This window comes from Flavobacterium luteum (genome assembly GCF_008806775.1).
Taxonomy (GTDB): Bacteria; Bacteroidota; Bacteroidia; order Flavobacteriales; family Flavobacteriaceae; genus Flavobacterium; species Flavobacterium luteum.
Map to the genome: position 1 here is coordinate 1 of NZ_WAEM01000001.1, position 57,671 is coordinate 57,671.

Below are 57,671 nucleotides of genomic sequence, written 5' to 3' on the forward strand. Positions count from 1 at the left end.
TACCATTTCAACTAATTTTAATGCAATGGGGAAAATTATGGCAGAAATGATTTTGAACGGAAAGAAAAAGCAAATTGAAAATAGGTGCTCTTTAATTATAAGGAACTCGCTTTGATACTATTATTACTTAGATTTTACTGTAAAAGGCTTCAAGCTATATCAACTATGTAGTAACTTCTGGGCGAAAGGAATACAATTTGTCTATGGTGGTCAATGCTTGGATTGTTCAAAAACCAGAGGATTTACTTGGGGTTTATCCAAATGAAGGTCCCGTCTCAAGAGTGATTGATATATGGAAAGCTACAACTCCAGCTATTGATATTCAATCGCCCGATATTTACCTTCCTAACTTCAAAGAAATCATTTCTATGTATCATGGATCTGATAATCCATTACTTATTCTTGAATCAACTGCAGAAGTGGGGAGCTTATTATGCTTATGGACAACACGATGCTATCTGTTTTTCTCCACTAGGAATAGAAGATGCATCAGAGGACTTCTTGTTTAAAAAATCGTATGCTGTATTAAATGAAGTACAACATTTGATTCTAAAATACCAAGGCACAGGAAAAATGGGGGCTGTTTTAAAAGAAGGAAATGAGCAGTCTGCTGAATTAATCCTTGGCGATTACAAACTGAAAGTTATCTATGAAAAACCAGAAGAACCTTGTTTTGGAACAATAATACAAACTGGAGAGGAAGAGTTTACGGTAATTGGAATGAATTTAAAAATCTTTTTTGAATCAACCAAAAAAGGAGAGATTGGGCATATTGGACAAATATGGGAAGGTCGTTACGAAAAAGAACAATGGATTCCAACTCGATTGATGAATGGCGATGAGTCATGGCATAATGCGGTACTAAGAGTGTTTGGCCGTACTTTCGAATCTTTGGCAGATCTCACTAATGAAGAAAAATTAAAAGGAAACCCTAATGCCTATTCTACAGAAACAAAAAAGGTTATTACTACTCCTGGGGTTTATAAAGTTGTAACATATAAGCGCTAAATAATAGACAATTAGTAAATTAATTTATATTTGAGATGTATATAATAATCTAGAATAATTATTCAAATTATTTAACGAAAATACAATTTTTTTATTGTATTATTTGAACTAAATTCAATTATTTGAATTGAAAATAACTCTGTAGGGTTCACAGTATGGGACAAGTCTATTTTTTATCTGGTAATGTGGTCAAAATTAGTTGGTGATTTTTCATTTTAGATTAGTTAAGAATCAATCCTAAAACCTTTGGAGTGATAAGAAATATCGAGATTAGGCTTAAAATTCCAATATTTTTAAGATTAAAAGTAATAACCTCTGATTATATATAAGCAGGTAGAATTTTTTTATAGAGTTAATATTTCTTTAGATGTAAAGCCTGTAATAGTCTATTGATTGATTTAGCTATTAATTTTTTTTAAGAATTCTATATTTTTATAGTTGAGTTAACAATTTTTAAATAAATAAAATTATTGACACTATAAGAATAATGAATAAATAGAGTGTAAAATGAAGTATTTAATTACAAATTAATAAATTTAGTTTGTTTATTTGTTTAATTTTGAATTTTTAATAATTTTTAGTACAAGTTATGATATTATATATTTTTTACTAAATTTAGAAATCATAAAATTAACTTAATATGCAGAATCAAACTCGAATAATTATTGAAAATGTTTCGCCTCAATTAGATTGTGGAGCTTATCCTATAAAAAGAATTGTTGGTCAAAAAGTTATTGTCACAGCTGATATTTTTTCTGATGGACATGATGTTTTACAAAGCTGTGTAAAATTTAAACATGAAAACGATAAAAAATGGCAGGAAGTTCGGATGGTTCCTACTGAAAATGATGAGTGGATTGCTGAATTTAAAGTGGACAAACAAGGTTCATATACCTATTATGTTGAAGGTTGGGTAGACTATGCTTTAAATTGGCAACACGGTACAGAACGAAAGATTCAGGACAATCAATATGTAAAATCGGAGCTTTTGGAAGGTGCAGAATATGTTAGAGCTGTACAAAAAATGGCTACCGATACAGAGAATGATTATCTTAATAGAGTAGCTTATTTATTTGCAACTGAATCTGATTATGATGCTGCAATCCCAGAAGTTACATCCCCAGAATTAAAACAAATATTTACAAAATATCCTGTTCTCTTTTTAGAAAATAAATCTTTAGAACTCCAAGTTTATGTAGACCGAAAAAAAGCATTATTTAGTACTTGGTACGAGTTTTTTCCTCGTTCTGCTTCAGAATTTGATCATAAACACGGTACATTCAAAGACTGTGAGCGACTTTTACCTCGAGTAGAGGCAATGGGTTTCGATACTTTATATTTCCCACCAATTCATCCTATTGGAGAAGTAAATAGAAAAGGAAAAAATAATGCTACCACTGCGCAATTTGGAGACGTAGGTTCGCCGTGGGGTATTGGTTCGCAACATGGAGGACACAAATCAACCCATCCTGAATTGGGAACTATTGATGATTTTAAATCATTAGTGAGAAAAGCGAAAGAATTAGGAATTGAAGTTGCAATGGACTATGCTCTTCAAGCAGCACCAGATCATCCTTATGTAAAAGATTTTCCGCAATGGTTCAAGTGGAGACCAGATGGAACAGTACAATATGCCGAAAATCCACCCAAAAAATACCAAGATATTCAGCCAATTTATTTTGAAAGTAGCGACTGGAAAAACCTTTGGAAAGAATTGCTAGATGTTGCCTTGTTTTGGATTGAAGAATGCGACATAAAAATATATAGAGTCGATAATCCGCATACAAAACCATTTTACTTTTGGGGTTGGTTAATAAGTGAAATTAAGAAAAAACATCCAGATGTATTGTTTTTAGCGGAAGCTTTTACAAGACCGAAAATAATGAATGAATTAGCCAAACAAGGATTTACTCAATCCTATACCTATTTTACTTGGAGAGATTCTAAAAAAGAGTTGATAGATTATGTGACCGAACTTACTACAACAGAACAAAAAGAATTTTACCGACCTAATTTTTGGCCTAATACACCAGATATTAATCCTTTTTCTCTTCAAGGAGGAAGTGAATCAGTACATTTACAAAAGTATTTTCTTGCTGCTACTTTAAGTTCCAATATTGGAATTTACGGGCCTGTTTTTGAACTAATGGTTTGTACACCAATGGCACCTGGAAAAGAAGAGTATTTAAATTCTGAGAAATATGAATATTTTAAATGGGATTGGGATAAAAAAAACAAAATAACAACAGTCATTACACGAATTAATGCAATTAGAAAAGAGCAAATATCATTACAACAAACTAATAATATTGTTTTTTGTGATACCAATAATGACCAAGTCATGGCCTATTATAAATATGATGATGATAAACTTAATGAAACTTTAATGATTGTTAGTTTAAATTCTTATAACCAAAGCCAAGCAATGGTCAGAATGCCATTAGATTATATTGGAAGACAACCAATTCAAGTAATCGATTTAATTACAGGTAATACTTATGATTGGAATAAGGAGTGGAATTATGTTGAGTTGAATCCTGAATTACCCTTTCATTTATTTAAAATTCAAAAATAGATATGGAAAATAAAATTAATGAAGATGAATTTCAAAACCCATTTGTATTTAAAACCGATTGGAAAAATGCTTTTGAAGACGAAGAATTTGTAAAAGTTTTTTCTTCAGATATTTTAGAGAACTATATCATTAATAAAAGATGGTATGGAGGGAAAGCGAGTACTTTAAAATATATTGAAGTGGTAGATTCATTTAAAATTACTTCAAAAAACAACACTTATTATGGTGTTTTGTTAGAAGTAAACTTTAAAGAAGCTTTTTTTCAGAATTATTTTATGCCACTAGGCTTCATGTCAGAATCGGAACTGGATACCAATACCATTATTGCTCCTGTAAAAATGAATGGTCAAGAGGGTTTTTTGGTTGATGCATTACATCAAGAAGATTTTAGAAAACTACTGTTTGATAATATCGTTTCATCAGGGGAAAATTCAGATTCTAAAGTTAAATTTCACAAGGGAATAAAACTGGAAGATAAGGTTTATAAGAGTTCTAAATTTATGGGAGTAGAACAAAGCAATACTTCTATAATTTATAACAATACATTAGTTTTAAAAATTTTTAGAAGAATTTACATCAGTACAAATCCCGATTATGAAATCAGTCGTTTTCTAACAGAACGTATGGATTTTAAAAGTTCACCAGCTTATACTGGAAGTATTAGTGTAGTTTTAGCTGACGGAAATATTACTTTAGGTTTAATGCAGGAATTAGTTCCTAATCAGGGAGATGCGTGGCAATATATGTTAACAGAAACGGATCGGATTTTTGATAATCTAAAAAACAAGAAAATAAAAATCAATAAATTACCTGATATTGAATTGTTTAAAAGATTAGAGCTAAACCAAGTTCCACATGAAATTATTGATTGGGCTGGTTTGAATGTTTTTACTCGAATTCAAACTTTGGCTACCAGAACTGCTGAAATGCATATTGCACTTGGAGGAGATGTTTATGATACCGCATTTACACCAATAACTTATAATGGAGATTATTCAGTCTGGTTGAAAAACAGATTGACCTACCAATTTCAAAATAGATTGAATATTCTAGAAAATAATCTTCATAAACTTGATGGATTAGCACTAGAATTAGCCAATCAGTTTTTAGATAATAAAAAAGAAATCAGAAAACTATTCCTTGATTTCGATTGGACAAAAATGAAATCTGAACGCATTCGCATTCATGGCGATTATCATTTGGGTCAAGTGTTAGTAAATGGGGAAGACTTTGTTATTTTAGATTTTGAAGGGGAACCAGAAAGTACTATTCGAGATAGAAAAGTAAAACAACCACCTTTAAAAGATGTAGCTGGAATGTTTCGTTCTTTTCATTATGCTATTTATGCTACAATTTTTAATAATAAAGACAAATATCCTTATGAACAAAAAGAACTTTTTCAAGCAGGAGAAATTTTGTTTAAATATTTTGTAGGCGTTTTTATTCAAACGTATACAGAAGTTGCACAGTCAGGTAATTTAAATATTGGTTATCGTAAAGAGATAGATTTTTTATTAAAATATTGTCTACTTGAAAAAGCGGTTTATGAACTGGGTTATGAACTAAATTCAAGACCACGTTGGGCTGTAATTCCGTTAACGGGAATTGCTAGTATTATGAATTTTAAATAATTTTAACTTCTTTATAATACAAAATTTTATACCCTTTCAAGATGATTGGGTATTAGCTAATGAAAATTAAATTAATAATATAATGAGTAAAGGACAAATCATCATGAATAAAGTACAATCCTATTCGCTTTTAACCGATTTCGATATCGATTTATTCAAAGCAGGAAAACATTTTAGATTATATGAAAAACTTGGAGCACATCTTATAGAAGTTAATGGAGTAAAAGGGGTATACTTTGCAGTATGGGCACCTTCAGCTCGTTCAGTTTCTGTAGTTGGAGATTTTAATTATTGGATTCAAGGGGAACATCAATTACAGGTTCGTTGGGATTCATCAGGAATTTGGGAAGGATTTATTCCGGGATTAGAAAAAGGAACGACCTACAAATATAAAATACAATCTAATAATAATGGAATTATCACAGAAAAAGCAGATCCATTTGCTTTATATTGTGAGCACCCGCCACATACTGCATCTGTCATTTGGGATTTAGACTATAAATGGAAAGATAAGTCTTGGATGGATAACAGAAAAGATAAAAATGGATTAGACAAACCATATTCTGTTTATGAAGTGCACTTGGGTTCTTGGAAACGCAATGCTGAAGGTAAATTTTTGACTTATGTAGAATTTGCTGAAGATTTAGTAAACTACGTAAAAGAAACAGGTTTTACCCATGTAGAGTTTATGCCAATAATGGAATACCCATATGATCCCTCATGGGGATATCAATTGGTAGGTTATTTTGCACCAACATCTCGATTTGGCAAACCTCAAGATTTTATGCTTTTGGTTGATAAATTACATCAAGCTGGCATTGGCGTAATTTTAGACTGGGTTCCTTCTCATTTTCCTGATGATGCACATGGATTAGGATTTTTTGACGGTTCTAATCTTTTTGAACATCCAGATAGAAGAAAAGGATACCATCCTGATTGGAAAAGTTTAGTATTTAATTACGGAAGAAATGAAGTACGTTCTTTTTTAATAAGTAATGCTATATTTTGGTTGCAACATTATCATGTAGATGGACTTCGTGTAGATGCTGTTGCTTCAATGTTGTATCTAGATTATTCTAGAGAAGAAGGAGAGTGGGAGCCAAATATTTTTGGAGGAAGAGAAAATTTAGACACAATTAGTTTCTTAAAAGATTTTAATGAAGCAGTATATTCTAATTTTGAAGGCGTGCAGACCATTGCTGAAGAAAGCACTTCTTTCCCTATGGTTTCTAGACCAACATTTGTAGGAGGTCTAGGTTTTGGAATGAAATGGATGATGGGCTGGATGCATGATACCTTACAGTATTTCCAGAAAGAGCCCATTTATAGAAAATACCACCAAAATGACCTGACTTTTTCTATGACTTATGCTTTTTCTGAAAATTTTATGTTGCCTTTATCGCATGATGAAGTAGTTTATGGTAAAAAATCTATTGCAGGAAGAATGCCTGGAGACGAATGGCAAAAATTTGCCAATCTTAGGTTATTATATGGCTATATGTTTACGCATCCAGGAACAAAATTATTGTTTATGGGAGCTGAATTTGGACAGAGTAGTGAGTGGAATTTTGAGGGAAGCTTAGATTGGCATTTACTCCAATATGATTTTCATAATGGCATTAAAAAAGTGATTACTGATTTGAATGCTTTATATAAAACATATCCAGCTCTTCATGAAAAACAATTTAGTCCGGAAAGTTTCGAATGGATAAATTATTCGGATCATCAAAATGCAGTAATGTCTTATATCCGAAAAGGGCATAATCCTAAGGATGATTTAATTATTGTGTGTAATTTTACTCCAGTAACAAGAGAGAATTACCGTATTGGATTATCTAAAAAAGGAAAGATTACAGAAATTTTCAATAGTGATGACATTATATATGGAGGAAGCGGTGTTGGTAATTCAAAAGCAATAAAAATTGAAGCTGATCCTTGGAATGGTCGTGATTTTTCCGCCGCTTTGGTTTTACCTCCTTTAAGTGTAACGGTTTTTAAAATGTCATAAAAGAATAAACATTCGATAACGTTTTCGTAAAAAAACAACGAAATATCAAAGCATACCCAAACAAATTTTGTAAGTTTGAAACTTACTAAACCCTTTAAAAAATGGGTTTCTGAATTTAATTTATAATTATGATTACAAATACCGAATTAGAATACAAAGGTGATTTATACCCAACGAAAATCGTTGATTTTAAAAAAGAAGTTGATAGTGTTTATTTCTACACTGATAATAATGTTATTCTAAAAGTTACAGTGCTACGCGATAGCCTAATTCGTTTTCGATATACTACAAAAGGATATTTCAGTAAAGATTTTTCGTATGCAATAGATAAAAAACAGTCGCATGGTTATAATTTTCTAGAGGTTACTGAAGACATAAACTGCTATAACATTCAAACTAATAAAGTTATTTGTAAAGTTCAGAAAGAAGATCTAAGAATTTTAATTACAGATTTAAATGGTCACAGTATTCTAGAAGACGAATTAGGTTTTCATTGGGAAGAAAGCTACCATTTTGGAGGAAATATTGTAAAAATGAGTAAAGCATCTAAAGATGGTGAAAGTTTTTATGGCCTAGGCGACAAAGCAACACAAATGAATTTAAAAGGAAAAAGAGTAGAGAACTTTGCTACTGATCAATATGCTTTTCATAAAGATCAGGAGCCCTTGTATAAAGTAGTCCCTTTTTATATAGGTTTGCAAAATAATCATTCCTACGGAGTTTTCTTTGACAATACTTTTAAATCTACATTTGATTTTTGTCACGAAAGAAGAAATGTAACAAGTTTTTGGGCTGAAGGAGGAGAGATGAATTATTATTTTATTTATGGTCCTCAAATGCAAGATGTGGTTACCACTTATACTCATTTAACAGGAAAACCAGAATTACCCCCGCTTTGGGCTTTAGGATATCACCAATGCAAATGGAGCTATTTTCCAGAAAGTAAAGTTAAGGAGGTTACTAGTAAATTTAGAGAATTAAAAATTCCTTGTGATGCTATTTATTTAGATATAGATTACATGGAAGGTTTTAGATGTTTTACTTGGAGCAAGGAATATTTTCCAGACCCTAAGAGAATGGTTGCAGAATTAGCAGAAGACGGTTTTAAAACAATTGTTATTATAGATCCAGGAATAAAAATTGATAAAGACTATTGGGTATACAAAGAAGCTTTAGAAAAAGATTATTTTTGTAAAAGAGCCGATGGTCCTTACATGAAAGGGAAAGTATGGCCTGGAGAATGTAATTTCCCAGATTATACCAATCCAGAAGTTAGAGAATGGTGGGCAGATTTATTTAAAGAATTGATTTCTGACATAGGTGTCAAGGGGGTATGGAATGATATGAATGAACCAGCTGTTATGGATGTTCCAGGAAAAACATTTCCAATGGATGTTCGTCATGACTATGATGGTAATCCATGTAGCCATAGAAAAGCACATAACATCTATGGAACGCAAATGGCTCGTGCAACGTATCATGGTGTAAAACGATTTGCTTATCCAAAAAGACCATTTGTTATTACGAGATCGGCATATTCAGGAGCACAACGTTATACGTCCTCTTGGACTGGAGATAATGTTGCTTCATGGGAGCATTTATGGATAGCAAATATTCAAGCACAAAGAATGTCTATATCTGGAATGGGTTTTACAGGTTCTGATATAGGAGGTTTTGCAGAACAGCCAACCGGCGAATTATATGCGCGTTGGATACAATTAGGAGTTTTTCACCCTTTTTGTAGAACACACTCCTCAGGTGATCATGGAGATCAAGAACCTTGGTCATTTGATGAGGAAGTAATTAATATAACAAGAAAGTTCGTTGAAATGCGTTATCAATTGCTTCCTTATTTATATACCATGTTTTGGGAATATATAAATGATGGAGTACCAATGTTAAAACCTTTGGTCTATTATGACCAAGCTGATCATCATACACAATATAGAAATGACGAATTTATTTTTGGAAATCAAATTTTAGTTTGTCCTATATTAGAACCAAATGCCATGGGTAGACGTATGTATTTGCCTTCAGGGAATTGGTATAATTATTGGACTAATGAATTAGTTGCAGGAAAAAGAGAATTATGGGTGCAAACTGACTTTGATCAAATTCCGATTTTTGTAAAAGAAGGTGCTATTATTCCAAAATATCCAATTCAACAATATGTTGGAGAATTAGAGTTTGAAGAAATTACTTTAGACGTTTATTTTAAAAATGGAAAAGAAAAATCGGTACTCTATGAAGACGCACAAGATGGATACGATTATAATAAAGGGCGATTTAGTCTAGCTACATTTAATTTAACAGGTAAAGATACTGAGTTAATTATTAAACAACATAAGGAAGGGAAGTTCGATACAAATTACACTAATTTTAAAATTAATTTTCATGGTTTACCATTTAAAGTTAAAAAAATAATGATAGATAAAGAACAAATCACTATAAGCAAAGCTTCAATTGCAACTAAAAGTTTTATTGTTGATAAGAATTTTACTGAAATACATATAATTGGAATTTGATATCTTAAAAATATGAAATAATTTGATATTATTTTACAACTTTAATTTTTGAAAGGATTGTATTTTTGTTTAAATTTTAATAAATAGATATGAAAAAATATATAATTATAATAGGCGTTGTAGGATTAATTTTTTCATGTTCTAAAAATCCATTTACTGGAAAAAAGAACTTAAATTTTGTTTCTAATTCACAATTATTTCCAACATCATTTCAACAGTATTCTACTTTTTTGAATGAAAACAAAGTAATTACGGGTACTGCTGATGCAAAAAGAGTTGAAAACGTGGGATTAAAAATAAAAGTAGCTGCCGAAAAATACCTTAATGCAAATGGATATCCTGGCTATTTAAACGATTACAAGTGGGAATATAAATTAGTTGATAGTAAAGACATAAATGCTTGGTGTATGCCAGGTGGTAAAATTGTAGTTTATTCAGGAATTCTTCCAATAACAAAAGACGAAGCTGGTTTAGCAACAGTTATGGGACATGAAGTTTCACATGCATTAGCCAATCATGGTGCCCAACGAATGAGTGCTGCTCAACTACAACAATTAGGAGCAGTAGGAGTTGCAGTAGCTACAGGTGGGCAAAGTGAAGAAAACCAAAAACTGTGGCAACAAGCCTACGGATTAGGTTCTCAATATGGGGGAATGTTGCCCTTTAGCAGAAGCCACGAAAGCGAAGCCGATATGATAGGATTGACATTAATGGCAATTGCTGGTTATAATCCTGAAACTGCAATAGGGTTTTGGGAACGAATGTCAGCTAAATCTAATGGCGGTGCTCCACCAGAGTTTTTGAGTACACACCCATCTGATGCAACCCGAATTGCAAAAATTAAAAGCTTAATTCCTCAGGCAAAAGCTGAAGCTGCTAAATTTGGAGTTGTATTCAAATAATACTATTAAGAAATTGTAAAAAAAACCGTCTCATTTTTCAAAACGAGACGGTTTTTTTATAGATTAAAAATTATAATCACTTTAAAAGCCAAAATAATCAATTAAATATTTTTTGTTAGCAACAGTACAATTTTATTTTCAGGAAAAAATTCCTTTGCAATAACTTTGATAATAGTAAATGTAGGAACAGCTATTATCATTCCTACTATTCCGAATAGGAAACCTGCAATTAAAATCACTAAAAATATTTCTAAAGGATGTGAACTTACACTTTTAGAAAAGATCAATGGTTGTGAAACATTATTATCAATGACTTGTACTATCCAAAAACCTACTAAAACATAAATTACCAATGGAAAAACTTGTGTTTGAAAATCGCCTCCAAGATTACTCATCATCGTTAGAATAGCTGCTAAAATAGATGCGATTAAGGGTCCAATGTATGGTATGATATTTAAAATGGCACATAAAAAAGCAATAATAATTGCATTTTCAATTCCAAAAAACAATAATACTATAGCATAAAGAATAAAAACAATAAATAGTTGCAGTAAAAGTCCAATAAAGTATCGAGATAATAAATGGTTTATTTTGTTAAATGAATTTAGAATTTGACTTTCGTGATTATCAGGAATTAACTGTTTCAATCCCTCAACCATTAATTGCCTGTCTTTAAGAAAAAAGAATGTAATAAATAGAACAGATGCTATTCCCATTCCAAAACTGCTCAGAATACCTATCAATGAATTTAGAAAATTAGGAATAAATTCTAAGTTAAATTTAGAAATTAGATTTCCTTCTTTCATGATTTTTGAAGCATCAATGTTGTGACTTTCAAGAAAAACGCTAATTTGTTGTATTAATTGAAGACTATTTTTTTCTATTTCGTTAATATTCAAAAGTGCTAGATTTTGTCCTTGGTCAATGATTAAAGGAATAAAAAGCATTATAATTCCCGAGATAATTAATATAAAAAATAATAAAGTGGTTATTGTGGCAAAAATATGCTTGAATTTTAATCTCCTTTTTAAAAAATCTAAAATTGGATTTCCTATTAAGGTCAGTACTAATGAAACGATGAGGTAAATAATTACAGACTGGATTTTATAGAATAAAAACAGAACTAAAATAGCTGTAACAACTACAATTAGAGCTCTTAAAATGCCACTAGCAATAATTTTTGAGTTCATAATTAATCGAGATTAGTTAATAAAAATATAATTTAAAATATTTGCACCCATTTTTAAAGCTTTTAATCTTACTTCTGTAGGGTCATTATGAACTTCAACATCTTCCCATCCATCACCTAAATCGGTTTCAAAAGTATAAAGCATCACCAATCTATTTTCAATAAAAATACCAAAAGCTTGTGGTCGCTTTCCATCATGTTCATGAATTTTCGGAATTCCTGTTGGAAAAGAATAGGGTTTTTGAAAAATAGCATGAGTAGACGGAATTTCTACAAGAGGAATATTTGGAAATATTTTTTTTATTTCTTTCCTAATATATTCATCCATTCCATAATTGTCATCAATATGCAAGAAACCTCCCGAGGTCATGTAATTTCTTAGATTTATGATGTCGGAATCGCTAAAAACTACATTACCGTGTCCCGTCATGTGTATAAAAGGATAGGAAAATAAGTCAGGACTACTAGGTTCAACTAAGCCGGGTTTTGGTTTTATTCTTGTATTATTATTCTGATTGCTAAATTTTATTAAATTGGGAAGTGAAGTAGGATTTGCATACCAATCGCCGCCACCATTGTATTTAAGTAAAGCAATTTCTTGCGAACTGGCAATAGTTACAATTAAGAGAAGCAATAAATAATAAACCTTTTTCATTTTCTATGATTCATTTACAAAAGCAATACTATGACATACTACGATAGCAGCGGTTTCAGTTCGTAATCTAGTGTTTCCCAAAGATACAGGAATGTATTTGTGTTCTAAAGCAAGTTGAATTTCTTTTTCAGAAAAATCCCCTTCAGGACCTATTAAAATAGTTGCGTTTTCATTAGGTTTCAAAACGTCTTTTAGTAATTTTTTGTTGGTTTCCTCGCAATGTGCAATATATAATTGATCTTTATTTTTAATTTTTATAAAGTCTTTAAACAAAATTGGCTCATTCAATTTGGGTAAATGCAATTGATTCGATTGCTTCATTGCAGATTGAATAATTTTATCAAATCTATCGGTCTTTATTATTTTTCTTTCAGAATGGTCGCAAATAATAGGAGTAATTTCAGTAATTCCTATTTCAGTGGCTTTTTCTAAAAACCATTCGTATCGATCATTCATCTTTGTTGGCGCAACCGCTAAATGCAACTGATATTTTGGTGTTGGCGCTTTTTCAATAGAAACAATTTTCACGGTACATTTTGTGTCAGATGCTAAAGTAATTTCTGTTTTAAATAAATAACCTAATCCATTAGTTACAAATAATATATCTGTATCTTTTTTACGTAATACTTTAATAATATGTTTACTTTCTTCTCGGTCAAAAGAAAAGAATTCAGAGGTCTCGTTAATGGCTGGATTATAAAATAATTGCATATTTAAAATTGTATTCTTGCTTTCGAAACTACATCAGAAGTTTCAAATTTTCCTAATAAAAACTTTTGATAACCTACAATTCCAATCATTGCAGCATTATCTGTTGTGTATTCAAATTTTGGAATATAGGTCTTCCATCCGAATTTTTGTTCAGCTTCTTTCAATGTTTTCCTAATTCCCGAATTAGCCGAAACACCACCTCCAATTGCAATTTGTTTAATTCCAGTTGTTGCAACCGCTAGTTGTAATTTATCCATTAAAATTTCAATAATCGTATGCTGAATTGAAGCACAAATATCATTTAAATTTTCTTCAATAAAATTTGGGTTTTCAAAGGTCTTCTTTTGAATAAAATACAAAATCGCCGTTTTTAATCCTGAAAAACTAAAATCTAATCCAGGTACTTTAGGTTTTGTAAAAGTAAAGGCTTTAGGATTTCCTAATTGAGCATATTTATCTACTAAAGGTCCGCCAGGATAGGGTAATCCTAGTATTTTAGCACTTTTATCGAAAGCTTCACCTACGGCATCATCAGTAGTTTCGCCAATAATTTCCATATCAAAAAAAGAATTGACTTTTATAATTTGAGTGTGTCCGCCAGAAATGGTTAATGCTATAAAAGGAAAACTAGGTTTGTCGAATCCTTCTTCATCAATAAAATGAGCTAAAACATGAGCCTGCATATGATTGACTGCAATTAATGGAATATTTAAAGCTAATGCCATTGATTTAGCAAACGAACTCCCTACAAGTAAAGATCCCATAAGTCCAGGTCCTTGCGTAAATGCAATAGCCGAAAGCTGCTCTTTATTAATATTTGCTACCTTTAAAGCAGCATCTATTACGGGTACAATATTTTGCTGATGTGCACGCGAAGCTAACTCTGGAACAACACCTCCATATTGATTATGAATGAGCTGATTGGCCACAACATTTGATAATACTTTATCGTTTTGCAATACAGCAGCAGCGGTATCATCGCAAGAACTTTCGATGGCAAGTATAAAAACTGCTTCATGTTGCATAAAAGAGCACGATTTTTGATTTATATTTGATAAACCGATTTAAAAATTTTATTTTTACAGCGAAGCCAAAATTAAAGATTTTTTTATTAAAAGGCTTCTACTTTCCTTATCAATATTGAAATTTCAGGAATAAATTTAAATAGCAACACGAATTAAAAGATTAAAAAAAATAGTATTTCGTTCTCTTCTCCTACTGGTTCTACTTTTGTTAGGATTAGGTATTGCATTAACGCTACCATTTGTTCAAACTAAGATTGCACAATATGCAACAGCTGAAATTAACAAAAGCTACAAAACCAATATCAATATCGAACAGATTAGTATTACCGTTTTTGGAGGTGTTAAACTAAAAAGAATTTTAATTTTTGATCATCATAAAGACACATTAATTTACGCTAAAAGAATAAATACCAATGTTTTAGATTTTAAAAAATTAACTTCTGGAGATTTGCATTTTGGAGATATTAGATTAGATGTTTTGACCTTGAACATGAAAACTTATAAAGGTGAACATGAAACCAATCTCGATAAATTTATTGCATCTTTTGATTCAGGTAAGCCTTCAAAAAAGAAATTTTTACTAACCGCAAATAATGCTTATATAACTAATAGCAGGTTCATTCTTATTGATGAAAACAGGAAAATTCCTAAAGATGTCGATTTTACAAAGTTAAACGCAAACATGAGCTCTTTTAAAATTCATGGACCCAATGTTTCAACAACTATCGAAAAAATGTCCTTTCAAGACCATAGAGGTTTATTTGTTAAAAACCTTTCGTCCCAATTTTCATATACAAAAACACATATACTTCTTGATAATTTAGATGTCACTACCACTCATTCTTTGTTGAAAGGAAATGTCCGTTTAAATTACATTAGGGAAGATTTTCATGATTTTAATAATAAAGTTCATTTTTTAATAGATGTAGATCAAGCTTCATTATCTACAAATGATATTCATTATTTTTATAATGAAATAGGAAAAGATCAATTTTTTACTTTCAAAGCACTATTAAAAGGTACTCTGAATGATATTGTTGCTAAAAATCTGAATTTAATTGATGGAAAAAAATCTCAAATTATTGGGAACGTAAATTTTAAAAATCTTTTTGGAAAAAACGGTCAGCGATTTTATATGAAAGGTAGTTTTGATAAAGTATCTTCTAATTATGATAACCTCGTTGCCTTATTACCAAATATTTTAGGAAAAAAATTACCTTCTAGTTTAAAAAAAATTGGTCAATTTAATTTCATAGGAAAATCGGAAATAACAACCACTTATATCAAAGCCGATTTTTATATGACTACCGCTTTAGGTAATATTCAATCGAAATTAATGATGAATAATATAAACAACATTGATAATGCTACTTATACTGGAAATATAATTTTAGAACAATTTAATATTGGTGCGTTTTTGAATAAGAAAGATTTAGGCAAAGTATCTTTAAATTTAGATGTAGATGGAAAAGGTTTTAAACAAAAATATTTAAACACCACTTTCTCAGGTGATATTTACAAATTACAATATAAAGATTATGATTATTCTAAAATTATTGTAGACGGAAATTTTAAAGATCCTATTTTTAAAGGTAAAGTATTTATAAATGATCCCAATTTGTTTATGGATTTTGATGGACTTGTAAATTTAGGCAAAAAAGATATTGGTTATAATTTTCATACTAAGATTGATTATGCTAATTTAAAAAATCTAAAATTAGTAACAAAAGACACCATTTCTGTTTTTAAAGGTGATATTAGAATGAATGTTTCTGGTAACAGTTTAGATAATTTAGTTGGAGATATCTACATAAACGAAACATCCTATCAAAACAATAAAGACACTTACTATTTTGATGATTTCACTATAAATTCTAGTTTCGATTCTGATTTGCTGAGAACCATAACTATTAATTCACCTGATATTATAGAGGGAAAAGTAGTAGGGAAATTCAAAGTAAATCAGCTTCAAAAAATGCTTGAGAACTCTTTCGGAAGTCTTTATGCGAATTACAATCCAAATAAAATCATAAAAGGGCAATTCCTTAAATTCGATTTTGCCATTTACAATAAAATTATTGAAGTGTTTTACCCCGGAATTAATATAGGTAAAAACACAGTCTTTAAAGGAAATATTAATTCTGATAATGATGAATTTAAACTCAATTTTAATTCGCCAGAAATTGATGCATACTCCAATTCATTTCATAATTTAGCTATAAAAATTGACAATAAAAACCCACTATATAATACGTATATTCAACTTGATAGTATAAAAACAAAATATTATAAAGTGAATGATTTTAGTTTAATAAATGTAACCACTAAAGATACATTGTTTCTTCGATCAGAGTTTAAAGGCGGTAATGCATCTCAAGATTATTACAATTTAAATTTATACCATACTATTAATAAAGAAGGAAAGAGTGTTGTAGGAATTAAAAAATCAGAACTTAAGTTCAAAGATTATTTATGGTTTTTAAATGAAAATGAAGATTTAAAAAACAAGATTGTTTTTGATAAAGCACTTAAGAATTTTTCAATTGAGAATGTAGTTATGTCTCATGAAAATCAAAAAATTGAGTTGATGGGAGAGTTGAAAGATTTGGCCTATAAGGATTTAAAATTAGATTTTCAGAATGTCGAAATTAATAAAATTTTACCTACTGTTGAAAAGTTTAAGCTAGACGGAAGTTTAAATGGAAGTGTAAGTCTTAAACAAATAAACACCATATACCAACCTACATCATCCATACAGATTGATAATTTCAGCATTAACAATATTGCTTTGGGAAGCCTCAATTTAGATATCGAAGGAGATGAAAGTTTCAAAAAATTCAATCTCAATTCAGTTTTAGAAAACGAAAATGTAGAATCTTTTTCAGCAAATGGAGAAATAGAAATTGTAAATAACACTACTAGTTTAGATTTAGATTTAAATTTAGAAAGTTTCAATTTAGGAATTTTAAGTCCTTTAGGAGGAGAAGTTATTTCAAATATTAGAGGTTTTGCTTCTGGAAAGTCAAATATTCGAGGCGAAATAAATGATTTAGACATAAATGGAAGACTTTTTGTTAAAAAAGCAGGTCTAAAAATTCCCTACCTAAATGCGGATTACAATATTGAGGACAATGCAGTAGTAGACGTAACGGAAAGTAAATTTTTATTTAGAAACGCAATTTTAAAAGATTCTAAATTCAATACAGAAGGAAAATTAAACGGAAGTATAGGACACAAAAATTTTTCAGATTGGAAATTAGATTTAAATATAAATTCAAACAGATTTTTAGCATTAGACACTAAAGATAGCGAAGATGCAGCTTATTTCGGAACGGCATTTATAGACGGATATGCCACCATAAAAGGACCAACAAATGCTCTATTTATAAAAGTGAATGCAAAATCAGAAAAGGGAACTTCAATGAAAATTCCAATTAATGATAAAGAAGTAATAGGCAGTAATAGTAATTTTCATTTTAAAACATTTGATGAAAAGTACAATTTAAACACTGATAAAAAGGTTATTGTTAGAAATTATCAAGGCTTAGAGTTGGAATTTGATTTTGATATTAACCCAAATGCTGAAGTTGAAGTAATATTAGATCGAAATTCAGGACATGGTATGAAAGGAAAAGGATTTGGTTCGTTATTATTTAAAATTAACACACTAGGAAAGTTTAATATGTGGGGAGATTTTCAAGCTTTTGAAGGAACTTACAACTTTAAATATGGAGGGCTTATCAATAAAAAATTTGATATTAAAAAAGGAGGAACTGTTGTTTGGGAAGGTGATCCAATGAAAGCGATTTTAAATTTAGATGCCATTTACAAAACTACCGCAAATCCATCTGTTTTATTAGACAATACTACTTTTAATAGAAAAGTAGATTTAGAGGTAGTAATTGGATTGAAAGGTAATTTAAGCAATCCTGACCCTGATTTTAATATAAATTTCCCCAGTTTGAGTCCAATTTTAAGATCTCAAATTCAAACTAAATTAGATGATAGAGACTTTAGACAAAAGCAAGCTCTAATACTATTATCTACAGGAGGTTTTTTAGCAGTTGATGGAATAGATCAATCATCAATAACGAACAACTTATATGAAAAATTTGGAGATGTTTTTGGAAATATATTTAAAGATAATGAATCTAAAATTTCAGTAGGAGTAAATATAGTTTCTGCAAATAGGAACCCTGGGGCGCAAACTGATGGTAGAGTAGGAGTTACAGTTTCTACAAAAATTAACGAGCGAATTTCAATAAATGGTAAATTAGGAGTTCCAGTAGGAGGAATAAATGAATCTGCTATTGTAGGCGATATCGAAATTCAATATAGAGTTAATGAAGATGGAACGTTAAATCTTCGAGGATTTAATAGAGAAAATGATATTAATTTAATAGGACAAAGTATTGGTTACACTCAAGGAATTGGTATTTCATATGAAGTAGATTTTGATACTTTTAAAGAATTATTACATAAGATTTTTAAAAATCAAACCATCGAAAAAGTAACTCCAACTAAAACCCCAACAAATATAGAAGATTCTAATCTGTTACCTGACGACATTAACCCGAAAGGAAACAATAAAAATGAGCCTGTATTGCCTAAAACAAATTCAGACGCTATTCCTACTAAAGAGGAATAAAAAGTCAGAATGATTATACTTGTATTATCTTTTCAATTTAAATATTTTACATATTTGTAAATTATTTAAACATATTTTCGCTAAAAACGCAAAATACTAGTATAAAATAAATGAAGCTAACAAAAACTTATTAACAAAAACGTTTGAAATCATAATGCTATACAAATTAATTATAATCACTATCTCTAATATGATAGATGTTTGTTAGATTTACATTTTAATTTAATAAAAATGTCAAAGTTAATTTCAAAAATTGGAGTTTTAACTTCTGGTGGTGACTCTCCAGGGATGAATGCTGCAATTCGCTCAGTAGTTAGAACTTGTGCCTATCATAATATAGATTGTGTAGGAATATATAGAGGCTATCAAGGAATGATAGAAGGGGATTTTAAAGATATGGGACCAAGATCTGTTCACAATATTGTGAATAAAGGAGGAACTATTCTTAAATCCGCACGATCAAAAGAGTTTATGACTGTTGAAGGTCGTAAAAAAGCCCACAGTCAGCTTGTTGCTTCAGGAATAGACGCATTAGTAGTTATAGGTGGTGATGGTAGTTTTACTGGGGCTGAAGTTTTTAATAAAGAATATGGTTTTCCTGTAATGGGAATTCCTGGGACAATCGATAATGATATTTTTGGTACTAGTCATACTTTAGGTTATGATACCGCACTAAATACTGTAGTAGATGTAATTGATAAAATCCGTGATACCGCAAGTTCTCACAATAGATTATTTTTTGTAGAAGTTATGGGACGTGATGCTGGACATATTGCTTTGAATGCGGGTATTGGTGCAGGAGCTGAAGAAATTCTAATTCCCGAAGAAGATATGGGTTTAGAACGATTATTAGATTCACTTAAAAAAAGTAAAGCTTCAGGAAAATCATCTAGTATAGTTGTAATTGCTGAGGGAGACAAAATTGGTAAAAGTGTTTTTGAGCTTAAAGATTATGTAGAAGCCAATTTGCCTGAATATGATGTTCGAGTTTCTGTTTTAGGCCACATGCAACGTGGTGGCGCTCCTTCTTGTTTTGATAGAGTTCTTGCAAGTCGACTGGGGGTAAAAGCAGTTGAATCTTTGTTAGAAGGAAAATCAAACCTTATGGTTGGTTTAATACACGATAAAATAGCATTAACTCCATTAGAACAAGCTATAAAAGGACACACTGAAATTGACAGAGAATTGCTTCGCGTTTCAGATATAATGTCAATTTAAACAAGAAATATTAAAAAAATAAAGCAACAATAACCAAAATTAAATTAAAATGTCAAAAGTAAAATTAGGAATAAACGGTTTCGGAAGAATTGGAAGAATTGTTTTCAGAGAATCATTCAATAGAGATAATGTAGAAGTAGTAGCCATTAATGATTTATTAGATGTAGATCACTTAGCGTACTTATTAAAATACGATTCTGTTCACGGTCGTTTTAACGGAACTGTAGAAGTAAAAGAAGGGAAATTGTTTGTCAACGGAAGAAATATCCGTATTACAGCGGAAAGAAATCCTGCTGATTTAAAATGGAACGAAGTTGATGTTGATGTAGTTGCAGAATGTACGGGTATCTTTACTACAATCGAAACTGCTAGTGAGCACATTAAAGGTGGTGCTAAAAAAGTAATCATATCTGCTCCATCTGCAGATGCCCCTATGTTTGTAATGGGAGTAAACCACGAAACTGCAAAAGCTTCTGATTTAGTGGTTTCTAATGCTTCATGTACCACAAACTGTTTGGCTCCATTAGCTAAAGTTATAAATGATAATTTTGGAATTGTAGAAGCTTTAATGACAACAGTTCATGCTACAACTTCAACTCAAATGACAGCTGATGGTCCTTCTAGAAAAGACTGGAGAGGTGGTCGTGCTGCTAGCATAAATATCATTCCGTCATCAACAGGTGCTGCAAAAGCAGTTGGAAAAGTTATTCCAGAATTGAACGGAAAATTAACAGGTATGGCTTTCCGTGTGCCTACTGCCGATGTTTCTACAGTAGATTTAACCGTAAAAGTAGCTAAAGAAACTTCTTATGAAGAAATTATGGCTGTTCTAAAGAAAGCTTCTGAAACTACAATGAAAGGTATTTTAGGATATACTGAAGATGCTGTTGTATCTCAAGATTTCATTTCTGATAAAAGAACTTCAATTGTTGATGCTACTGCAGGAATTGGTTTAAATTCAACATTTTTCAAATTAATATCTTGGTATGATAATGAGTACGGATATTCAAGTAAATTAATTGATTTATCAGTTCACATTGCCAACTTAAAATAATATAATTTATAAAAATCCCGTTATTATCTTAACGGGATTTTTGTTCTTAAATTTCATTTTTTGTAATCAAATAAACTAATGTACGTTTACACATGAACATTACAATATATTTTTTTTCTTTTTATGAAATTATCAATTAAAAAATTAGTATTAATCAATTTAGCATTTACGAAAATTCTTAAATTCTAACCCCTTTGTATCGGGATAAAATCCTAAAATAAAATGAAATTATTAGTAGATAGTGGTTCCACAAAAGCAGATTGGATTTCAATAGATGATAGTGGAAAAGTTTTGTTTACAGCTCAAACTTTGGGTCTTAATCCTGAGGTTTTAGATAAAGAAGAAATTATTATTCGTCTTAATGATAAATTTGATATTTCTCATAATAAAAATAAAGTTTCACATTTGTTTTTTTATGGTGCTGGATGTGGTACCGATAGAATGAAAAATTTTCTTGCAGAAGTTTTTCAAGAATATTTTCCAAAAGCAATTGTTACCGTTCATGAAGACACCTACGCAGCAGTATATGCAACAACACCTAAAGATGAAGCTGCAATTGTTTGTATACTTGGGACTGGTTCTAATTGTAGTTATTTTGACGGTTCTGTTTTACATCAAAAAGTACAATCATTAGGATATATCGCCATGGATGATTGTAGCGGAAACCAATTTGGAAGACAATTATTGCGTGGATATTATTTTAATAAAATGCCAAAAGCTTTAGCTACTAAATTTGAAGAAACTTATAATTTAGAAGCGGATTTTATCAAACACAATTTATATAAGGAACCAAATCCTAATGCTTATTTAGCAACATTTGCAAAATTTTTAATTGAACATAAAGAAAATGAGTTTTGTAAGAAAATCATTTTTGCAGCTATGGAAGATTTTGTTGAAAACTATATCTCTCAATATGAAAATTGTAAAAAAGTACCAATTCATTTTATTGGATCCATTGCATTTTATTTAAAAGAAGAATTACAAATTGTCCTAACCAAACACGGAATGCAACTAGGAAACGTATTAAGAAGGCCTATAGATGGACTTATTCAATATCACATATTAAATAAATAATATTTATTTTAGAAAAAAAATACTTAAGCTTTATTAATAAATAAGGGTGAAATACAAAAACCAAAAAAGAGAGTCTATGACTTTCTTTTTTGGTTTTTGTATTTATTGTATTTTCTAGACTTACAAGACTAATTTACTCAATATTAAAATTAATAGGGTAGTTATATAAACAACGAACAGATTTACCTTCTTTAGTTGCAGGAACCCATGTTTTTTTAAATAATTTAAGAACACGAACCGTTTCTGCTTTCATTGATTCAATCTGATCCAATTGATTTATCTTTTCATTCTCAGTAGTTATTTTTACTACAGTAGTTGGAAGGTACTCTTTAACATTAACATGAAATGCTTTAATATTTGTTAAAGTGCCATCTGGTTCTACAATAAAGCTTGAAAATATGGTTATCTTTTTATTTTTAATGGCCTCTGGAAATTTAAAATTGTCACTAATAAACATTGACAAGGTATACATTCCTTCCTTTAATTGAGGTTTCAAATCTACATCGGTAGAACGAAATACTTTTTCTTCATTAATAGTAATTGTAGAATCAGTCGATGCTATTTGAGCAGAAGCTGTTAATGAAAAAACAACTAAAAGAAAAAATAATTTTTTCATAGTAAATAATCTTAAATCTTTCAAAAATAATGAATTAATATTTAAAAGGGATTTTTTTAATTATAATTTAATACACCATTTTTGAAGAGTTATACTAATTAATTTTCCTCCATGGTATGATATACGTTCATCACGTCATCATCTTCTTCCATTTTTTCAATTAATTTCTCTACATCGGCCATTTCAGCTTCTGAAAGTTTTTTTGTTATTTGAGGAATCCGTTCAAAACCTGAAGAAAGAATTTCCATTTTTCTGTTTTCTAATTCTTTTTGAATGGCTCCAAAACTTCCAAAAGGAGCATAAATTAAAATTCCGTCTTCGTCCTCAAAAACTTCTTCCGCACCAAAATCTATTAATTCTAATTCTAATTCTTCTGGGTCAATTTCTCCTTTTGGAATTCTAAAATTACAAGTATGATCAAACATAAATTCAACCGAACCTTGCGTTCCCATTGTTCCGTTACATTTATTAAAATAGCTTCTTACGTTAGCAACCGTTCTGTTGTTATTATCAGTTGCTGTTTCTATTAATAATGCTATACCATGCGGTGCATATCCTTCAAACAAAACTTCTTTATAATTAGCGGTGTCTTTATCTGTCGCTTTTTTGATGGCACGTTCAACATTCTCTTTTGGCATATTAGCCGCTTTTGCATTCTGTATTACAGCTCGCAATCTTGAATTGGCTTCTGGATTTGGTCCGCCTTCTTTAACAGCCATTACAATATCTTTACCTATTCTGGTAAATGCTTTTGCCATTGCTGACCAACGCTTCATTTTTCTGCCCTTTCTAAACTCAAAAGCTCTTCCCATTTCTTATTTTTTTTTAACTTCTAAAATCAAAAATTATTTTTACGATTGCAAAAATAACTTTTTCAATATCAATATCAAAATTCAATTTTTACATCAAAATCGAATTCTTATTATTTTAAGCTTTGAATAATTTTTATGGATTCAAAGACACGAAAGTTGTTCTTTAAATTTTTAATTTGAGAACTGTTTATAGATTTTAAGTAATTGTTAGTTTGTATCTTTTTTAAATCAGTACTAGTATTGTTAATATTAAAAAGATATTGGGTTTTAACAAATGCTTCTATTTCTTTCCATTTTTTCGAAAATCCATTCAATTTATTAAAGTTAAAAACAGCACTAAATTGTAACGGTATGGCTACTGATTTATAGATGAAGAACTGATTTAAAGTTGCTTTTAATTGAATGTGTTTTTGCAATTCTATATTGTTTTTGGACTGTTGCTTATATTCTAAAATCGCTTGTTTTTGTTTTTCGTTCATCGGAAATTTATTAGTATCCACGATGCTTTCAATTTTATCATTTTTAAATGCTGTTGTTAAACTATTTTCCTTAGGCATTTGATCATCAAACAAACTAGGTATCTCAATGTCTGGTGTAATTCCTGAATATTGATTGGTTTTACCTGTAACTCGATAAAATTCTCCAATGGTTAGTTTCAAAAATTGCTCTTTTTCGTCTTTTAACGGTATGATTTCTTGTATTGTGGCTTTTCCTAAAGATTTAGTTCCTACAATCAATGCCAAATTATAATCTTGCATTACGTTTGCAAAAAATTCACTTGCAGAAGCTGATAAGCCATTGATTAAGATAATGATAGGTCCCGAATAACTTTTTTTTGGTTTCTGGTTACCAATGATTTCTTTATGATTTTTTTTGGTAACAATTTGTGATAAATAGGGTGAGTTTACAAATAAACCACAGAGCAATATGGCTTCTTGCATAGAGCCGCCACCGTTGTTTTCTAAATCAATAATTAAACCAGTAATTTTATCATCTTTTAGTTTGGCAATTTCTAAGGCTACATCATCACTAACATTTGTCATTCCGTTTTCTAAAGTCGAATAAAAGCTAGGAATTTTGATGTATCCCGTTTTTTGATTATCGCGTTCTAGTATGTAACTATAAACATTATTTTGATAATCTTTCATGACTTGTTTGAAGAGGTTTACAGTATAAACTTCTCCACTTTTTTTCTTCATAGTTAAAAAAACATTTTTAAATTCACTAGAACTTAAAATTTTTACTATTTTTTCAAAATTAAAGCAATTTACAAAGTATTCTTCTTCTTTCGATTTTACTTTAATAACTTGATCCCCTAGTTCAATTTCTTCTAGAAAATAGGCTGGACCGCCTGGTAATATTTCAACTATAGACAAGTAGTTGTTTTCTTTAATAGAAAGGGTGATTCCTAAAGTATAGTTGTCAGAACTAACTGAAGAAAGAAAATTTGATTTTTCATTGTTAGAAAAAAACGCTGTATGAGGGTCAAAATAAGAACAATAAATGCTAATAAAGAGATTGTAGAAATCCTCAATTGTCAGGTTGTTTGTCGATACTTCGCAGGTATAATCGTTAAATATTTTTTGTTTTATTGTTTCTGAAAGACTGGGAAAAACAGTTGTTAATGAGTCTTTATTTGTGCTGCTTTGTGCTATTTCATTTAATATATCAAAGAGCATTCTCTTTTTTAGTATTCTTTTTAATTCTTCTTCCGTTTTTAAATAGGGTAATGCTTTTTTATAAGACTTCATGATTTCAGCACTACTTAAAGGAAAGGTTTCTTTTTTTATAGTTTCTATAATTTTAGCACGTCGGGTAATAGCTTTTTGATAAATGGTATAAAATTCATTTAGAAAGTCACAGTTTAAATTGTTAACATAATTGTCTAATTTATATTTGTGTTTTTTAAGAATGTTAATTTCAGATTCGATAAACAAAATGTTTCTTTCATCTAATTTTTTTATAAAATTGTTAAAAACATAAACTGATAAACTGTCATTAATTGGTTTAGGCCTATAATGAAAATCTTTAACCAATTCGTTAATTTTATATAAAGTACTACAAGCATTCGTTTTAGATTGCCCAAAAATCTGCTTTGAAAACAGCAACAATAATAAAACGACTACATTTTTCAATTATTATTTTTTATAAAAAGGCAATTTTACGACTTTGGCGGGAACGTCATTTTTCCTGATTCGGATAAAAATATCACTTCCAACAGTACTATTGTCAACAGTGACATACCCCAAACCAATTCCAACACCAAGTGAAGGCGACATTGTTCCTGAAGTTACAATACCAATACTATTTCCTTTAGCATCTACAATTTCATAATCATGCCTAGGCACAGCACGCTCCTGCATTTCAAAACCTACTAGTTTTCTCGAGACTCCCACTTCTTTTTGCTTTTTCAGATTTTCAGAATTGGTAAACTCTTTGTTAAATTTGGTAATCCATCCCAAACCAGCTTCGATAGGTGAGGTGCTGTCATTAATATCATTTCCGTATAAACAAAAGCCCATTTCCAAACGCAAAGTATCTCTCGCTGCTAAACCAATTGGCTTAATTCCAAAAGCTGCACCAGCTTCGAAAACTTTATTCCAAATGGTTTTAACTTGGTCATTTTTGCAGTAAATTTCAAAGCCACCTGAACCTGTGTAACCTGTTGCCGAAATAATGACCTGAGGAAAATCTGCAAAATCGCCTATTTCAAAATGGTAATAGGGAATTGCTGATAAATCTACTGATGTCAAGGATTGCATTGATTCTGTAGCTTTTGGTCCTTGAATAGCCAATAAAGAATAATCATCCGAAAGGTTTTTCATTTCCACATCCAAATCATTGAAGCTAGAAATCCAATCCCAATCCTTATCGATATTAGAAGCATTTACTACCAATAAATATTGTTCTTCTTTTATTTTATAAACTATTAAATCATCTACTATTCCGCCATCATTGTTGGGTAAACAAGAATATTGCGCTTTTCCTATGGTTAATTTAGAGGCATCATTCGAAGTCACTTTCTGAATCAAATCCAAGGCATTTGGTCCGGATAGTAAAAATTCTCCCATATGAGAAACATCAAAAACGCCGACACTATTACGAACAGTTTCATGCTCTGCATTTACTCCTTCATATAAAATAGGCATATTGTATCCGGCAAATGGAAGCATTTTTGCTCCCAATCCCTCGTGAATAGCCGTTAAAGCAGTGTTTTTCATTTATTTTTATATTAATAATTTGAAGTGGCTAATTTATCGAATTTAATCCTAGTAACAATTTAAAGCCTATCCAATTTTATAATATCATTTATGATTGCTAAATGATGTTTAGTATGAATTTGTAAGAAACGCAAAGTGGCTTTCAATTTTAAATGACCAAAATAAGGATGTTGAAAATACGCATATTCAGGAATAGATTTTATTTCGAGATTTTTTAATTTTGCAACTTCAAGATGATTTTTAATTGATTTACTATCAAAATCTAATTTTGGCTGCACTGCTTTTGGTGCTTTTGCTCTTCCTCGAGGTATTCTATTCATCGCAAAAACGAGTATTCGAGTACTGTTAAATGTCCATTTGTATAATCTTGGGTCAGATTTTTGAAGGGCTTCAATAACTAAATTAATTGTTAATAATGAATGTTCAATATGCCAACCCACTGATGATATAGAAACCAAAGGATTAATTATTTCTTGATTTGGGATCTTGCTTTCTAATTCTACTATTAGTTTTTGTAGTCTTTCCATTTGATTTTGCATTATTAAAAAAATAAATTTAGATTAATAAAACGAAGCAAAAAAATGCTTTCATTTATTATTTTCGTATTTGAATATAATTTAAAGAATTATATTCTTTCAGTTTGATTTTTTTTATATCTTTATTTTTACAATTGAACGGATATAAAATTGAAAATATACATATAATAACATTTTAATCTTAAAAATATGGTAGTACAATATCAAGGGGAACAAAATGGAGTTCCTACAGCATTTAGTATAAGAATCATTGGGAACAATCTATCAAAAAGCAGTTCTAATTATCAAATAGATTTATTAGTAGGGAACAAGCAATTACCAACTTTTACGACAACCATTCACCAGAGTTTGTCTAATTGCTTAAAAGAAATTTACTTGTTTAGAAAACACAATCACATCAATTTTGATGCTGCTTCAGAAAAGATGTCAACTCAATTAGTTCCTTATGATTTGGTTTTATATAATTCCAACAAGAAAATTTTGTTTATGGCATAACCTTTATTTTTAAAAATAAAGAAATTTTATTTAACTTTTTAAGATGCTGGTATGAATTTAGTTGCATTTGCTTGTTTTTTTAGTAATTATAAGCTAAAAAGTGCAATGAAAAATTTAATTGTAGTAACTATTCCAAATTGCCATAAACCGACAGTTGCTAGTGCCATAAAGATATATTCAGGGTCATTTGTTATTAATAGGATAAAGCTATGGTAAAATAATGGGTTCAGTTTGTTTATTAAGTAAAGTTGTTATTAAATCGGGTTTGGTAACTACTTTTATTCCTAAATGTGGGTACAACATATTGCAAACCTTCATTCTAGAAGTGATGGTGCTAACCGATCAAAACTAAAAATACATTACTAATATAAACTATGATTTTGTACCTAAATCCATAGGAATAGGTTTAGTAATAGGCTAAGAAGTACCTACACAAAAGTATCACTTCAATTTTTAAAGACACTGAAAAGCCACATAGTTATAGATGCCGATGTGTTGAATATTCTATCATTGAATAAAGACTGGCTCAATTTGTTGCCACCAAAAACAATATAAACTCCAAATCCAAAATAATTAGAACGTCTTATTGGAGTTTGGAATTCTGCAGAAGAAAAGTTCAGTAAAACGATATCTTTTTCTTTAAATCATTCCATTCTAGTAGTTATGAAAAATGTTTCGACTCACATATAGTTGTTGATACAGTTTATGAAAATACAATAAGGAAATCTGCACTTGCTACTGTTAGAAGTGGTAATTTACTAACCAGAATTATCACCAGCCTGCTAGCTCACTCTTATAACTTTAGTTGCTGCATTGCTTGGAGTTTATCTTCGCGGAATAAGTTCCGATATCGCTTGCCAATACAGTGAGTCAAGTTTTTATTGCGTCTTACATCATTACTAATTTAGACAAGGCTTTTTTGAGTTTGGAAAAGGACAAAGAATATGACTACTTTAAAAAATCTTTTAATTCTTCATAGGTTTTAATTTTAAAACTTATTTTTTCTTTACCCAAAACACTTTCAATTTGAGTTGGAATTGGTAATTGAACTTTTAAAACAGGTTCTACAATATCTAAAAATTTAATAGGATGTGCAGTTTCTAAGAAAAAACCAATACTATCAGGATAGTTTTTAAGTTCTTTTTTCAATCCTAAATAGCCAACTGCGCCATGAGGTTCTGCTATGTAGCCACTATGGTTGTATATGCTTTGCATCGCTTCTTTAGTAGCTTCATCCGTAAAAGTATAAGATGAAAAATCTTTATTAAATTCGTTTAAATCGTTATTGTACATTTCTTGAATTCGCACAAAATTACTTGGATTTCCAACATCCATCGCATTAGAAATTGTTGCCACAGAAGGTTTGGCTTCATAAATTCCCTTTTCTAAAAATTGAGGTACAGTATCGTTAGCATTGGTAGCAGCCACAAAATGGGTGAGGGGTAAGCCTAGTTTTTTAGCTATAATTCCCGCACAAATATTCCCGAAATTACCACTCGGACAAGAAACAATTAGCGGTTTGTTGTGTTTCTTTAATTCTTTATAAGCAAAGAAGAAATAAAACATCTGTGGCAACCAACGTGCAATATTGATAGAATTAGCTGAGGTAAGATTCTTATGTTGCAAATCAGCATCCAGAAAAGCTTTCTTAACCATGTCTTGGCAATCGTCAAACACTCCGTCTACTTCTAAAGCCGTTATGTTTTGCCCTAGTGTAGTCAACTGGCGTTCTTGTATGTCGCTCACTTTACCAGAAGGATAAAGTATAATCACTTCAACACCTTTTACGCCTAAAAATCCGCTGGCAACTGCTCCTCCAGTATCTCCAGAAGTAGCGACAAGAACCGTGTTTTTATGATCTTTGTCTCTATTAAAATATGCCAAACAACGAGACATAAATCGGGCTCCTACATCTTTAAACGCCATAGTAGGGCCATGAAATAATTCTAAGGAATAAATATTGTCTTCTATTTTTACCAGCGGAAAATCAAAACACAACGTTTCTTTTAGAATTTGTTTTAATTCCATTTCTGGGATTTCATCTCCTACAAATTGTTTGATAGCTTCAAAAGTGATTGTCTCATTACTGAGATTTTGAATGTTGTCAAAAAAAGATTGTGGTAAAGTTGATAATGTTGCAGGAAAGTAAAGCCCTCTATCTGGTGCTAAACCTTTTATAACGGCTTCTTGAAAAGATACGTAATGTGTTTTATTGTTTAAGCTGTAATAGTTCATTTTAGATTATTAGATTTTTGGATTTTGAATTTCTAAAGTCTTAATTCGTAAATCGTAATTCTTAAATTATTTTAATTCCTTGATCATTCACTTTCGAAACGTGAATTTCATAAGGCAATTTCATTTCATCGTAAACAGCACTCATTGCTGTTGCTATTTTCTGAGCAGTTACCTCTCCTTTGCTCAAGGCAAATATAGAAGGTCCCGAGCCTGATATTCCTGAACCTAAGGCTCCGTTTTCATAAGCAATCTTCTTAATCAAATCAAATCCTGGAATCAATACGCTTCGCAAAGGTTCGACAATTTCATCATGTAAGGAACGCCCAATAAGTTCGTAATCTTTAGTATATAAACCAGCAATTAATCCGCCCACATTTCCCCATTGAGTAATCGCACTTTTTAATGTAACGGTTTGTTTTAATACCGATCGAGCATCTGAAGTTTTTAATTCAATTTGTGGATGTACGACAGTGGCATACAATTCAGAAGGGCTATCAATTTTAATAATGTCTAAAGGATTCGTACTTCTTACCAAGGTAAATCCACCCAAAAGACATGGTGCAACGTTATCAGCATGAGCATTTCCGCTGGCTAGTTTTTCGCCCTGCATGGCAAATAACACGAGTTCTTTTCGGGTAAATGGTCTTCCTAGTAATTCGTTTATTCCAAAAACAGCACCAGCAGAACTGGCTGCGCTACTACCAATGCCACTTCCTGCTTTGATGTGTTTGTAAATTTCGATTTCAAAACCAAATTCGGTTTCAATTGTATCCAACATTGCTAAAGCAGCTACTCCCGAAACATTTTTTTCGGTTTCTAAGGGTAAGTTGGCACCAACAATTTTAGTAATCCGAACTCCTTTTATGTTTGATTTTCGAATAATCATTTCATCGCCTGCAGTATCTAAACAAAGTCCAAGAACATCAAATCCACACGAAAGATTAGCAATTGTAGCCGGACAGAATATTTTTATTTCGTTCATAAGTTATTGCGAGGCATGAAGCAATCTCCATTTTTAAGTTTTAATTTATTAGCTCAAACGACACAAAGTTTTTGTCAGTTTTTAAATGAATACTGAATATTTTTTATATGTTTCCTATCCTAATTACATCTGCAAAAATTCCAGAAGCAGTAACCGCAGCACCAGCACCAGCACCTTTTATCAATAAAGGTTGGTCAATATAGCGATCAGTATAAAATTGAACGATATTGTCTTTCCCTTCAAGGTTATAAAACGGACTCTCTTTCGGTATAAACTCTAAACCAACACTTGCCTTTCCATTTTCAAATGTAGCTACAAATTTCAATCGGCTTTCTTTAGATTTAGCTTCGGCTAAAAGGTTTTCAAAGTGTGATTTATAAGTGATTAATGATTTAAAAAAAGCATCATTGTTTGTTGTGCTCATGCATTCAATAGGAAGAAAAGAATTGTTTTTTATATCTTCTATTTCCATTTGGTAGCCGCTTTCACGAATTAGGATAAGTATTTTTCTGGCAACATCCACACCACTTAAATCAATTTTGGGGTCAGGTTCTGTAAAACCCTGTACTCCAGCTTCTTTTACTACATCGTGAAAGCTGTAAGTATCGCTAAAATTATTAAAAATAAAGTTTAGACTTCCTGATAAAACGGCTTGAATTTTATTGATTTTGTCGCCCGAAGCAACTAAGTGTTTAACAGTATCTATAATAGGCAATCCAGCTCCAACATTAGTTTCAAACAAGAAAGGGGCTTTAAATTGTCGAGAGAGATTTTTTAGATTTTTATAATTGTAATAGGCTGATGAACAAGCGATTTTGTTGCAAGTTACTACTGCAATATTTTGTTTTAAATACTGGTCGTAAGTTTTAGAAACACTATCATTAGCAGTAATATCTACAAAAATGCTGTTACGTAAATTCAGGGCTTTTACTTTAGAAATAAAGGTGTCAGAATCAGATTTTTCTCCGTTTTCTACTAAAGATTTCCAATCTTTTAATGAGATTCCTTCTTCATCAAAATACATTTTTCTAGAATTAGATAAAGCAATAACTCTCAAATTTATTTTAAGATTTTCCTTTAAGTATTTTTTTTGTTGGTGGATTTGCTCAATAAATTTTTCACCAACATTTCCAACCCCCATTACAAATAAATTCAATTGTTTGGTGTTTTCTTCAAAGAAAGTTTCGTGTAGCGTATTCAGTGCTTTTTTCACATCTCTTTCGTTGATTACTGCCGAAATATTTCTTTCAGAAGCACCTTGAGCAATAGCTCTAATATTAACATTATTTTTTCCTAAAGTACTGAACATTCTACCGCTTAGTCCTTGGTGGTTTTTCATATTCTCACCAACTAAAGCAATGATGCAAAGGTTTTTTTCAACTATACAGGGGTCGATTTTGTTTTGAGAAATTTCTACTTCAAAAGCTTTATTGATAGCTAGTTCTGCAGTTTCAGCATCAGAGTTTAAAATTCCAATGCAAATAGAATGCTCTGAAGAAGCTTGAGTTATAAAAATAACATTAATATTTACCTGAGACAATACTTCAAAAAGTCTTTTAGAAGAACCAGCCACTCCAATCATTCCAGGACCTTCAAGAGTAATTAATGTAATATGCTCTATATGACTTATTCCTTTTACAGGATTGATTTGGGAAGTTACTTTGTTTGAAATATAAGTACCTTCTGCTTCTGGTTCGAATGTATTTTTAATAAGAATTGGAATATTTTTTCTCAGCACAGGCTGAATCGTTGGTGGATACAATACTTTTGCTCCAAAATGAGACAATTCCATTGCTTCTTGGTACGAAATAGTTGCTATAGGTTGGGCTTGTTTTACAATTTTAGGATTGGCAGTAAACATACCATTTACATCAGTCCATATTTCCAAATCATTGGCATTTAATGCACCAGCTATAATTGCTGCTGTATAATCAGAACCACCACGCCCTAAAGTTGTATTTATTCCATCAAGACTAGAAGCAATAAATCCTGGCATAATAACTACTTGTGACTCATTTGTAGCAAAATAATCGGCAATTAGCTTATCAGAAATTTCAAAATTAACTGCCGCTTTCCCGAAATTATTATTTGTTTTTATTAATTCACGACTATCCTTATAACCGCTATTTTTTAGGTTTTGCTTTAAAGCTTCCGCTATAATATAGGATGATAACACTTCGCCAAAACTTAAAATAGTGTCTGTAGTTCGATTAGATAATTCTCCTAATAAAAAGCAACCTTCTAAAAGAGTTTCAAGATGATTGATGATTCTTTTTATGTGACTTAAAAGGCCACTTTGCTCACTTACAGGTATTAATGCTTTAAGTGCATCAAGATGTTTTTTTTCTATTTCGGCAACAATTTCTTTATAGCTTTCGTCATTATTGGCTGCTTTTATAGATGCTTGATGCAGTAAGTCGGTTACTTTGCTTAATGCAGATACAACAACAACTAGTTTATTTTCTTTAGCTTTTGTGTTTACTATATCGAGTACGAGTTTTATGTTTTGTGCATTGGCAACCGAAGTTCCACCGAATTTTAAAATTTTCATTATTATATGTTTAAAAAGTATTTTTATGTATCATAAATTCATAATTTTTATTTCTTCATAAAAAGAAGAAAACAAATATAGGATAAATGATTAATTTATACCCCGAAAGGGGTTGTAGTTTTTGTAGATGTCCCAAAAAGGTCAACGAAATTTTTGGCTGCATTTGTAAAAAAAGGAATTTTACTGTTAAAAAGCATATTTCAAATTTTTGATGTCCAAAAGTAATTCATTTCATTGATTATAAAAAAACACTCTAATATTATTGCGAATATTTTAGATATGAATGGATTAGTTGTATTATTTTTATTTTTATTAAGTTTTGAAGTTTAAAATTTATTGAAAATGCATTTAAAATTATAATATTATCAACATCACTTGTTTTTTAACAATCGTTTATTGAATTTTGAGCTCTCAATTATTCAAAAAATGGACAATTTTCATTATATCAGCTCTGAAGTTTTAAATTTAGCTACCTTACATCAAATTATTACCTATAATAAAAGCATTGCTCTATCCGAAGAAGCCAAAATAAATATTCAAAAATGTAGGGAATATTTAGACAATAAAATGACTTCACAAGACCAACCAATTTACGGAATAAACACTGGTTTTGGGTCATTGTGTAATGTAAAAATTTCGAATGAGAATTTATCTCAATTACAAGAAAATTTGGTAAAATCGCATGCTTGCGGCATTGGGGATGAAGTTCCTAATGCTATTGTAAAATTGATGTTGCTACTTAAAATTCAATCTTTAAGTTATGGTTATTCAGGAGTACAATTAGAAACGGTTGAACGATTAATAGCATTTTATAATCACGATATTCTTCCCGTTGTATATGAGCAAGGTTCATTAGGTGCTTCTGGCGATTTGGCTCCATTAGCACATTTGTCATTACCTTTATTAGGTTTGGGTGAGGTTTATTTTGAAGGTAAAAAAGTTGCTTCTATTGACGTTTTAAAACAGTTTAATTGGCAGCCAGTTGTTTTACAATCTAAAGAAGGTTTGGCATTATTAAATGGTACTCAGTTTATGAGCGCTTACGGATCTTATGTTTTAATGAAAACTGTAAAGTATTGTTATATTGCTGATTTAATAGCAGCTATTTCACTTGAAGGTTTTGATGGAAAGGTTGAACCATTCAATGAACTTATTCATTATATACGTCCACACAAAGGTCAAATTATAACCGCTAATCGTATAATGGAATTTTTAGAAGGAAGCGAAATTGCAGAACAATCTAAAACACATGTTCAAGACCCGTATTCTTTTCGATGTATTCCACAAGTGCATGGCGCAACTAAAGATGCTATAGATTATGTGAAAAAAGTATTCAAAACAGAAATCAATTCGGTTACTGATAATCCTAATATTTTTATAGAAAGCAATCAAATTTTATCAGGAGGTAATTTTCATGGGCAACCTTTAGCATTGGCGTTAGATTTTATCGCTATTGCCTTGGCTGAATTAGGAAGTATATCCGAAAGGAGAACTTTTCAGTTGGTTTCAGGTTTGCGTAATCTACCAGCTTTTTTGGTGGATAATCCAGGTTTAAATTCAGGCTTAATGATTCCGCAATATACAGCAGCAAGCATTGTTAGTCAAAACAAACAATTAGCAACTCCAGCAAGTATAGATAGTATTGTGTCTAGTAATGGGCAGGAAGATCATGTGAGTATGGGTGCAAATGCAGCAACAAAAGCCTTACGGATTATGGATAATTTAGAACGGATTTTGGCTATTGAATTACTTAATGCCTCACAAGCAATCGAATTCAGACGACCTTTAAAGTCGAGTGATCTTATCGAAATGTTTTTAAAATCGTACAGAATAGAAGTTCCTTTGATTGAAAACGACAGAGTTTTTCATTATGATATTGAGAAATCAGTAGCTTTTTTGAATAGTTTTATGATTGATGGGTTGGAGTATTAATTCCCACCAGTTAAACTTTTATGTTTGCGTTTTCTTTTATAATGAGTTTGGGTTAAATTAGTGTCTCCAGAAATAATACTAATGGTACCATCAATTTCCAGCATCGCCAATTTCACATCTTTAAAATATTCTACACCGTGCTCCCTCATGGCTTCTTTCAATTCGTCGCTAGTTATATTTAATTTACCCAAAGTTTTGAAATCTAAATTTCCATTATGAATTAAAATTTCGGGTTTTTCCTGCATGAAATCACTAAATCTTTTATAACGATACATTATTTTTTTGAGAACAAAATTAATAGTAAATAAGACGGAAGCCGCTGCCAGTCCACCCCAAAGGCTAGTGTTACTGCCTACCATAGCATTTTGCACGGAGTTACTTATCAGTAAAATTAAAATAACATCTGCCGTATTGAGCTGCGACAATTCTTTTTTGCCAAAAATACGCAAGGCAATAACCATAAATAAATATACTGAAGCACTTCGTAAAATAACATCTAAATAGGAGTTCATTATGCTGTTTATTTATTGATGTAGATTATTTTTGTTTAAATTGTTTTTCAATTGCCTTAATCATTTCGCCTGCTATATCTTTATTCGTAGCACCTTCAATACCTTCTAATCCAGGAGACGAATTGACTTCTAGCAATAGTGGTCCTTTTGATGAACGAATAATATCAACACCTGCAACTTTCAAATCCATTGCTTTTGCAGCCCGAATGGCAATTTTTTTCTCTTCGGATGTAGGTTTTATAACAGAAGCTGTACCTCCTAAATGAATATTAGCTCTAAATTCGCCTGGTAATGCTTCTCGCTGAATGGCTGCAACGACTTTTCCATCAATCACAAATAAACGAAGGTCTTTGCCATTTGCCTCTTTTATAAATTCCTGAACTAAAATATTGGCATTTAAACTTTTGAAGGCATTAATAACGCTTTCAGCAGCTTTTTTTGTTTCTGCCAAAACGACACCTTTTCCTTGTGTTCCTTCTAATAATTTTACAATTAAGGGTGGTCCTCCAACCATTTTTATAAGGTCATCAGTATCTAAAGGCGAGTTAGCAAAGCCCGTAGTTGGAATTTCAATACCGTGATTTAATAATAATTGTAATGAAAATAGTTTGTCTCTAGATTGAGTTATTGCTGTTGAAGAATTTAAACAAAAAACTTTAAGAGCTTCAAATTGACGTGTCAATGCGCAACCGTAAAAAGTAATACTTGGTCTAATTCTAGGAATAACAGCGTCAAATTGATTTAAAATTTTTCCGCCACGATAATGAATTTCAGGTTTAGTAGCATCAAGTTTCATGTAGCATTCTTTGATGTTTAAGAAATGCATTTCGTGACCTCGCATCTCGCCAGCTTCCATAATTCTTTTATTACTGTATAATTCAGGATTACTTGCCAAAAGACCCACTCTTAAACCTGAGGAAGGAATTACGGCATTTTGATAAATTTCACTTAATTTATCACTTGTTTCGTGTCCTAAAAGAAAAAGCTGCTCAGGATCTACTAATACTCTACCACTCATGGCTTCACGACCTAAAAGCATTCTAAAGCCCATCGAGTCCCTGTTGGTTAGTGTCATCTCTATTATCCAACTTGTAGTTCCTATATCTAAAGTAGTTTGAATTACATATCGCTGCTCTCGATAACCACTAGAACTTTTTACTATTCGTTTGTCTACCAGAGGAGCCTCACAATGAATGATTGTTTTTAAGTCATTTTGTATGGGATTAATATCAAATTTTACCCAATTATTTCCATCTTTAATAAACGGTGCTATATTTATCGCATGTAGTGCAGAAGTTTTTGCCCCTGAATCGACGCGTGCTTTAATGGTAGGTATTCCTAAATCTGGAAAAGAAAACCATTCTTCTGAGCCTAGAATAACTTTGTTCTGTGGCATAATAAATAGTATTTAAAAAAAAAACCACGAACAAACGAATTCGTATTTTATACAATTCGTTTATTCGTGGTAAAAAAAAAAAAAATTAATTCGTTGGTTTCTCTGCTTTTTTAACTTTTACGAATAGCTCTTGTGCGGTTTCATCCAAATCCATGAAAATTTCATCTCCAGAGCCAATTTTAGAAGTAATAATTTCTTCAGCCAAAGCGTCTTCAACATATTTTTGAATCGCTCTTTTTAATGGTCTGGCTCCAAACTGTCTATCAAAACCTTTTTCTGCAATGAATGCTTTTGCTTTATCTGATAGTTTTAAATCATAACCTAATTCGGCTATTCGATCGTATAATTTTTTTAATTCAATTTCGATAATCAAATCAATATGTTCTTTTTCAAGAGCATTAAATACTATTACATCATCAATCCTATTTAAAAATTCAGGAGCAAAGGTTTTCTTCAATGCATTTTCTATAATACTTTTCGAATTGTCATCAGCTTGTGCTACTTTGGCTGCAGTTCCAAAACCAACACCTTGACCAAAATCTTTCAATTGGCGAGCACCAACATTAGAAGTCATTATAATAATAGTGTTTTTAAAATCAATTTTTCTGCCCAAACTATCAGTTAAATAGCCATCATCAAGAACTTGTAATAGCATATTGAAAACGTCTGGATGTGCTTTTTCAATTTCATCAAGTAAAACAACACAATATGGCTTTCTTCTCACTTTCTCAGTTAATTGACCTCCTTCTTCATATCCAACATATCCTGGAGGCGCTCCCACTAATCTGGAGATTGCGAATTTTTCCATGTACTCACTCATGTCAATTCGAATCAAAGCATCTTCAGAATCGAATAATTCTTTAGCCAAAACTTTTGCTAATTGTGTCTTCCCAACTCCAGTTTGACCTAAGAAGATAAAAGAACCAATTGGTCGGTTTGGATCTTTTAATCCTGCACGATTTCTTTGTATTGAACGAGCAATTTTTAATACTGCTTCTTTTTGTCCAATAACTTTATTTTCAATTAGTTCTGGCAGATTAGCTAATTTGTTACTTTCAGTTTGTGCAATACGATTTACAGGTATTCCTGTCATCATAGAAACTACATCGGCAACATTATCTTCTGATACAACTATTCTATTGTTTTTAGAATCCTCGTCCCATTGTTCCTGAGCAATTGCTAAATCTTTCTCGATTCGTTTTTCATCATCACGAAGTTTAGCAGCTTCTTCATATTTTTGTTTTTTGACTACTGTGTTTTTTAATTCTCTAACATCTTCCAACTGACGTTCTAAATCTAATATTTGTTTGGGAACTTCAATATTGGTAATATGAACACGAGAACCCGCTTCGTCAAGCGCATCGATAGCTTTGTCTGGTAAAAAACGTTCAGACATGTATCTGTTAGTTAGCTTCACGCAAGCTTCAATTGCTTCTTGAGTGTAAGTAACATTATGATGATCTTCATATTTATTTTTGATGTTATTCAAAATGGTAATCGTTTCATCAACTGATGTTGGTTCGACAATAATTTTTTGAAAACGTCTTTCTAATGCACCATCTTTTTCAATATATTGTCTGTACTCATCTAGAGTTGTAGCACCAATACATTGTATTTCTCCTCTTGCTAAAGCAGGTTTGAACATATTAGAAGCATCAAGCGAACCCGTTGCGCCACCAGCGCCTACAATAGTATGAATTTCATCAATGAAAAGTATAATATCGTCATTCTTTTCAAGCTCATTCATAACCGCTTTCATACGTTCTTCAAACTGACCACGGTATTTTGTTCCCGCAACAAGCGAAGCCAAATCAAGAGTTACTACTCGTTTGTTGAATAAGTTTCGTGATACTTTCTTTTGGATAATACGTAGAGCTAATCCTTCAGCAATTGCTGATTTTCCTACTCCTGGTTCTCCAATAAGTAATGGATTGTTCTTTTTGCGTCGGCTCAAGATTTGTGAAACACGCTCTATTTCTTTCTCACGACCTACTACAGGGTCGAGTTTTCCTTCTTCGGCCATTTCTGTTAAGTCTCTTCCAAAATTATCTAAAACAGGAGTTTTTGATTTTTTGTTGGATTTATTTGCCGGATTGTTAAAATTGCCTTCTCTAAGATTATCATCTTGACCAGAATCATCATTAAACGATTCATTTCTAGGCAAATTTTCTAAAAAATTTTCTTCGTTTGGTGTCATATTGAGGTATTGTTCTTTAGCCACGTCATAATCTATTTTTAGTTTATTGAGCAGCTTGGTTGTGGGATCATTCTCATTTCTTAAGATGCATAATAACAAATGTGCCGTACTTATTGAAGTGCTTTGAAAAACTTTAGCTTCTAGAAAAGTAGTTTTCAAAGCTCTTTCAGCTTGACGTGTTAAATGCAAGTTCTTTTTTTCGTTACTGACAATTACATTTGGGTTAGCAGGACTCAAGATTTCTACTTTTTTTCGCAAATGATCCAAATCAACTGAAAGATTGTTCAGTATTGTTATTGCTTTACCGTTCCCGTCTCTTAGTATGCCTAACATCAGATGTTCAGTTCCAATAAAGTCATGCCCTAAACGTAAGGCTTCTTCTTTACTGTAAGTAATTACATCCTTAACTCGTGGTGAAAAATTATCATCCATATAATTGTATAATTTGTAATGTAAATTTAGTGAATATCTATTGCAATTGCAAAAATCATTCCCATATAAAGTACTGTCAGCTAATAGACAAAAAAAAAACAATTTTTTTTGTTAAAAATTAATTAACTTATTAACTTAAAAAGACCTCAATTTTGTTAATAAATCAATCAAATTTCTATATATATTTATATATAAAATAATCGAAAAAGGTTATATTAGCAAGATTTTTTTAAATAATATAATTTTAAATATAACTATAAATATGTCTGACGGAGAAAAGTTAATACCTATTAACATAGAGGACGAAATGAAATCAGCTTACATCGATTATTCGATGTCAGTAATTGTGTCAAGAGCACTGCCAGATGTACGTGACGGATTGAAACCAGTACATCGAAGAGTATTATACGGAATGTACGATTTAGGCGTAACCTCTAAATCTGCCCATAAAAAATCTGCAAGAATTGTAGGTGAGGTTTTAGGAAAGTATCATCCACACGGTGATACCTCTGTTTATGATGCTATGGTTCGTATGGCTCAAGAATGGAGCATGCGTTATCTTTTAGTAGACGGACAAGGGAATTTTGGATCTGTTGATGGAGACAGCCCTGCGGCAATGCGTTACACTGAAGCTAGAATGAAAAAGATTTCTGAAGAAATCATGGCTGACATCGAGAAAGAAACTGTTGATTTTCAATTGAATTTTGACGATACTTTATATGAGCCAAAAGTAATGCCAACGCGTGTTCCTACCTTATTAATTAATGGAGCAACAGGCATAGCTGTAGGTATGGCGACTAATATGCCTCCTCATAATTTAACGGAGGTAATTAATGGTACATTAGCTTATCTTGATAATAATGATATTGAAATTGACGAATTAATAAACCATATTAAAGCTCCCGATTTCCCTACAGGTGGTATTATTTATGGTTACGAAGGAGTTCGCGAAGCTTTCAAAACAGGACGCGGACGAATTGTCATGCGTGCAAAAGTAAGTTTTGAAGAAGTGGATGGAAGAGAATCTATTATTGTTTCTGAAATTCCATATCAAGTTAACAAAGCAGATATGATTAAGCGTACTGCTGATTTGGTAAATGATAAAAAAATAGACGGAATTGCCAATATTCGTGACGAATCAGATAGAAATGGTATGCGTATTGTTTACATCTTAAAACGTGATGCAACACCAAATGTGGTTCTAAATACCTTATATAAGTTTACACAATTACAATCATCTTTCAGTGTAAACAATATTGCATTGGTAAAAGGACGTCCGCAAATGTTGAATCTAAAAGATATGATTCATTATTTCATCGAGCACCGTCATGATGTTGTAGTTCGTAGAACACAATTTGAATTACGTAAAGCCGAAGAAAGAGCACATATTTTAGAAGGTTTAATTATTGCTTCTGATAATATTGATGAAGTAATTGCTTTAATTAGAAGTTCAAAAAATACAGAAGAAGCTAGAGAAAAATTAATAGAAAGATTCAATTTATCGGACATTCAGTCTCGTGCCATTGTAGAAATGCGTTTGCGTCAATTGACTGGTCTAGAGCAAGACAAGTTAAGAGCAGAGTATGAAGAATTGATGAAATTAATAGAGCATTTAAAAGCTTTATTAGCTGATGTTAATTTGAGAACTGAATTAATAAAAGAAGAATTAATTGAGATTCGTGAAAAATACGGAGATGCTAGACGTTCTCAAATTGAATATTCTGGCGGAGATGTAAGTATAGAAGATTTAATTGCTGATGAAAATGTGGTAATTACCATTTCTCATGCTGGCTATATAAAACGAACTAACCTTACAGAATACAAAACACAAAATAGAGGAGGAGTTGGTCAAAAAAGTGCTGGAACTAGAGATCAAGATTTCTTAGAACACATGTTTGTTGCCACAAATCATCAATACATGATGTTCTTTACTCAAAAAGGAAAATGTTTCTGGATGCGTGTGTATGAAATTCCTGAAGGGAGTAAAACCGCTAAAGGACGAGCATTACAAAACTTAATTAACATTGAAAGTGACGATAAAGTAAAAGCATTTATTTGTACGCAAGACCTAAAAGACAAAGAGTATACCACTACTCATAATTTAATCATGGTTACTAAAAAAGGTCAAGTTAAGAAAACATCACTTGATAAATATTCTAAACCTAGAGTAAATGGTGTTGCTGCGATAACCATTAAAGAAGGTGATGAATTATTAGAAGCCAAATTAACCAACGGAGAAAGCCAAATCATTTTAGCTGTTAAATCAGGAAAATTAGTTCGTTTTGAAGAAACTAAAACCCGTCCGATGGGAAGAACAGCTTCTGGAGTTCGTGGAATTACGTTAAAAGATGATACCGATGAAGTAATTGGTATGGTTACTGTTGATAAAGATGATATTAATGATTCACAAGTTCTAGTTGTTACTGAAAATGGATATGGTAAACGTACTAAATTAGTTGATGATGACGGTGAAGATGTATATAGAATTACAAACAGAGGTGGAAAAGGAGTTAAAACTTTAAATATCACAGAGAAAACAGGAAAATTAATTTCTATAAATGCAGTAACTGATTCCGATGATTTAATGATTATAAACAAGTCTGGATTAACTATCAGAATGGCAATAGAAGATTTAAGAGTTATGGGTCGTGCAACACAAGGTGTTAAATTGATTAATTTGAAAGGAAATGACTCCATTGCTGCAGTAACTAAAGTTATGAAAGATGATGTAGCAGAAGTTGTTGTTGACGAAGATGGCAATATAATTGAAGCCGAAGCTATTGAAAGGGTAAAACCTGTTTTAGAAATTCTTGAAGACGATGGTACTGCTGATGACGACGACGACGATGACGACGATTCAGAAATAGAAGAAGAGTTAGAAGACGAGGATGATTCAGACGATGAAGAATAATTAAACCATTAAAATTAAATAATAATGAAAAGTAAATATGTAGTACTCGCGTCAGCTTTGATGATATCGGTTAGCACTTTTGCTCAAAAAGATCAAATTAAAGCGGCTGAAAAAGCTTTAAAAAGTGGAAATTCAGCTGAAGCTAAAACTATTTTAATGCAAGCAGAATCTTTAATAGGTGCTGCTACTGATTCTGAAAAAGCTCAATATTATTTTATAAAGGGAAACACTCTATTAGATTTAGCCAATAAGAAAATAGATATCGCTAAAAATCAATTAGATGCTGCAAAAGCCTATCAAGACTTAATAGCTGTAGAAAAAGTTTCTGGAAAATCAAAATATACGAGTCAAGCTGAAACTTCTATTGCTGAAATTAAAGGGAAATTATTAAATAGTGCCGTTGAAGATGGTACCAACAAAAAATACTCTGAGGCTGCAAAAACATTGTACAAAGTATACGAATTAGATAAATCTGATTTAGAAAAATTGTATTATGCAGCTAGTTATGCAGTAAACGGTCAGGAATATGATACGGCTTTGTCTTATTACAATGAACTAAAGGCAAAGAATTTTTCAGGTGAAGGAATGTCCTATTTTGCTAAAAGTGTACTTACGGAAAAAGAAGATTATTTTGGTACTACTTCCGAAGCAAAAGCAGACAGAGATAGTAAAGTAAAACTTAAAGTATACACCGATCCTAGAGACGAAAAAATCCCATCTAAAAGAGGTGAGATTTATAAAAACATCGCTTTGATTTTAGTACAAGAAGGCAAGGTAGACGAAGCTAAAAATGCACTAGCAGAAGCAAGAGTTGCCAATCCTGATGATACTTCATTAATGCTTACAGAGGCCGACTTGTATTTAAAATTAGAAGATTTTGCAACTTACAAAAAACTGATTACTGAAGTTTTGGAAAAAAATCCAAATGATGCAGATTTATTATTCAATCTAGGGGTTATTTCTGCTAAAACCGATACAGCTGATGCCGAAAAATATTACAAAAAGGCCATTGAAATTAAACCTGATTATGTAAATGCCTACCTAAATTTAGCCATTTTAAAATTAGATGGGGAGAAAAAAATCATTGACGAAATGAATAAATTAGGAAATTCAGAAAAAGACAATAAAAGATATGAAGTACTAAAAAAACAAAGACAAGCTGTTTTTATCGAAACTTTACCTTTTTTAGAAAAAGCAAATGAACTTGACTCTGAAAACGAAGACGTAGCCACAACATTATTAAATGTTTACGGTGCATTAGAAATGACAGACAAGAAAAAAGCATTAAAAGCTAAAATGGGCAAATAATAAGCCAATAATTAATATTTGAGAAGTGTAAGTAATAAGGTATAATCCTGATTTACTTACACTTTTTTATTGCATAATACTTTGTGTACAATTTTAAAAACATGTGTTTAAAACAGTTTTTACTATACTATTTCAAGACATAACACCAAAACCATTTTAGGAGTCACAAAAATCCCCAAAGTAGCGAGAAAAAGTTCGTACATTGTATAATTCGTTAAGATAATGAAGGAACAGATGATGCAAATCCCAATTTATACTTCAAAATTTAATATTCCCTATGCAGCTGCAACTTCAGAGTTGAAAAATTTAGCAAAACCATATTTTGAGTTTTCTACTTATTTTAATATAATACCAAATCCTGTAAAAACAAGTTTTGAATATTCATAATAAATGTAAAGAGAGCTCTCTTCAATTAGTATTTGCAATACATTAGGATAACAAATTCTAGTAATATTAAATGCTCAAAAACAAAACAAGTTGGTATTTCGAAATTGAAAATTGGGAATTATTTTATAATCGTAGCTTTTGATAAATCAGACTATAGTGCAAAGTTTGCGAAGGAGTAAAAACATCTTCCTATCTTTACATAAAAAAAAATGAATTCCAATCAATTATCCGCTGACGAATATTCGAGTTTTAATGCTACATACATTGAAACGTTAGAAAATGTGAATTTAATAGAAGAACTCGAAATTTGTTTGCACGATTTTATCCGATTCGTGCAAAATATCCCTATGGATAAATTTGATTATCGGTATGCTGAAGGAAAATGGACCATTAAAGATATCATTCAGCATATCATAGATTCAGAACGAATTTTTAGTTATCGTGCATTGCGAATTTCTAGAAATGACAAAACTCCATTACCTGGTTTTGAAGAAAATAATTATGTAGACAATACAAATGCAAATACCAGAAGTATCCAAGGATTGTTAACCGAAATGGCCGCCGTTAGAGAATCAACGCTATTGCTTTTTAAAAGTTTTACTCAAGAACAACTACAAATAATAGGAACTGCTTCAGATAATCCTATTTCAGTTCGTGCTATTGGATTTATAATTATTGGACATCAAAAACACCATCAAACCGTTTTTCAAGAAAGGTATTTATAATTTTACCCTTGAAAATCTTCTCCGCCTGAATCGTTTTCTCTTTTCTGCGATTTTTCTTTGTCGCTTTTTTGTTTGTTGAATCTATAAGTAAAGGATAATGTCAGCTGGCGTTCTCTCATTTGCATTTCCATATCAGAATTTACGTTTGGTAATCTCAAAGCATTTATTCTTTTTCTAGAATTAAAAACATCATTTACCGTAAATGAAATAGTGCCTTTGTCTTTTAAAATATCTTTGCTAAAAGCTAGATTCATACTGGCAAACGCTTTATTGGTTCCTTGTGCTACTTTTTGCGCTGCGTTATAAGTTTCGTTAATTTGAAAATCTATTTTATATGGCAATGTTACCTTTGAAGTTATTCGGGTAAACCAAGTCGAAGATGAATTATTGAAATTGATGGTTTCTATCTCATTTGAGGTTTTGATATAGGAATAGGTACCAATGGTTTTATTACTGAAAAAATTAAAATTAGTATTCAGTTTCCACCATTTATAAGGAGAGTAATTAAGAGTAAATTCAAAACCTATTTTATTATCTGTTGCTAAATTAAAAGGTGTGTTTATAATTACTGGAATTCCATTTATTTTATCGCCTCTTTCCTTACGAATAATTTGAAAAGCATCTAAAGTTCTATTAAAATACAACGAAGTGCTTAATGTAGTTTTTCCCCATTTTTTTAGATAACCTAAATCAAAGGCATCGCTAAGGGCTGGATTTAAATCAGGATTTCCTGCAAATAAATTGATATTGCTAGAATATTGAGAAAACGGATTAATAAATTGATCACGAGGTCTTGTAATTCGTTTGCTATAATTTAATGACAAACTGCTTCCTTGTTTGATTTCATAGGTTAAAAAAGCACTTGGAAAAAAGTTATTGTATTTTTTAGTGTTAAAATCTTGAAGTGTAATTTGGTTTATTTTTATATCAGAATTTTCAAATCTCAATCCAAATAAATAAGAGAAATTTTTGATTTTTGAACCAAATTGTGAGTACAAGGCACTTACATTTTCTACATATTCAAAAACATTGGTAAACTTGGTATTAATTGTAAACGCATTGTTTCCTAGAATATCTTCTTCTACTTTAAAATCAGTATTTAAAGTTAAATAATTACCTCTAAAACCAGCTTCAAATTGACTTTTTGTTCCAATGGGTAGCACATAATCCGATTGGATTAAATTCCTACTTTGGCTTTGAAGATTTGTTGTTCTTTCTGAAGAAATAAAATTAAAAATTGGCACAATTTGATTGCCATAAATATTCGAATTGTCTTTGTCTCTATTCTGAGAAAAGGAAGCATCAATAGTTAATTTTGCTCCTTCTTTCTTGAATTTTTTTATAAAATTACTAGCATATTCAAAATCTTGACTACTTCTGAATAAATCGTTAAAACGTTGTGTTTTGGTAAACGAATTGTCTGCATTATAAATGGAAAAGAATATATTTTCAGGATTTCCCCCATTGTTTTTTCTTAAAGAAAGAGAATTTATCCATGAAGTAGAGTTATTAAGGTACAATTCAATTCCCATGATTCCGTTAAAACCTTCACTTTTTCTATTATTTGTTCTTCGCTCTTCTATATATGAATCAAAATTGCGATTAATATCAAAATTTTCTTGGTTTATTTTAGTATTGCCAGGATTATTTCGTTTGTTATAGCCTAATGTTGCAAAGATGTTAGAAAATTTACTGCGAATATTTACGTTTCCTGAAGCGCCTGTATTTTCGGGAGTCCCAGCCGATAGAATTAGTACACCGTTTACGCCATCATTTTTCCCTTTTTTTAGAATTATATTTATAATACCACCACCACCTTCGGCATCATATCGAGCTGATGGGTTGGTAATTACCTCAACTTTATCTATAGCATCGGCAGGAATTAAACGCAAGGCTTCGGCAATGTTTATAGCCACAGATGGACGTCCGTCAATAAGGATTCTCACATTGTCATTGCCTCTTAGACTAACTTTTCCTTCTACGTCAACAGTAATTGATGGAATGTTATCTAAAACATCACTAACAGTTCCGCCTTTTACCATCAAATCCTGACCTACATTGTATACTTTTTTGTCTAATTTAATTTCAACAGTACTTTTTTCAGCACGAATTTCTACTTGATTTAGTTGAGTAGCATCTTCTTCTAAGGCAATAATTCCTAAATTGGTGTTTTCGGTAAATTTTTTGTTAATGATTTCAGTTGGTTTAAAAGAAATAAATTCAATTTTAATAGTATAAATTCCAGGACTTATAGCAATATTAAATTCTCCTTTACTATTAGTAATTCCACCAGCAATAGTTTTTTTATTATCAGTGTTTATAAATGTTAGGGTAGCATATTCTAAAGATTGTTTACTTACTTTTTCAATAACAATTCCTTTGATATTGATTGTTTTTGATGTTCCAGTATTTTGAGCAAAAAGGCTAATTGAAAATAAAAATAGAGTAGAGAGAAAAAAACAGGATAGGTTTTTCATATAAATGAGTATACAATAGTGTTTTGCAAAGATATGTTTTAAGTTAATGTTTCAATTCCTAAAGCTTTGTTAAAGAAAAAATTAAAGTATGGTTTTGATATTTTCTAATGGTCTTGCAATAACCGCTTGGTCCCGATATATAACAATTGGTCGTTCTATTAAAATTGGGTTATCAACCATAGCTTTTATAACTTCTGCATCTGACATTATTTTATTTTTGAAGTTTTCTATCCAAACTTTCTCTTTAACACGAACGAGCTCTATTGGTTTTATTCGTAGTTTATTAATTATTTCAGACAATTCATCAAAAGTAAAAATGTGCTCTAAGTATTTAATAATCTCGAATTCCTTACCAGATTGTTCTATAAAAGCGAGGCAATCTCTTGATTTTCCGCAACGAGAATTATGATAGATTTGAATCATGAAATATGTTTTAAATTTTATGTAAAGGAATTGAATTATTTTTAAAAATTAAACTAATTTCGTAGAGTATAAAAAGAGTAGATTTTAGACTATGTTTATAGAGCAAGGTGTACATCCTGAGAATAAATTTTGGAAATATATAATTGGTTCTTTGATAATTATTTTGGCATCAACTTTAGGTCAAATTCCATTGTTAATAGTTGTTTATATAAAATCGCTTTTAGAAGTAAAAAGTATTCCAACAAACACTGATGAATTGATGAAAGTTTTAGATTCTAATCTGACGCTGTTTTTAATTATGCTATCGTTTGTTTTTGCTCTTGCAAGTTTATATTATGTTGTTCAATATTTTCATAAGCAATCCTTTATAACAGTAACAACATCAAGGAAAAAAGTAGATTGGAGTAGGGTTTTATTTTCTTTTTGTATTTGGACTTTTTTCACAGTAGCTTCTACCGTTGCCATGTATTTTTTTTATCCAGAAAATTTTGTAATTAATTTTAAGCCAATTCCGTTTTTAATTTTGTTTTTTATTGCTGTGATAATGATTCCAATTCAAACCAGTACAGAGGAATATGTTTTTAGAGGCTATTTGATGCAAGGATTCGGAAATTTATCTTTAAATAAATGGTTTCCGCTAGTTATGACTTCTTTAATTTTTGGAGGGATGCATCTTTTCAATCCTGAAGTAGATAAATTAGGATACATTATTCTGGTTTATTATATTGGCACGGGTTTTTTACTGGGAATTATGACATTAATGGATGAAGGGATGGAACTGGCATTAGGTTTTCATGCAGCTAATAATTTAATCGGGGCATTATTGGTAACTGCAGACTGGTCTGTTTTTCAAACCAATTCCATTTTAAAAGATATTTCAGAGCCAAGTGCAGGTTTTGATGTAATTTTGCCAGTCATAATCATTTATCCTATACTTTTATATATCTTTAGTAAAAAATACAATTGGACAAATTGGACTGAAAAACTAACAGGAAAAATAGAAGATCAAACATAAAAATTAATTAATATTATAAACGAAATTAATCATGATGCCAACTTATCATAACGTACACAATGCCTTTAAATTAAATGGTTTTCATTTTGATCGCGAAAGTTTATTACGTGTAGCGTATAGTTTTATAAAAGAGGGACAAGATTTTGAAAAACCAATCGGGGATTTTTTATTAGATTGGTTTGATGATAAACCGTATATTGATTTGCAAAGTTCTGGAACTACAGGAGCTCCAAAAACAATTCGCACATCTAAACAAGCTATAGTAGAATCGGCAATAGCAACTGGAGATTTTTTTGGACTAAGACCCGGAAATAAAGTATTACATTGTCTGCCTGTAAAATATATAGCAGGTAAATTAATGTTTGTTCGTGCTTTTATACTAGGATTAGACATTGATTTTGTTGCTCCAAGTGCCAATCCATTCCAAGGAGATATTGCAGATAGAAAATATGACTTTGTAGCTATGGTGCCTTTACAAGCTAAAAATTCTTTAAAAGTATTAAATAGTAATGTAAAAAAAGTGATTATAGGCGGCTCTATGATTAGTAAAGCATTGCAAAAAGATTTATTAAAAATAGCAACCGAAGTTTATGAAACCTACGGAATGACTGAAACCATCACTCATATTGCTGCAAGAGAAATACATGAGAAAGCATTTACAGTTTTGCCAGAAATTACCATTTCTCATGATTATAGAAATTGTTTGGTAATACATGCACCAAGAATTTCTGACGATTTAATTGTTACTAATGATATTGTAGAATTAGTAGGTAAAAATCAGTTTAAATTTATAGGAAGATATGACAATATTATCAATAGTGGTGGTATAAAATTAATACCCGAGCAAATAGAAAACAAACTTTCAGGTAAAATTCCTTCTCGATTTTTTGTTACTGGAAAAAGTGATGAAAAATTAGGAGAAAAGTTAATCTTATTGGTTGAGGGTGATAAAAGACCTATTGATGAATCTGTTTTTGAAGCATTAGATAAATATGAAAAACCAAAAGAAGTCATTTTTGTTCCAAAATTTAAACAAACAGAAAACGGAAAAATTTTAAGAAAAGAAACGGCTAATAGTTTATAGTTAAACTATTTCAAGAAAAATAATACGCACTAAAAGTTGAATTCTAGTGCGTATTATTTTTTATTTTTCCATTTTAAAATAATAGTCTGCTGAATGTTTTCCACTTCCAAAAAAAAGGAAAAAAAGGCTAATCGCCAGCACCAAAAAAGCCACTAATAGGTTTCCTAAATGCATTTCGCCTATAAAATTAATAAGTACAGCACCAAATAGTATTGGAAGTTGTGCAATAATAGCCCATCGAGTTAGTAATCCAAAAATAATTATAATTCCGCCCATAATGTGAGCAGCAGCAATGTAATGAAATACAAACATTCCACCTAAAAAATTGCTTATTGGAGCAATTAAATCTTCAAAATCTCTGTTGTTAGTTATAAAAGAAGCTCCTTTATATATTAAAAAAACTCCTAATGCCACTCGTAAAAAATCTAATGTGATTGAAGTATGGCTATTAGCCCACTTATTCAAACCTTTAACTGAAGTATCCATAATAATTTAGTTTAAAATTCAATACTAAATTACTAATTTATTTGTTAAAAATTTATGCAATACTGAAATAAACAAATAAATTTATAAACAATTCTTTTTTTTTTTTTGAATCATAACTTAACCAAAACTGGTTTCTCGGTTTTTAGATTTTTAAACCGTTTTTATTGTACGCAATTAGGATAATAATTATTGGCAAAGGTTTTTCTAGAGTTTTTTTATTAATTTAAACCTGAATTACTCCCAAATTAAACTTTTTTTCAATAGGAGAGTGGTTGGCTGCTTCAATACCCATAGAAATCCAAGTTCTAGTTTCTAAAGGATCAATAATGGCATCTGTCCACAATCTTGAAGCAGCATAATACGGCGAAACTTGCTCATCATAACGTGCCTTTATTATATTGAATAATTCTTTTTCTTTAATTTCATCAACAACTTCTCCTTTTGCTTTAAGTGATGAAGCTTCAATTTGAGCCAATACTTTTGCAGCTTGTGTTCCGCCCATAACAGCAAGTTCGGCACTTGGCCATGCAAAAATCAAACGAGGGTCATAGGCTTTACCGCACATGGCATAATTTCCAGCACCGTAGGAATTGCCAATAATAACAGTAAACTTAGGTACAACCGAATTAGAAACTGCATTTACCATTTTAGCTCCGTCTTTTATGATTCCGCCATGTTCAGATTTGCTTCCCACCATAAAGCCAGTAACATCTTGAATAAAAACCAATGGAATTTTCTTTTGGTTGCAATTGGCAATAAATCGAGTAGCTTTATCAGCTGAATCTGAATATATAGCTCCTCCAAATTGCATTTCTCCTTTGGCTGTTTTAACTACTTTCCTTTGATTGGCAACTATTCCGACTGCCCAACCGTCAATTCTAGCATAAACAGTTATTAGTGTTTTTCCATAATCGCCTTTGTATTCATCAAATTCAGAATTATCAACCAATCTTTTAATGATTTCATACATATCGTATTGTTCAGTACGAGATTTTGGCAATATCCCAAAGATTTCTTTTTCGTCTAGTACTGGTTTTTGAGTTTTCTCTCTATTGAAACCTGCTTTATCAAAATCCCCGATTTTTCCAACAATATTTTTAATTCGATCTAGTGCATCTTTGTCGTCTTTAGCCTTATAATCAGTCACTCCCGAAATTTCGCAATGTGTAGTTGCTCCGCCAAGAGTTTCATTATCTATGCTTTCGCCAATGGCGGCTTTCACCAAATAACTTCCTGCAAGAAAAATACTTCCTGTTTTGTCTACAATCATAGCTTCGTCACTCATAATAGGCAAATACGCACCGCCTGCAACGCAACTTCCCATGACAGCAGCAATTTGAGTAATTCCCATACTACTCATAATTGCATTATTTCTAAAAATACGACCAAAATGCGCTGCATCAGGAAAAATTTCATCTTGCAAAGGCAAGTAAACTCCAGCACTATCAACTAAATAAATAATTGGCAAACGATTTTCCATTGCAATTTCTTGTGCTCGTAGATTTTTTTTGGCAGTGATAGGAAACCATGCTCCAGCTTTTACCGTTGCATCATTGGCAACTACAATACATTGTTTTCCCTTGATGTATCCTATTTTAACTACCACTCCACCTGATGGACATCCACCGTGTTCTAAATACATTCCTTCTCCTGCAAAAGCACCAATTTCTATTTTTTTGGCATCTTTGTCTAATAAATAATCAATACGTTCTCGAGCAGTCATTTTACCTTCGGCGTGTAACTTTTCTATGCGCTTTTCGCCTCCTCCAAGTTTAACTGTAACTAGTTTTTGTCTTAAATTTGTTAACAAAAGTTTATTATGGTCTTCATTTATATTAAAAGTCATGTCCATGTTAAGTAGTAAATTTTAGAAATGCTAATGTACGAAAACGTTTCCAAAAAGAATTAACTCGTATTTTTAAATAGTAAAGTCGTATATTTATAGCTCGTTTTTTTAATGATTTAATATTCACTTAACATTAGAAGAATACATTTGCGATTTAAAAATCATTAAATTATGACATTAAATAATATTTTTCAGTTCTTAGTGCCTAAGGATAAAAAATTTTTCCCACTATTTGAGGAGGCTACAGCCAATCTAGTAATTTTAGCAGAAACGTTGCACGAAGCAGTTAATGCTCCAAGATTAGAGCGTGATGAATATTTTAAAAAAATCGAAGAATTAGAGGCTGTTATAGAGGAAATTACTCATAGAACTCATTTGGAGTTAAGTAAAAATTTTATTACTCCATTTGATAGAGAAGATATACATTCATTAATTAAAGCAATCGATAACGTTGCCGATTACATGCATGGGGCTGCAAGCAGAATGCGTTTGTATCAAGTTGAGAAAATAACAAAATCTATTCGTAAATTAACTGAAATTAATCTTGAAGCGTGTCAACTTATAAATGAAGGAATTAAGCAGTTAAAAGACATGAATAATATCAAGATTATCAAAGAGACATGCAAAAAAATTAACAAATTAGAAAGTAAAGCTGATGTCGTTTTTGATAAAGCAGTTGCTGATATTTTTGAAAATGAGACTGATGCTAAAAATATAATTAAATACAAAGAAGTACTTTCTGCATTAGAATCAGCATCAGATAAATGTAAAATTGTTGCCAATGTAATGGAACAGATTTCAGTTAAACACTCTTAATAGTAATTTTAATTTTGACATACTCTATATGACTTTACTAATTACTATTATAGTTCTTGCCTTACTGTTTGATTATATTAATGGTTTTCATGACGCAGCAAATTCTATCGCTACAATCGTTGCTACAAAAGTATTAACACCTTTTCAGGCTGTAGTTTGGGCTGCTTTTTTTAATTTTCTAGCCTATTGGGTTTTTGGTTTTGGAGTTGCAGATACAGTGGCAAAAACTGCTAAGACGGAAAATATTGATTTAGTGGTTATTTTATCGGGAGTAGTTGCTGCAATTATATGGAATTTAATTACTTGGTGGAAAGGTATTCCTTCCAGTTCGTCACATACATTGATTGGTGGATTCGCTGGTGCAGCTATTGCTCATGCAGGTTTTAATGTTGTAAATTGGTATAAACCAGGTGAAGATGGAAATTTGCCATCTGGAGTATTAGTTGTAATTGCTTTTATTGTTTTAGCACCACTATTGGGAATGTTAATTTCTTACTTCATTTCTCTTTGGTTAATGTATTCTTCAAAAAAGAATATTTATCCAAAAATTCTAACTCTAGTTCTGATGTCTTTAGCAGTTTGGTTTTTAGATACTGTTTTAATTGATTTTAAAGACATTGCGAAGCCCAGATTTGAGAGTGAGTTTTTTAGTGTATTCGCTGAACCATCCAATATTAAATGGTTGTTGGTTGGGGTAATATTTTTTAGTATTGCAATTTTTAATTTACTTTTTAGTAGTTTTTCTACCGCAAGATCCGAGTCAATTTTAAAGAAAATGCAATTATTATCATCGGCTTCGTTTAGTTTAGGACATGGAGGAAATGATTCTCAAAAAGTGATGGGTATTATTGCAGCAGCAGTAGCTGTCTATTTAAATACTCATCCAAATGCAAATATGTCTTTAGGCTGGTTAGATTTAGATGTGGTTTTACCCTCTGAAAAAGATGGGGTAAAAATTTCGGGTAAAATGCCAGAATGGATTCCCATAGCATGCTACAGTGCAATTGCTGCAGGTACACTAAGTGGAGGATGGAAAATTGTAAAAACAATGGGTTCTAAAATTACTAAAGTAACTGCTTTTGAAGGGGTAGTTGCGGAGTCAGCAGGAGCATTAACATTATTTATGACGGAACACTTTAAAATTCCAGTATCTACAACACATACTATAACAGGTTCTATAATAGGAGTAGGAGTTACAAAAAGAGTTTCAGCAGTTCGTTGGGGAGTTACTGTAAAATTATTATGGGCTTGGGTTTTAACCATACCAGTTTCCGCATTGATTGCTGCTTTACTTTATTATATTATAAAATTATTTTAATTTTTATTACTTTATTTATTATTCCTGAATGATTTTTTCATTCAAGAATTCTTATTTAAAGCTTATATATTTTCAATGTTAAGTTTTTAGTTGAAACGAAAACTTAACATTGGGGAATTGTATTTATCAGTATTTTTGTTAACATAAAATTTACATTTATAAATACTTAAAATTATGATAGAAAAAAAAGGTTCACATGCAAATGATGTGATAGAAGTAACTTCTGAATCAGTAGAAAACATTATAGATCCAAATGATGTGATAGAAGCAACTTCTGATTTAGATAGAGAATCAAATTTTGCTAACATTGATGAAGCTGTAACTATCGAAGTTTTAAAAAAAATAAAATCTACTAAAAATTTAGATAAAGTAAAAAAAGCAAAGGAGAAGCAAAAGGAGAAAGAGAAAAAAGAAAAGGCTAAGAAAAAAGAGAAAGTAAAAAAAGAGAAACAAAAGGAGAAGGACAAGAAAAAGAAAGCCAAAAAGAAAGAAAAAGAAAAGGCAAAAAAGAAGCCAAAATTAAAAAAGAAAAAGTAAAAGCATATAATTACTGTGTTAAACTCTTAAATTAATTTTTAAGAGTTTTTTTTTATTTGATATATTTGATAAAAATTACATCTAAAATTTTCATGAAAAAAATTAAAGTTCTGTTTTTATTTCTTTTCTCAAGTTCAATTTATTCACAAGAAACAATCACACAATCTCATAATGATAACGATTTAAAGCTATCAGCACTACCTTATTATAGTTTTGGTAAAGGAGTAGGTTTGACATCTCCTGACAGTTTATTTCAATTAAATATAAGATTTCGTATGCAAAACAGAGTCTCTTATATTAAAAACGAAGGAGAAAATGGTGCTTATGATGGGCAAATTCGTCGTTTGCGATTGCGATTTGATGGCTACGTCGGAAATCCAAAATTTCTCTATGCCATACAATTATCGTTTGCACCAGGAGATGTTGGAGAAGTTGTAGAAGGTGAAAATATAAATATCATCAGAGATGCAGTAGTTTTTTATAGACCTAATAAGAATTGGAATATTAGTTTTGGTCAAACCAAATTGCCAGGGAATAGGCAGCGTGTGAATTCTTCAGGTGGTTTACAACTAACCGATAGAACTGTCAATAATGCTAAATTTACTATTGATAGAGATTTTGGTTTTCAAGTGCATAATATGAATGAATTTAAAAATAAGTTTTCTTATAATTTTAAAGCAGCTTTATCCACAGGTGAAGGCAGAAACGTAACTGGAAAAGCTGATGATGGAGTAGCAGTAACCGGAAAAATAGAGTTGTTACCACTTGGAGCTTTTGAAAAAGACGGAACCTATTTTGAAGGAGATATTATTAGAGAAAAGACGCCTAAATTAATGTTTTCAGGAGCTTTTCAACAAAATAATCAAGCTAAAAGAACTCAAGGTCAATTAGGATCTAATTTATTTGAAAATCGTACTATGAAATCAGTTTTACTAGATGCTATGTTTAAATACAATGGCTGGGCTGCAATGTCAAGCTATATGTCGAGAAGCACAAGTAAAAATGCAGTAACTTTTGATGCATTAGATGCTACAAAATTCAATTATGTATTTGTAGGGAGTGGTTTTGATTATCAATTGAGTTACATCAATAAAAACTATTATGAATTTATTGGCAGGTATTCCAATCAAAAAGTAGGCGGCGATATTAAAGTTTTTGCACCCAATACAAATCAATATTCATTAGGTGTTACAAAATACATTTGGCAACATTCCTTTAAGCTTCAAGCAGAACTCAATTATGATACTCTAAACTTTAATGACGGAACAAATAAAAATAATTGGTATTTGCGTTTTCAAATAGAAATCGGAATTTAATTAGTAGTTTTTCATCAATTTCAATTCATTAAGTCAATATCTTAATTCTACTATTTCTAAATGATAGAAAGTTTTTAAAGTTGTAAATTTGTATTTTAATAATTATATGTTTCAATTCAATTTTTGAACTAATACTCTAAAATTTACCGCTATTATGTCCACATTCAGACTAAAATTGCCAACTGATCCACGCTGGGTTAATATTGTAGATACAAACATCGAAGAAATCCTTACCGATCACGCTTGGTGCGAGCAAAAAGCAGCTTCTAATGCCATTACAATTATTACTATTAATTCAGAATATCCTGATTTAGTTTCAGATATGTTGGCTTTGGCCAAAGAAGAAATTGAGCATTTTCAGATGGTACACAATATCATTAGAAAACGTGGTTTGACTTTAGGACGCGAACGCAAAGACGAATATGTTGGTGAATTAGCCCAATACATGAAAAAAAGCAATACCGGAAGCCGAGTTTCCGGATTTGTTGAGCGATTGTTGTTTTCGGCTATGATAGAAGCTAGAAGTTGCGAGCGGTTTAAAGTGCTTTCTGAAAATATTCAAGACCAAGAGTTAGCCTTTTTTTATAGAGAATTAATGGAGAGCGAAGCAGGACATTATACTACTTTTATTACCTATGCCCGTAAATATGGCCACGGAATTGATGTTGAACAACGTTGGCAAGAATGGTTAGAATTTGAAGCATCAGTAATTGCAAAATATGGGAAGAAAGAAACCATTCACGGATAATAATCCTAAAATGATAATACTTTCTGAAGCTACTACCAAAGATATTATAACTATTCAAGAAATTGCGAAGATTACTTGGAGCCACACTTATGGAGAAATTCTTTCGAAAGCACAAATTGCTTACATGCTCGATT

Annotated in this window: 43 protein-coding genes (1 of these 43 running past the window's edge); 24 read left to right on the top strand and 19 right to left on the bottom strand. The window is 31.0% G+C overall.

The annotated features are described in order from the left end of the window. The first annotated feature begins 375 nt into the window (after positions 1-375). From F6464_RS00010 to F6464_RS00035, 6 genes are all read left to right on the top strand, one after another. Complete coding sequence (locus F6464_RS00010) at positions 376-1,008, top strand: DUF5597 domain-containing protein (protein ID WP_151105698.1); 633 nt, start codon at positions 376-378, stop codon at positions 1,006-1,008. 640 nt (positions 1,009-1,648) lie between these two features. Further along, positions 1,649-3,583, top strand: a complete 1,935-nt coding sequence (locus F6464_RS00015) for an alpha-1,4-glucan--maltose-1-phosphate maltosyltransferase (protein WP_151105699.1) — start codon at positions 1,649-1,651, stop codon at positions 3,581-3,583. Positions 3,584-3,585: 2 nt separating this feature from the next. Further along, positions 3,586-5,214 carry a maltokinase N-terminal cap-like domain-containing protein gene (locus F6464_RS00020; protein ID WP_151105700.1) on the top strand — a complete coding sequence of 543 codons (1,629 nt, stop codon included), beginning with the start codon at positions 3,586-3,588 and terminating at the stop codon, positions 5,212-5,214. A gap of 103 nt (positions 5,215-5,317) precedes the next feature. Then, positions 5,318-7,222 (top strand): 1,4-alpha-glucan branching protein GlgB, encoded by a 1,905-nt coding sequence (glgB, locus tag F6464_RS00025; protein ID WP_151106468.1) that lies wholly within the window; start codon positions 5,318-5,320, stop codon positions 7,220-7,222. A 128-nt stretch (positions 7,223-7,350) separates the two neighbouring features. Further along, positions 7,351-9,747 carry a glycoside hydrolase family 31 protein gene (locus F6464_RS00030; RefSeq protein WP_151105701.1) on the top strand — a complete coding sequence of 799 codons (2,397 nt, stop codon included), beginning with the start codon at positions 7,351-7,353 and terminating at the stop codon, positions 9,745-9,747. 89 nt (positions 9,748-9,836) lie between these two features. Beyond that, on the top strand, positions 9,837-10,649 hold the full coding sequence (locus F6464_RS00035; RefSeq protein ID WP_151105702.1) for a M48 family metallopeptidase: 813 nt from the start codon (positions 9,837-9,839) through the stop codon (positions 10,647-10,649). Between the two features lie 101 nt (positions 10,650-10,750). On the opposite strand, the gene F6464_RS00040 is transcribed toward F6464_RS00035, so the two are convergent. The 4 genes from F6464_RS00040 to tsaD are packed head-to-tail and all read right to left on the bottom strand — an operon-like array spanning position 10,751 to position 14,229. Next, positions 10,751-11,842: an AI-2E family transporter gene (locus F6464_RS00040; protein ID WP_191963318.1), complete on the bottom strand. Its 1,092-nt coding sequence runs from the start codon at positions 11,840-11,842 to the stop codon at positions 10,751-10,753. Between the two features lie 9 nt (positions 11,843-11,851). Continuing rightward, on the bottom strand, positions 11,852-12,493 hold the full coding sequence (locus F6464_RS00045; RefSeq protein WP_151105704.1) for a DUF4159 domain-containing protein: 642 nt from the start codon (positions 12,491-12,493) through the stop codon (positions 11,852-11,854). Between the two features lie 3 nt (positions 12,494-12,496). Continuing rightward, complete coding sequence (locus F6464_RS00050; protein ID WP_151105705.1) at positions 12,497-13,204, bottom strand: 16S rRNA (uracil(1498)-N(3))-methyltransferase; 708 nt, start codon at positions 13,202-13,204, stop codon at positions 12,497-12,499. 2 nt (positions 13,205-13,206) lie between these two features. After that, entirely contained in the window at positions 13,207-14,229 is a 1,023-nt protein-coding gene (gene tsaD / locus F6464_RS00055) for a tRNA (adenosine(37)-N6)-threonylcarbamoyltransferase complex transferase subunit TsaD (RefSeq protein ID WP_151105706.1), read from the bottom strand. Between the two features lie 205 nt (positions 14,230-14,434). On the opposite strand from tsaD, the gene F6464_RS00060 reads away from it, so the two are divergent. From F6464_RS00060 to F6464_RS00075, 4 genes are all read left to right on the top strand, one after another. After that, a complete protein-coding gene (locus F6464_RS00060; RefSeq protein WP_151105707.1) occupies positions 14,435-18,877 on the top strand; it encodes a translocation/assembly module TamB domain-containing protein in 4,443 nt (1,480 codons plus the stop codon). A 231-nt stretch (positions 18,878-19,108) separates the two neighbouring features. Further along, positions 19,109-20,095: a 6-phosphofructokinase gene (gene pfkA, locus F6464_RS00065; protein WP_151105708.1), complete on the top strand. Its 987-nt coding sequence runs from the start codon at positions 19,109-19,111 to the stop codon at positions 20,093-20,095. A 49-nt stretch (positions 20,096-20,144) separates the two neighbouring features. Next, positions 20,145-21,149 carry a type I glyceraldehyde-3-phosphate dehydrogenase gene (gene gap, locus F6464_RS00070; RefSeq protein ID WP_151105709.1) on the top strand — a complete coding sequence of 335 codons (1,005 nt, stop codon included), beginning with the start codon at positions 20,145-20,147 and terminating at the stop codon, positions 21,147-21,149. Positions 21,150-21,371: 222 nt separating this feature from the next. After that, positions 21,372-22,223 carry a BadF/BadG/BcrA/BcrD ATPase family protein gene (locus F6464_RS00075; protein ID WP_151105710.1) on the top strand — a complete coding sequence of 284 codons (852 nt, stop codon included), beginning with the start codon at positions 21,372-21,374 and terminating at the stop codon, positions 22,221-22,223. A gap of 133 nt (positions 22,224-22,356) precedes the next feature. On the opposite strand, the gene F6464_RS00080 is transcribed toward F6464_RS00075, so the two are convergent. From F6464_RS00080 to F6464_RS00100, 5 genes are all read right to left on the bottom strand, one after another. Continuing rightward, positions 22,357-22,839 carry a hypothetical protein gene (locus F6464_RS00080; RefSeq protein ID WP_151105711.1) on the bottom strand — a complete coding sequence of 161 codons (483 nt, stop codon included), beginning with the start codon at positions 22,837-22,839 and terminating at the stop codon, positions 22,357-22,359. A gap of 98 nt (positions 22,840-22,937) precedes the next feature. Continuing rightward, on the bottom strand, positions 22,938-23,651 hold the full coding sequence (locus tag F6464_RS00085) for a YebC/PmpR family DNA-binding transcriptional regulator (protein ID WP_151105712.1): 714 nt from the start codon (positions 23,649-23,651) through the stop codon (positions 22,938-22,940). Positions 23,652-23,761: 110 nt separating this feature from the next. Further along, on the bottom strand, positions 23,762-25,786 hold the full coding sequence (locus F6464_RS00090; protein ID WP_151105713.1) for a S41 family peptidase: 2,025 nt from the start codon (positions 25,784-25,786) through the stop codon (positions 23,762-23,764). Positions 25,787-25,789: 3 nt separating this feature from the next. Next, a complete protein-coding gene (gene gcvT / locus F6464_RS00095; RefSeq protein WP_151105714.1) occupies positions 25,790-26,872 on the bottom strand; it encodes a glycine cleavage system aminomethyltransferase GcvT in 1,083 nt (360 codons plus the stop codon). A gap of 59 nt (positions 26,873-26,931) precedes the next feature. Continuing rightward, positions 26,932-27,399 (bottom strand): DUF1569 domain-containing protein, encoded by a 468-nt coding sequence (locus tag F6464_RS00100; RefSeq protein ID WP_191963297.1) that lies wholly within the window; start codon positions 27,397-27,399, stop codon positions 26,932-26,934. A 198-nt stretch (positions 27,400-27,597) separates the two neighbouring features. Between F6464_RS00100 and F6464_RS00105 the strand changes: the two genes are divergently transcribed. After that, the gene (locus F6464_RS00105) at positions 27,598-27,903 is read left to right on the top strand and encodes a hypothetical protein (RefSeq protein ID WP_151105716.1); all 306 of its coding nucleotides are present in this window, start codon (positions 27,598-27,600) and stop codon (positions 27,901-27,903) included. A 948-nt stretch (positions 27,904-28,851) separates the two neighbouring features. Here the strand turns inward: F6464_RS00105 and thrC are convergent. The 3 genes from thrC to thrA all read right to left on the bottom strand — a co-directional run bounded on the left by thrC (position 28,852) and on the right by thrA (position 33,671). Further along, positions 28,852-30,138, bottom strand: coding sequence for a threonine synthase (thrC, locus tag F6464_RS00110; RefSeq protein ID WP_151105717.1), 1,287 nt, complete (start codon positions 30,136-30,138; stop codon positions 28,852-28,854). A 61-nt stretch (positions 30,139-30,199) separates the two neighbouring features. Beyond that, positions 30,200-31,120 carry a homoserine kinase gene (locus F6464_RS00115; protein WP_151105718.1) on the bottom strand — a complete coding sequence of 307 codons (921 nt, stop codon included), beginning with the start codon at positions 31,118-31,120 and terminating at the stop codon, positions 30,200-30,202. 103 nt (positions 31,121-31,223) lie between these two features. Then, positions 31,224-33,671, bottom strand: coding sequence for a bifunctional aspartate kinase/homoserine dehydrogenase I (gene thrA, locus F6464_RS00120; RefSeq protein ID WP_151105719.1), 2,448 nt, complete (start codon positions 33,669-33,671; stop codon positions 31,224-31,226). A gap of 426 nt (positions 33,672-34,097) precedes the next feature. Between thrA and hutH the strand changes: the two genes are divergently transcribed. Further along, on the top strand, positions 34,098-35,603 hold the full coding sequence (gene hutH / locus F6464_RS00125; RefSeq protein ID WP_151105720.1) for a histidine ammonia-lyase: 1,506 nt from the start codon (positions 34,098-34,100) through the stop codon (positions 35,601-35,603). Here hutH and F6464_RS00130 read toward each other — a convergent pair. From F6464_RS00130 to F6464_RS00140, 3 genes are all read right to left on the bottom strand, one after another. Further along, a complete protein-coding gene (locus F6464_RS00130; RefSeq protein WP_151105721.1) occupies positions 35,600-36,115 on the bottom strand; it encodes a DUF421 domain-containing protein in 516 nt (171 codons plus the stop codon). The genes hutH and F6464_RS00130 overlap by 4 nt on opposite strands. Positions 36,116-36,140: 25 nt before the next feature. Beyond that, the gene (gene rimK / locus F6464_RS00135; RefSeq protein WP_151105722.1) at positions 36,141-37,511 is read right to left on the bottom strand and encodes a 30S ribosomal protein S6--L-glutamate ligase; all 1,371 of its coding nucleotides are present in this window, start codon (positions 37,509-37,511) and stop codon (positions 36,141-36,143) included. Between the two features lie 85 nt (positions 37,512-37,596). After that, positions 37,597-40,140, bottom strand: a complete 2,544-nt coding sequence (locus F6464_RS00140; protein WP_151105723.1) for an ATP-dependent Clp protease ATP-binding subunit — start codon at positions 40,138-40,140, stop codon at positions 37,597-37,599. A gap of 262 nt (positions 40,141-40,402) precedes the next feature. Here F6464_RS00140 and gyrA point away from each other — a divergent pair, with 262 nt between their 5' ends. The 4 genes from gyrA (at position 40,403) to F6464_RS00155 (ending at position 45,471) form a co-directional block, all read left to right on the top strand. Continuing rightward, on the top strand, positions 40,403-43,051 hold the full coding sequence (gene gyrA / locus F6464_RS00145) for a DNA gyrase subunit A (RefSeq protein ID WP_151105724.1): 2,649 nt from the start codon (positions 40,403-40,405) through the stop codon (positions 43,049-43,051). Between the two features lie 24 nt (positions 43,052-43,075). Then, entirely contained in the window at positions 43,076-44,359 is a 1,284-nt protein-coding gene (locus tag F6464_RS00150) for a tetratricopeptide repeat protein (RefSeq protein ID WP_151105725.1), read from the top strand. Between the two features lie 222 nt (positions 44,360-44,581). Beyond that, entirely contained in the window at positions 44,582-44,746 is a 165-nt protein-coding gene (locus tag F6464_RS14440; protein WP_225318001.1) for a hypothetical protein, read from the top strand. A 209-nt stretch (positions 44,747-44,955) separates the two neighbouring features. Then, positions 44,956-45,471, top strand: coding sequence for a DinB family protein (locus F6464_RS00155; RefSeq protein WP_151105726.1), 516 nt, complete (start codon positions 44,956-44,958; stop codon positions 45,469-45,471). Positions 45,472-45,473: 2 nt separating this feature from the next. Here the strand turns inward: F6464_RS00155 and F6464_RS00160 are convergent, their stop codons facing one another. Further along, entirely contained in the window at positions 45,474-47,948 is a 2,475-nt protein-coding gene (locus F6464_RS00160) for an outer membrane beta-barrel family protein (protein WP_151105727.1), read from the bottom strand. Between the two features lie 81 nt (positions 47,949-48,029). Further along, positions 48,030-48,371 carry an arsenate reductase (glutaredoxin) gene (gene arsC, locus F6464_RS00165; protein ID WP_151105728.1) on the bottom strand — a complete coding sequence of 114 codons (342 nt, stop codon included), beginning with the start codon at positions 48,369-48,371 and terminating at the stop codon, positions 48,030-48,032. A gap of 91 nt (positions 48,372-48,462) precedes the next feature. Between arsC and F6464_RS00170 the strand changes: the two genes are divergently transcribed. Continuing rightward, positions 48,463-49,386, top strand: coding sequence for a CPBP family intramembrane glutamic endopeptidase (locus F6464_RS00170; RefSeq protein WP_151105729.1), 924 nt, complete (start codon positions 48,463-48,465; stop codon positions 49,384-49,386). 31 nt (positions 49,387-49,417) lie between these two features. Then, positions 49,418-50,470: an AMP-binding protein gene (locus F6464_RS00175; RefSeq protein ID WP_394349377.1), complete on the top strand. Its 1,053-nt coding sequence runs from the start codon at positions 49,418-49,420 to the stop codon at positions 50,468-50,470. 60 nt (positions 50,471-50,530) lie between these two features. Here the strand turns inward: F6464_RS00175 and F6464_RS00180 are convergent, their stop codons facing one another. Together F6464_RS00180 and F6464_RS00185 are read right to left on the bottom strand one after the other, a co-directional pair. Then, a complete protein-coding gene (locus F6464_RS00180; protein ID WP_151105731.1) occupies positions 50,531-50,956 on the bottom strand; it encodes a DoxX family membrane protein in 426 nt (141 codons plus the stop codon). 223 nt (positions 50,957-51,179) lie between these two features. Beyond that, positions 51,180-52,808 (bottom strand): acyl-CoA carboxylase subunit beta, encoded by a 1,629-nt coding sequence (locus F6464_RS00185; RefSeq protein WP_151105732.1) that lies wholly within the window; start codon positions 52,806-52,808, stop codon positions 51,180-51,182. Positions 52,809-52,973: 165 nt separating this feature from the next. On the opposite strand from F6464_RS00185, the gene F6464_RS00190 reads away from it, so the two are divergent. The 6 genes from F6464_RS00190 to F6464_RS00215 form a co-directional block, all read left to right on the top strand. Then, positions 52,974-53,618 carry a DUF47 domain-containing protein gene (locus F6464_RS00190; RefSeq protein ID WP_151105733.1) on the top strand — a complete coding sequence of 215 codons (645 nt, stop codon included), beginning with the start codon at positions 52,974-52,976 and terminating at the stop codon, positions 53,616-53,618. Between the two features lie 28 nt (positions 53,619-53,646). After that, positions 53,647-54,936 carry an inorganic phosphate transporter gene (locus F6464_RS00195; protein ID WP_151105734.1) on the top strand — a complete coding sequence of 430 codons (1,290 nt, stop codon included), beginning with the start codon at positions 53,647-53,649 and terminating at the stop codon, positions 54,934-54,936. 174 nt (positions 54,937-55,110) lie between these two features. Then, complete coding sequence (locus F6464_RS00200) at positions 55,111-55,473, top strand: hypothetical protein (protein WP_151105735.1); 363 nt, start codon at positions 55,111-55,113, stop codon at positions 55,471-55,473. Positions 55,474-55,565: 92 nt separating this feature from the next. Further along, on the top strand, positions 55,566-56,789 hold the full coding sequence (locus F6464_RS00205) for a porin (protein WP_151105736.1): 1,224 nt from the start codon (positions 55,566-55,568) through the stop codon (positions 56,787-56,789). Positions 56,790-56,943: 154 nt separating this feature from the next. Then, the gene (gene miaE, locus F6464_RS00210) at positions 56,944-57,537 is read left to right on the top strand and encodes a tRNA-(ms[2]io[6]A)-hydroxylase (protein WP_151105737.1); all 594 of its coding nucleotides are present in this window, start codon (positions 56,944-56,946) and stop codon (positions 57,535-57,537) included. After that, positions 57,509-57,671: the start of a GNAT family N-acetyltransferase gene (locus tag F6464_RS00215; RefSeq protein WP_225318002.1), read on the top strand. The gene runs 371 nt beyond the window's last position; only the first 163 of its 534 coding nucleotides appear in the window; its start codon is at positions 57,509-57,511; the stop codon falls past the right edge of the window. The genes miaE and F6464_RS00215 overlap by 29 nt, the downstream gene beginning before the upstream one ends.

Bases quoted from the DNA above. Each gene is read 5' to 3' on its own strand.
- F6464_RS00160 (WP_151105727.1), bottom strand. From the start codon at position 47,948: ATGAAAAACCTATCCTGTTTTTTTCTCTCTACTCTATTTTTATTTTCA.
- F6464_RS00030 (WP_151105701.1), top strand. From the start codon at position 7,351: ATGATTACAAATACCGAATTAGAATACAAAGGTGATTTATACCCAACG.
- F6464_RS00080 (WP_151105711.1), bottom strand. From the start codon at position 22,839: ATGAAAAAATTATTTTTTCTTTTAGTTGTTTTTTCATTAACAGCTTCT.
- tsaD (WP_151105706.1), bottom strand. From the start codon at position 14,229: ATGCAACATGAAGCAGTTTTTATACTTGCCATCGAAAGTTCTTGCGAT.
- hutH (WP_151105720.1), top strand. From the start codon at position 34,098: ATGGACAATTTTCATTATATCAGCTCTGAAGTTTTAAATTTAGCTACC.
- F6464_RS00150 (WP_151105725.1), top strand. From the start codon at position 43,076: ATGAAAAGTAAATATGTAGTACTCGCGTCAGCTTTGATGATATCGGTT.
- F6464_RS00015 (WP_151105699.1), top strand. From the start codon at position 1,649: ATGCAGAATCAAACTCGAATAATTATTGAAAATGTTTCGCCTCAATTA.
- F6464_RS00185 (WP_151105732.1), bottom strand. From the start codon at position 52,808: ATGGACATGACTTTTAATATAAATGAAGACCATAATAAACTTTTGTTA.
- F6464_RS00050 (WP_151105705.1), bottom strand. From the start codon at position 13,204: ATGCAATTATTTTATAATCCAGCCATTAACGAGACCTCTGAATTCTTT.
- F6464_RS00020 (WP_151105700.1), top strand. From the start codon at position 3,586: ATGGAAAATAAAATTAATGAAGATGAATTTCAAAACCCATTTGTATTT.
- F6464_RS00180 (WP_151105731.1), bottom strand. From the start codon at position 50,956: ATGGATACTTCAGTTAAAGGTTTGAATAAGTGGGCTAATAGCCATACT.
- thrC (WP_151105717.1), bottom strand. From the start codon at position 30,138: ATGAACTATTACAGCTTAAACAATAAAACACATTACGTATCTTTTCAA.
- F6464_RS00205 (WP_151105736.1), top strand. From the start codon at position 55,566: ATGAAAAAAATTAAAGTTCTGTTTTTATTTCTTTTCTCAAGTTCAATT.
- F6464_RS00195 (WP_151105734.1), top strand. From the start codon at position 53,647: ATGACTTTACTAATTACTATTATAGTTCTTGCCTTACTGTTTGATTAT.
- F6464_RS00140 (WP_151105723.1), bottom strand. From the start codon at position 40,140: ATGGATGATAATTTTTCACCACGAGTTAAGGATGTAATTACTTACAGT.
- F6464_RS00010 (WP_151105698.1), top strand. From the start codon at position 376: ATGGATCTGATAATCCATTACTTATTCTTGAATCAACTGCAGAAGTGG.
- F6464_RS00085 (WP_151105712.1), bottom strand. From the start codon at position 23,651: ATGGGAAGAGCTTTTGAGTTTAGAAAGGGCAGAAAAATGAAGCGTTGG.
- F6464_RS00035 (WP_151105702.1), top strand. From the start codon at position 9,837: ATGAAAAAATATATAATTATAATAGGCGTTGTAGGATTAATTTTTTCA.
- F6464_RS14440 (WP_225318001.1), top strand. From the start codon at position 44,582: ATGAAGGAACAGATGATGCAAATCCCAATTTATACTTCAAAATTTAAT.
- gyrA (WP_151105724.1), top strand. From the start codon at position 40,403: ATGTCTGACGGAGAAAAGTTAATACCTATTAACATAGAGGACGAAATG.
- arsC (WP_151105728.1), bottom strand. From the start codon at position 48,371: ATGATTCAAATCTATCATAATTCTCGTTGCGGAAAATCAAGAGATTGC.
- F6464_RS00105 (WP_151105716.1), top strand. From the start codon at position 27,598: ATGGTAGTACAATATCAAGGGGAACAAAATGGAGTTCCTACAGCATTT.
- F6464_RS00115 (WP_151105718.1), bottom strand. From the start codon at position 31,120: ATGAACGAAATAAAAATATTCTGTCCGGCTACAATTGCTAATCTTTCG.
- F6464_RS00045 (WP_151105704.1), bottom strand. From the start codon at position 12,493: ATGAAAAAGGTTTATTATTTATTGCTTCTCTTAATTGTAACTATTGCC.
- rimK (WP_151105722.1), bottom strand. From the start codon at position 37,511: ATGCCACAGAACAAAGTTATTCTAGGCTCAGAAGAATGGTTTTCTTTT.
- F6464_RS00190 (WP_151105733.1), top strand. From the start codon at position 52,974: ATGACATTAAATAATATTTTTCAGTTCTTAGTGCCTAAGGATAAAAAA.
- pfkA (WP_151105708.1), top strand. From the start codon at position 19,109: ATGTCAAAGTTAATTTCAAAAATTGGAGTTTTAACTTCTGGTGGTGAC.
- gcvT (WP_151105714.1), bottom strand. From the start codon at position 26,872: ATGAAAAACACTGCTTTAACGGCTATTCACGAGGGATTGGGAGCAAAA.
- glgB (WP_151106468.1), top strand. From the start codon at position 5,318: ATGAATAAAGTACAATCCTATTCGCTTTTAACCGATTTCGATATCGAT.
- F6464_RS00075 (WP_151105710.1), top strand. From the start codon at position 21,372: ATGAAATTATTAGTAGATAGTGGTTCCACAAAAGCAGATTGGATTTCA.
- F6464_RS00155 (WP_151105726.1), top strand. From the start codon at position 44,956: ATGAATTCCAATCAATTATCCGCTGACGAATATTCGAGTTTTAATGCT.
- F6464_RS00200 (WP_151105735.1), top strand. From the start codon at position 55,111: ATGATAGAAAAAAAAGGTTCACATGCAAATGATGTGATAGAAGTAACT.
- gap (WP_151105709.1), top strand. From the start codon at position 20,145: ATGTCAAAAGTAAAATTAGGAATAAACGGTTTCGGAAGAATTGGAAGA.
- miaE (WP_151105737.1), top strand. From the start codon at position 56,944: ATGTCCACATTCAGACTAAAATTGCCAACTGATCCACGCTGGGTTAAT.
- F6464_RS00170 (WP_151105729.1), top strand. From the start codon at position 48,463: ATGTTTATAGAGCAAGGTGTACATCCTGAGAATAAATTTTGGAAATAT.
- F6464_RS00130 (WP_151105721.1), bottom strand. From the start codon at position 36,115: ATGAACTCCTATTTAGATGTTATTTTACGAAGTGCTTCAGTATATTTA.
- thrA (WP_151105719.1), bottom strand. From the start codon at position 33,671: ATGAAAATTTTAAAATTCGGTGGAACTTCGGTTGCCAATGCACAAAAC.
- F6464_RS00175 (WP_394349377.1), top strand. From the start codon at position 49,418: ATGATGCCAACTTATCATAACGTACACAATGCCTTTAAATTAAATGGT.
- F6464_RS00100 (WP_191963297.1), bottom strand. From the start codon at position 27,399: ATGGAAAGACTACAAAAACTAATAGTAGAATTAGAAAGCAAGATCCCA.